Raw genomic sequence first — 57,671 nt, 5'->3', positions numbered from 1 at the left:
TGAACCATAGGATGCTCAACCATGACAGTTGAACCGTGGCAGATATGGATTCGGAGTCGGGGCCAAACTTCGCTGATGCAGACATGGCCAACCTGTTCGCAACGATTGTCAGAGTCCCTGCCACGAGGAAAGAAACGGGGACGAAGCAGTGTCCGAGGAAGTTGCGTTCGAATCGTGGATCGCGGGTTCGCGCCCACCAAATTCCAGCAAGCCCCACGATGAGGACGATGAGGAGCACCATAGGAACCTGCACGTTCCAAGGGGCATCGGTGAAGAGTATCCCGCTGTCCGTTTCGCTCATTCCTTGGCCTTCCGAAATGATCGCCGAACCGGATCCACCCAGCGCCCCAATAACGCCCACAATTCCTACGTTGACGAAGTACGGGAATACCGCGAACAAGATGGAGGCTGGCACATCCTCGAGCTTGAACAGTGCATAGGCGGTTAGGTAAATGCCGGAAACCAGAGTAATAGCCAGAAGGGTTCCCAGCGTCACTCTGATGGCTTGAACGGCCGTTGGTCCAAGCGTTGGGATGGACGAGAGATGGTAGGTGTCTCGCTTCGCGGGCGCACTGGCGAGGCGTCCGATCGTCGCTGCAGCAAATCCAATGACGAAGCCTCCAGCGAGGGCCATGGCGGCATTCGAGGAGACCACTAGCGAGAGATCGAGCGTGATATCAAAGTTCTCTGTGTCCCCCGGGATTTCGGATCCCAACGATTCAGTAAGAGAAAAGTCATTCAGGGACACATCGATAATGTTAGGGAGCGCCAGAAGTAGGCCCGCCACTGCCGTCACGGCTCCCGTAACAAGCGCTGGCAGCCACACCATCGGCTGTGAGTTCCGGATCTTTCGCCCTTCGCGCCGATGTGCCCACGCAATCACTAACGCGATGATCACTGTGAGCATCAGAGGCATCGCCCACAAGGTGGCTTCAACCGAAACCTGCTCCTCGGGAATCCCGCCGAACGGATAATTCATGCCCATTGTCATCGTCATCGCGATGGGAGTGGCAAGCGCAGTCACCAACATGAGGAAGGCCGATTCCCAGACCGTTGGCACGTTGGCCTGCAGGTTGTCCAACAACATCGCTCCAATTTCGTCAACCTCATCTGGCAGGCCCTCTTGGCCAGCTAGATCCGTGAGGCTTGGGAGGAGCGCGAGGCTGACAACCGTGAGCAAATAGGTCACCACTAATGCGATGATCGGGGCGAGGATCGTGGTGAGCCACGTCCTGCCAGAAAATCGGGTATTTCGTGGAATTATCATTGGAACGCTCATGGGAAACTTCCTCTCATTTCTGAGTATCAGCCTAGGCCATGGGGCACAGAGTTAGGTAAGCGTGGTTGAATACAGCCATGAGTAGCCGAGCAACACTGAAGAAGATGCCCACGGAAGTGGCCGGAATGTTTGATGAGGTCGCGGCAAGATACGACATCATGAACGATCTGATGACGATGGGTCAGGTGCGCGTATGGCGTGAGGCCGTTACCGTGGCGATCGATGCTCGTCCAGGTATCAAGGTCTTGGATCTGGCAGCGGGCACTGGAACATCATCGGCCGCATACGCCGCCCGGGGCGCGGATGTGGTTGCGTGCGATTTCTCCAAGGGGATGATTAGCGAGGGTAGGAAGCGGTATCCAGAGCTCACGTTTGTTGAAGGCGATGCCATGGATTTGCCTTTTGAAGATGAGACTTTCGACGTGACAACTATTTCCTATGGGCTGCGAAATGTGAACGATCCAGATCTAGCCCTGAGGGAAATGCTCAGGGTCACCAAGCCCGGTGGCAAGTTGCTGGTGGCAGAGTTCTCCACGCCCACATGGGCGCCCTTCAGGTCTCTGTACAATTTTTATCTAGGTACCGCACTGCCGGCACTCAGCCAGCTCTTTTCCTCGGACCACGCGGCATACGATTACTTGATCGAATCGATCCAAGCCTGGCCGGATCAGGAACGCCTAGCGGAGAAGATCCAAGGGGCAGGCTGGAGGAACGTCGGTTATCGTAACCTCGCAGGGGGCATTGTAGCGCTGCATCGCGCCACCCGCGTGGGCTAGGCCACGCGCCTACCTATTACGAAAGGAAACACTGACGTAAATAGCCCCATTTTCGTTTCTCTTCCCTTCAGCCCGCTGCGTAAGATGGGAGCGGTGTGCCACGAGCACAGCAAGAGATAGATGGAGGCAAGATGACGGACGCGGCAGAAGTCGTCGTCGTCGGCGGAGGACCAGCCGGCGCGTCTGCAGCCTACTATCTTGCAATGGCCGGACACGACGTACTTGTGGTTGAAAAAGCCACGTTCCCCCGCGACAAAATCTGCGGAGACGGACTCACGCCGCGCGCCGTAGCCGAATTAATCCGGATGGGAGTGGACACCACCGGGTGGGCGCGCAATACGGGTCTGCGAACATACGGTGGCGGACACTGCGTAGAAGTGCCCTGGCCAGAGCTTGCCAGCATGCCAAATTACGGGCTAGCTGCACCACGCGAAACTTTTGACGATGTACTGATCGAGAAGGCCAAAGAGGCCGGTGCGCGCCTAGAAGAGGGCGTAACGGTGACGGGGCCCATTCGCCATGAACGTACTGGCCGCGTTATTGGAGTGACTGCCAAGGCGGGCCCCGGGCGCGAACCGCGCGAGTACCGCGCGCCCTTCATCATCGATGCCGGGGGAGTGTCTGCGCGTTTGGCCACAACTGTCGGCCGCCAGAAAGCTATGAACCGCCCCATGGGCGTTGCCTATCGGACCTATTTCCAGTCCCCACAAGCCGAGGATTCGATGATGGAATCCCACCTCGAACTATGGGAAGGCAAACCCGGCGCATCTGATCTCATGCCCGGATACGGTTGGATCTTCGCGGTGGGAGACGGCCTCGTCAACGTTGGCCTAGGATCACTTTCCTCCAACGCGCAGCCCTCGGGTCTGGATTACCGGGCCATGTTCGCCAATTGGATGGCGAATGTGCCGGCAGAATGGGGCTTCACCGAGGAGAATCAGGTGGGCAAGCTGCGCGGAGCCGCGCTTCCCATGGCGTTCAACCGCAAGCCGCACTACGCGGATGGTCTGCTTCTCGTGGGAGACGCGGGCGGAATGGTCTCGCCATTCAATGGAGAGGGCATCGCCTACGCACTCCAGTCAGGCAGGATGGCTGCTGACTCAATCGGTCAGGCATTAGCGCGGCCCACGGTAAGTTCGATGGATGCGGCGGTATCCGAATATCCGCGGATGATCCGCGATGAGCTGGGCGGCTACTACTCCCTCGGACGGATTTTTGCCACGCTAATTGAACGCCCGGAGATCATGCACCTGTGCGTGAAATATGGGTTACCGAGGCCCACGCTCATGCGGTTCGTTATGAAACTCCTCTCCGATTGCTACGACAGGACCGGTGGGGATTGGATGGATCGAACAATCGCAGCTTTGGCGAAGGCGGTCCCTAAAGCATGATCTGTGACATTATTCAGTTAGTTTGTTGTAAGGGTAGAGAGCAGGTGGAGAACCGGTGAACGCATACGTTCCGTTGCTGGTGATGATCGTTGCCGCATTCTTCTTGGCCATTGCTGGCCTAGTGTTGAGCGCGATTCTGAGCCCAAATCGCTATAACCGGGTCAAGCTGGAGAACTACGAATGTGGTGTGGAGGCAACGCCTAGCGCCGGCCCCAGCAGCCGATTCCCCGTGAAGTACTATCTGACGGCCATGACCTTCATCATCTTCGATATCGAAGTTGTCTTCCTGTATCCGTGGGCAGTTTCGTTCGAGGAACTCGGGATGTTCGGCATGGTTGCCATGCTCACGTTTATTGTTTTGATCACCGTGCCCTTCGTATACGAGTGGCGCCGCGGTGGGCTTGAGTGGGACTGAGGAGGTAACACATGGCACATCAAGAAGATGGTTCTGGCATCATCATGACAACGATCGAGCAGGTTGCCAACTGGGGCGTCACGCGTTCCGAGTGGCCTGTGACGATGGGGCTTGCATGCTGTGCAATTGAGATGATGGCCTTCGGCACGCCACGATTCGACGCGTCCCGATTCGGCATGGAGGTATTCCGTGCCTCGCCGCGCCAGTCCGATCTGCTCATCGTGTCCGGACGCGTGAGCCAGAAGATGGCTCCCGTTGTGCGAGAGATGTATGACCAGATGGCCGATCCCAAGTGGGTCATTTCCATGGGTGTGTGCGCATCATCCGGTGGCATGTTCAATAATTACGCGATCATTCAGGGATGCGATCACATCGTTCCCGTGGATATCTATCTTCCCGGGTGTCCGCCGCGTCCGGAGATGCTTATTAACTCCGTTCTGGAGCTGCGCAAGCAGGTCATGAACGAGCACAAGATTACAAAGAAGCGCCGCTTGGCAGCAGCGCGGGCAGCGGAAGCCGCCGCGATGAATGCCGCGCCAACACACGAGATGAAGGGGCTGCTCGCGTGAGCGAAAACAATGAGGGCGCGCTGACGCCCGGTAGCCCCCAGCCATCAGTCCTCCGCGAGGTCAAGGGCATGTGGGGAGTCAGGGGATCCGGGGATACCTCCGGATTCGCTGGGCTCGAGCACACCGAAGTGATGGCTCGTCCCGCGAGCCGGCCCTACGGCGGCTGGTTTGACGAAGTTGTTGACGTCCTGATTGAGCTTTTCCAAGCTGACGGAATCGATCCCCACGAGGCGATCGAGAAAGTAGTGGTAGAAAACGGTCAGCTCGTCATCTTCATCGCTCGTCAGCACCTGCTGGCTGCAGCTAAGTATCTGCGTGACGATCAGGACCTTCGTTTTGAGATGTGCCTTGGCGTTTCCGCCGTGCACTACCCGAACGATAAGGGCCGCGAGCTTCACTCCTACTTCCCGTTCTTCTCCATTACCCACAATCGCATGGTTGCCCTCGAAGTGACATGTCCGGACGAAGATCCTCACACGCCGTCGATCGTTTCCGTTTACCCCGGAGACGATTGGCCCGAACGCGAGGCGTGGGATCTCATGGGAATCATTTATGACGATCATCCTGGGCTTACGCGTTCCGCGATGCCAGATGATTGGGTGGGCCACCCCCAGCGGAAGGATTACCCGCTAGGCGGCATCCCAGTGGAATACAAGGGAGCGGTTATTCCGCCACCGGATACTCGGAGGGAATACAACTAATGACCTCACAACAATTCCACGCCACGAGCGGCGCCACCGAAGCCGATCTTGACGGACTTCCCGGATTCGACGCCATTGGTGGCGATTGGTCGGATATCGCCTCGGAGGCCGCGCAGCTGGCTGAAGAGCGCATCGTCGTTAACATCGGCCCGGTCCACCCCTCAACGCACGGCGTCTTCCGCCTCCTGATGGAGCTGGACGGCGAATACGTTCGCGAGATTCGCGGCGCTACTGGGTTCCTCCACACGGGAATCGAAAAGAACATGGAGTACCGCACCTGGACTCAGGGCGTCAGCTTTGTGACTCGTATGGACTACACGGCCTGCTTCTTCCAAGAGGTGGGCTACTGCATGGGTATTGAAAAGCTCTTGGGCATCGAGGATCAGATTCCCGAGCGCGCGCAGCAGATTCGTGTGCTCATGATGGAGCTCTCCCGGGTTGCATCCCACTTGATCGCCTTCGGTTCCGCCCTCAACGAGCTGGGTGCCACCTCGATGATGACGGCCGGATTCCGTGGCCGTGAAGATCTCATGCGGATCATCGAGCGCATCTCTGGCCTGCGAATGAACAACGAATACATCCGCCCGGGCGGGGTTGCTGAGGATCTGACTCCCGGCACCACGGATTATGCACGTGAAGTGTTGCCGAACGTGCGCCAAGCGATGCTGGACATGTGGGACATCGTTGGTGAAAACCCCATCTTCAAGAAGCGCTTCCAAAACGTTGGCGTCCTGTCACTGCCGGCCCTCATGGCGCTTGGCCAGACGGGCCCGGGCCTCAAGGCCGCGGGCCTTCCGTGGGACCTGCGCAAGACGCAGCCATACTGCGGGTACGAGAACTACGAGTTCGACGTTCCTACAACGGATAAGTCCGATGCTTACAACCGCACGTGGATCCGTGTGCAGGAATGCCACCAATCCCTCCGCATTATCTACCAGGTGCTCGATCGTTTAGACGCGAGTGAAGGCCAACCGGTGATGGTGGAGGACAAGCGCATTGCGTGGCCTGCTCAGCTGTCCATCGCCACGGACGGGCAAGGCACCTCTCACGAACACGTCCAAGAGATCATGACCCAGTCCATGGAGTCCCTGATCCACCACTTTAAGCTGGTGACCGAGGGATTCCGCGTGCCAGCGGGCCAGAGCTACACCTTGATCGAGCACGCCAAGGGCACGTGGGGATGTCACCTTGTGTCCGATGGTGGTACGCGCCCGTACCGCGCGCACGTCTCCGATCCGGGTTTCCGCAATCTTCAGGGGCTCTCGATGATGGCAGAGGGCGGGCTACTCGCTGATGCCATTGTTTGCCTTGCTTCAATCGATCCGGTTATGGGAGGTGTTGACCGCTAATGGAACAGAACTTTGACTCTGCCGTTGAAGAAAGGCTCCGCGCCGAATCTGCGCAGATCATTGCGCGTTATCCGCAGAGCCGATCGGCAATCATGCCGATCTTGCACCTCATTCAGGCTGAGGATGGCTTTGTTTCCCCGCGTGGAATCGTGTTGACCGCGGATATTCTGGGACTCACACGAGCCGAGGTTTCCGCCGTTGCAACGTTCTACAGCCAGTATCGCCGCCACCCAAACGGCGAATACAACGTGGGCGTATGTACCAATGCACTTTGTGCGGTGATGGGCGGAGACGCGATCTGGGAGGACCTGAGCGATTACCTCGGGATCGGCTCTGATGAGACTACTGAGGATGGAAAGATCACCCTAGAGGCTCTCGAATGCAACGCCGGATGCGATTACGCGCCGGTGGTCATGGTGAACTGGGAATTCTTCGATAATCAAACTCCGGCAAGCGCACGCGAAATTGTGGACGATATCCGCGAGGGCAAGGATGTTCACCCAACACGCGGCGCAGCGAAGGTCCACACCTTCAAGGAAACCGAGCGCGTGCTCGCGGGCTTTGAAGACGGCCATGTAGATGAGGGGCCGGGTGCCGGCTCCGCATCTCTTGTTGGCTTGGCTATCGCTCACGGAAAGGGAGGGGAGCAGAAGTGACTACTCTCAAGCCTGTGATCTCAGAGATCTGGGATCAAGAGCGCTCGTGGAAACTAGAGACGTACAAGAAGAACCACGGTTATGAGGCTCTGGAGAAGGCCTGGAGCTACAACGAAGGCGAGCTAACTCAGCTGATGAAGGATGCTGGGCTTGCCGGACGCGGTGGCGCGGGGTTCCCCACGGGGCTCAAATGGTCTTTCCTCCCTGCACCTGACGGTGGCCCGCGCTACCTCGTGGTGAATGCGGACGAATCTGAGCCGGGCACATGCAAGGACATCCCGGCGCTCATGGCAAACCCCCACGATCTCATCGAGGGCATGGCGATTTGTCTTCTCGCAGTTGGCGGGCATCACGGCTTCGTCTATCTGCGCGGTGAGGTTGTTCATGTATATCGCCGCCTCATGGCCGCGGTGCGTGAGGCCAAGGAAGCCGGATTGATCGGTAAAGGCGTTGGCCCTAAAGGCAACTACGATCTGGATATCACGGTCCACGCCGGTGCGGGTGCCTACATCTGCGGCGAGGAGACGGCTCTTCTCGATTCCCTCGAAGGACTGCGCGGCCAGCCTCGTTTGAAGCCGCCGTTCCCGGCGGCCGAGGGCCTTTACGCCCGCCCCACCGTTATCAACAACGTGGAGACCATCTCCTCCGTTCCCGGCATTGTCCGCAACGGCAAGGAATGGTTCCAAGATATGGGAACCGAATCGGCCAACGGCCACGGCTTCTTCTCGCTGTCCGGACACGTCACCAAACCCGGCCAGTACGAGGCTCCGCTCGGTATCACGGGCCGTGAACTCCTCGAATACGCGGGTGGTATCCGCAGCGGGCATGAGCTCAAGTTCTGGGCGGTTGGTGGTTCCTCCGCTCCGCTGTTCACGCCGGAGCATCTGGATGTGCCACTAGATTACAACTCGGTGAAGCAGGCAGGTTCCATGCTGGCAACCCGCGCCCTCATGATGTTTGATGAGACGGTGTCCGTTGTTCGTGTGATCTCGCGCTGGACTGATTTCTACCAGCACGAATCGTGCGGTAAGTGCACACCGTGCCGGGAAGGCACGTTCTGGATGCGCCAGATCATGCACCGCCTCGAAGAAGGCAAGGGCCAGCCCGGCGATGTGGACCTGCTCTACGAAATTGCCGGAAACATTCAGGGGCGCTCATTCTGCGCACTCGGTGATGCCGCGGCAACCCCGATCAAATCGGGCATCGAGCTGTTCCGCGGTGAGTTCGAGGCAGGCTACACCACGCCAGCGCGCGAGCTATTCCCCCATGAGAAATCTACTTTGTTCAGTGAGGTGGGCGTTCGATGAGTGAACTCGTAACCCTCAAGATTGACGGCAAGGAGATCTCGGTTCCCAAGGGAACGATGATCATCAGGGCCGCGGAGCAAGCCGGGGTGCGGATTCCACGTTTCTGTGATCATCCGCTTCTCAAGCCTGCTGGCGCCTGCCGTCAGTGCCTAGTCGAGGTAGCGCGCCCAGGGCGCGATGGTAACCTCGCCAAGATGCCGAAGCCCGCGGCTTCGTGCGCGGAGGCTGTCAGCCCCGGCATGGAGGTTTACACCCAGCACACCTCCGAGGTGGCCCGCAAGGCTCAGCACGGGATCATGGAGTTCCTCCTGATCAACCATCCGATGGACTGCCCGGTGTGCGATAAGGGCGGCGAATGCCCCCTGCAGAATCAGGCGATGACCGATGGGCGGGCGACCTCCCGCTTCATCGACGTCAAGCGGACGTACCCGAAGCCTATTCAGGTTTCGTCCCAGATTCTGCTGGATCGCGACCGCTGCATCCTCTGCCAGCGTTGCACCCGTTTCCAGAGCCAGATCGCGGGCGACCGCTTCATCCAGCTTCAGGGCCGCGGTGGCGGTACGCCGGGATATTCCGTTCATTCACTAAACGGATCCCAGATCGGCAACTTTGATTCCAGCGTGCTCGGCTTCTCCGAGAGCGATGGAAACGTCCCGGGCTTCGTTAACGCGGAATACTCGGGTCCATACGGCACGCTCGGATTGGAAGGCGGATTCTCCGCCGGTCCCATCGCGGATTCCGAAGAGGATTCATCCGGGCGTCCATTCAGCTCCTACTTCTCCGGCAATATCATTCAGATTTGCCCCGTAGGTGCCCTGACAAGCGCCTCCTACCGGTTCCGTTCGCGTCCGTTCGATCTCGTGTCTGTGCCTTCAGTTGCCGAACACGATGCCTCGGGTTCAGCAATACGCATCGATTACCGGCGCGGGACGATCCTTCGCCGCCTTTCGGGTGAAGACGCCGAAGTCAACGAAGAGTGGATCACCGATAAGGACCGCTTCGCATTCCGTTGGCAGGACGGCTCGGACCGCCTGAAGAACCCGTTTGTTCGCGATACCCAGGGCAACTTGGTTCCTACCTCGTGGCCGGATGCTATTGATGTAGCTGCTCGCGGCTTGGCTAAGTCCAAGGCGGTTGGTGTCTTAACTGGCGGCCGGTTGGCGATGGAGGATGCCTACGCGTACTCCAAGTTTGCACGCGTTGTGCTTGGCACCAATGACATCGATTTCCGCACCCGTCCCGTTAGCGCCGAAGAGGAAGCCTTCATCGGCTCGACGGTAGCAGGATCCGGAATCGGCGTTACCTACAAGGACCTGGAAACCGCCGGTCATGTTCTGACGGTTGGCTTTGAGGCCGAAGAAGAATGCGGCACCGTATTCCTCCGGCTCCGTAAGGGATTCCTCGCTGGAACGGTTAACGTCTCGGTGATCTCCGCCTATGAAACCGGTGGCACCTCCAAGATGGGCGCTCGGTTTATCCCGGCGGCCCCAGGTACTGAGGCGACGATTCTTGACGGACTTTCCTCGGGTGACGCGACCTTTGACTCACTCGCAGAATCCGGCGTAATCCTTGTGGGGGAGCGTACGGCGGACACGCCGGGTGCCCTCTCCGCAGCGCTCCGGTTGGCGGAACGTACCGGTGCCCGTATCGCGTGGATTCCTCGCCGTGCGGGAGACCGTGGAGCCATTGAAGCCGGTGCTCTCGGATCTCTGCTTCCAGGCGGACGCCCGGTTGCCGAATCAGCAGCCCGTGTTGATGCTGCTGCAGTGTGGGGTGTCGATTCCCTGCCCGCCGAGTCTGGGCGCACAACTCAGGAAATCCTCGCAGCGGCTGCTGATGGCACGCTCGATGGCCTGCTCCTAGCCGGCGTTGACCTCGCGGATCTTCCGGAGGGCGCCGCCGATGCTGTGAAGGCTGCCGGATTTGTTGTACAGCTTGAGGTTCGTGGAACCACGATCTCTGAGCTGGCCGACGTGGTTCTGCCTGTTGCCCCGCCTTCGGAAAAGGGCGGATCCTTCGTGAACTGGGAAGGCAGGATCCGTCCGTTCGGTCAGGTCCTTACCTCGGTCCAGCGCCCCGATCGCACGGTTCTGAACGAACTGGCGCTCGAGATGGGCACGGATCTAGGGCTTGCCACGCTTGCCGATGTGGTGGGCGAAATAAGCGAGTTCCACAGTTGGGATGGCGCACGTGTGGCCGCCCCGAACGATGCCGCAGCGGCAGTTGCCGCGCCGGCTGCCGGGCAAGCGACGCTTGCTAGTTGGAACCTCATGTTGGGTGCCGGATCGCTGCAAGCGTTCGAACCCCATCTTGCCGGGACCGCACGTAAGCCTGTTGCAGTGCTCGATGCCGCAACGGCAAAGGCTGCGGGTATCGGCTCACAGTTGACACTCTCCGGACCATCCGGAGCGCTCACTCTCGATGCGGTGATTCGTCCGATGCCTGAGGGCGTTGTGTGGATCCCGCAGAATTCAGTGGGATGTCAGATCGCAACTCTGGGCGTTCGCGCCGGAGAGCAGGTCGCTTTGGAGGTAACAAAGTGAATCCTTCAATTCTGGCAGCCGAGCAGGTTGCTGATTTCTCGGAAGATACATGGTGGATCTGGGTCATCAAGGCCGTCTTCATCATCGTCTACTTGATCCTTTCGGTGCTGCTTGCCCTCTGGGTGGAGCGCCGCGGTTTGGGCCTCATGCAGAATCGCTTGGGTCCGAACCGGGTTGGGCCGCTCGGCCTCTTCCAAGCGATCTCGGATGCACTAAAGCTCATTATCAAAGAGGACTTCTGGCTGAAGGGCGCGGATAAGGTCATTTACTTTATCTCGCCTGTGATCGCCGCGGCGTGTGCCTTCATCCTGATGGCCGTGCTCCCCATGGGGCCGCAAGTGTCCATCTTTGGAATCAACACCCCGCTACAGCTCGCAGATTCGCCGGTGGCGCTCATCTTCTTGCTTGCAGTCGCGGCACTCGGAGAATATGGACTGGTATTCGGTGGTTGGTCTACCCGATCCACCCTGCCCCTGTTCGGCTCCGTCCGCTCGGCAACGCAGATGATTTCTTACGAGCTCGCGCTCGGCCTCTCTCTCGTGACCGTGGTTCTTGCTTCAGGGACCATGTCAACGTCCGGGATTGTTGAAGCGCAGTCCGGCCTGTGGAACTGCATCACGCTGTTCCCAGCGTTCTGTGTGTACATCGTTTCAATGTTCGGTGAAACCAACCGCTTGCCCTTCGATTTGCCGGAGGCAGAGGGCGAACTGGTGGCAGGGCACACCACGGAGTACTCCTCCATGAAGTTCGCGTGGTACTACCTCTCCGAATACATCAACATGCTCAACGTGTCGATGATCGCCACAACAATGTTCCTCGGCGGCTGGCGCGCAGGCCCGATTGTCACGTGGATTTACTCGCTGTGGGGCGGGGATCCGAACACCGGCTGGATACCCATGCTGTGGTTCTTCGGCAAGACCTGGGTCTTCATGTTCATCATGATCTGGACCCGAGCAACGCTGCTGCGTATGCGCTATGACCACTTCATGAAGCTTGGCTGGAAGGTCCTTATTCCTGTTTCGCTCGGCTGGCTGGTATGTGTCACGCTGATTCGCGGAGTTACCTCGTTCACGGACATTTCGCAGCGCTCGCTATACATCGGAATTGGCGTCATTTTCCTCGTGCTTATCGGGATCATATGGATCTTCGGTGATAAGGATGATAAGGACGAACAGAGTTCGGAAGAACCCGGATTCGTCCGTCCCGAAGAAGAATTTGACGCGATGGCCGGAGGATTCCCGGTCCCGCCGCTTCCCGGCCAAACGCTTCCACCTTCGCCGCGGGCTTCGCGGCAACAGACCACGCAGGAGGGCGAACTTGTCTGAGAACGAATTCAAAGATCCGGACCCCGCGCTCTGGGCGCCGGCGGAGAAGGGCCCGGTTGGCCAGTTCTTCGCTCCCGTTGCTGGATTCGGTGTAACCCTCTCCACGATGTTTCGGCCAACGTCCACAGAGCAGTACCCGGAGGAGAAGGTCCCAACGCAGGCGCGTTATCACGGACGCCATCACCTCAATCGCTACCCTGATGGCCTTGAACGGTGCATCGGCTGTGAGCTATGTGCGTGGGCTTGCCCGGCGGACGCGATCTACGTGGAAGCCGGAGCCAACACACCTGAGGAGCAGTACTCCCCAGGCGAGCGCTTCGGCAAGGTTTACCAAATCAACTACCTTCGCTGTATCTTCTGTGGATACTGCATTCAGGCTTGCCCAACGCGCGCTCTGACCATGACCAACGAGTTCGAGTTGGCTGGTCCCACGCGCGAGGGCCTGATCTACGAGAAGCAGGACCTGCTAGCCCCAATGGGAGAAAACATGCTAGCCGCTCCGCATCCCATGGTGCCCGGCACCTCGGATGCTGATTACTACCGCGGTTCCGTGACCGGGCCGGTTCCCGAACAAATCGAATGGGTTCGCGAGCATCGCCCCGATGATCCCACTCTCCAGAACAAGGGGGCATGATGGGTACGCTCGAGATCTCGACCGGAGAGACACTGCTCTTCTTCGCAATCGCGATCGTGATGATCGTTCTTGCCATCTTCGGCCTACTCATCACACGCCGCGCCGTCTACTCGGCAGGCAGCATGATCGCGATCATGGTGTGCCTTGCGTTCCTCTACACAATGCTTGAGGCGCCCTTCATGGGTGTTGTCCAAGTGGCCGTATACACGGGCGCGATCCTCATGATGTTCCTGTTCGTGCTCATGATGATCGGTGTGGATTCCTCCGACACCACGCACGAGACACTCAACTGGCAGCGTCCCGTTGCTGTTTTGGGGGGCCTCGGTTTCGTGGTGATCGCGATCGGTGCGATCCTTGGGGCCCACACGCCAGAGGCTGTGGGTATGAAGGAAGCGAATTCCCCGACTAATCCGGAATCGATCGCTCAATCGATCTTCGGGAATCACGTTCTGACACTCGAACTGGTGGGAACACTTCTCGTGGTCGCGGCCCTAGGCGCTATGGTCCTCACCCATCGGGAGAAGACTCATCCTGAGCTTACGCAGCCAGAGCTCGTGGACGCCAAGATGGAGGCCTACGCCGCCACCGGACGCCACATTGGCCAGAAGCCACCTACGGGCGTATACGCCGAATCTAACTCGGCCGCCAACCCGGCCCTCACCGCTGGTGGTGTGGAAGTTGAAGAGTCCGTCCCGCGCGTACTCCGCGTTCGTGGCCAGGCACGCCGTGTCAGCCAAATCTCGCCAGCCACTGCCGATCGCATTCGCCGCGGTGAACTCGATGGCCCACATCCTCAGGTGCCCAATTCCGGATTGCCCGGAATGCCGGGTGAGGCAGCGCCCGAGTACCCGTCGTCGGCCCCCCAAATCGACTCCGCCCCGGACAAGCCGGAGCTTGAAGAAGGTGAATCCGAGTGAACCTCATGTATTACGTGATTCTGGCACTAATCCTCTTCACTATCGGGGCAACGGCCGTGCTGACCCGCCGCAATGCGATCATCGCACTGCTCGGCGTGGAGCTGATGCTTAACTCGTGCAATCTTGTTTTCGTCACGTTCTCCCGGATGTGGGGCAACGTGGAAGGGCAAGTATTCGCCTTCTTCGTCATGGTGGTGGCCGCAGCGGAAGTTGTGGTTGGCCTAGCCATCGTCGTTTCCATTTTCCGAACTCACCGGTCCGCTTCGCTCGACGGCGCGAACCAGCTCAAACACTGACGGAAGCAGGTGTGAATTGACTCTGGGTCTTATTCCAGCCAGCGTTACTGCGGCGTCCGGTGCTATTGAGGCAACCGGCCCCGCCAACCTGATCTGGCTATGTGTTGCTATTCCGCTGCTCGGCGCCGGGATTCTTCTTATCGCGGGGAAGGCGGCGAATGCGTGGGGCCACTGGCTCGGCATTGCTACCTCCACGGGCGCCTTCGTGGTGGCCGTAGCCGCGCTGTTCCAAGTTCTCGGCCAGCCGGCAAGCGAACGGGTGCTCGACACTGTTGTGTACCGTTGGGTTCCCGCCGGCGATTTCTCGATCGATATCGCCATGCGCGTGGATCCGCTCTCGCTCACGTTCCTCATGCTCGTGACTTTCGTGGGTACGCTCATCCATATCTACTCAGTTGGGTATATGAAGCACGATCCCGATCGGCGCCGCTTCTTCGCCTACCTCAACTTTTTCGTTGCCTCGATGTTGCTTCTGGTACTGGGCAACTCCTACCTTGTTCTATTCATCGGCTGGGAAGGCGTGGGACTGGCTTCCTACCTCCTCATCTCCTTCTGGAACCAGGTCCCCGAGAATGCCGCCGCCGGTAAGAAGGCATTCATTATGAACCGCGTGGGCGATATGGGCATGCTCATCGCGATGATGATCATGTTCTCCGCCTTCGGCACCGTGACTTTCGACGGAGTTAACGCGGGGCTTGATGGCGCCAACCAAGCAACTGTTACCGCGATCGGGATCTTCCTACTCGTGGCCGCTTGTGGTAAATCTGCGCAGTTCCCGCTGCAGGCTTGGCTGGGCGACGCGATGGCGGGCCCAACGCCCGTCTCCGCCCTGATCCACGCCGCCACCATGGTGACCGCCGGTGTGTACCTCATGGTCCGCTCGGGTGCCATCTACGCCGTGTCCGAATCCGCCCAACTGGCGGTTGCGATCATTGGCGTGATCACCCTCGTGTTCGGAGCCATCGTTGGTGCCGCTAAGGATGACATGAAGAAGGTCCTCGCGGCCTCCACAATGTCCCAGATCGGTTACATGATGCTGGCGGCCGGGCTTGGCCCGGTGGGCGCCGGATTCGCGATCTTCCACCTCGTAACGCACGGCTTCTTCAAGGCAAACATGTTCCTTGGTGCCGGCTCTGTGATGCACGCGATGGGCGACGAAGTGAATATGCGCGGCTTTGGAGGCCTGCGCAAGTACATGCCGATCACGTGGGCCACTTTCTTGTGTGGCTACCTCGCGATCATCGGCTTCCCGTTCCTTTCGGGCTTCTACTCGAAGGACAAGATCATTGAGACGGCATTCGTCGGGGATGGCTGGCAGCCGTGGGTGTTTGGAACCCTCACACTGCTTGTGGCCGGCCTGACCGCCTTCTACATGTCTCGTATGTTCTTCATGATTTTCCACGGCAAAGAACGGTTCAGCACCGAGGGATCGAACGCGAAGCATCCACACGAGGCTCCGGCCGCGATGTATGTTCCGCAGATCTTGCTGGCTATCGGCTCATTGATTCTGGGCTTCCTGCTCAACCACTTCAGCTTTGTGGATTGGCTGGCTCCGGCCATCGGCCACGGGGAGCACGGCGAACCTGTTCTGCCCGTTGCAGTCATCACTGGCTTGACGCTGGCGCTTGTTGCCGTGGGCGTTGGAGTGGCATGGAAGATGTACCTTGCTAGCACGGTGCCGGTTGTGGCCCCCAATGGGAACTTCCTGACCGAAGCCGCCCGCGAAGATCTGTACCAAGATACTGTGAACGAGCGCATCTTCATGGATGGTGGGCGCGCGATCACCACCGGCGTTGCCGTGGTGGACGAATACGTTGTTGACGGGGCCGTTGAAGGCACCGCCAAGGCAACCACTGGGTTGGGCAAGATTGTTGCCCATCTGCAGAACGGTTACGTCCGGACCTATGCAAGCTACACGATGGTGGGCGCTGTTGTTGCGCTCCTCATCGCACTGGCTACGCGGATCTGACGGGGAAGGATAAAACTAGATGCTTTCCGTGAACGAGGCAGCCTTTCCCTGGCTGACCCTTCTCATTGTGTTGGCGGCCGTTGCCGCACTGGTGTTGTGGCTTGTGAAGCCGCTTCATAAGAGCGCGATGCCTTTCGGTCTTGCCGTGTCCGTGGTGATCTTCGCTCTATTCGCTGTGGCGCTTACCGGCTTCGATTTTGGCGCCGCCGGGCAAACCCAACTCGCTGAAACCTACTCGTGGATTCCCGCCATTGGCGTTTCGATCGCTTGGGGCGCGAACGGCATGGGCGTTGTCATGATTGGATTGGCTACGTTCTTGGTTCCGTTGGTTCTTCTGGCCTCTTGGAACGATTTTGAGGGCGACGACGACGGCAGTGGCTCCCGGGCCGCCGGTTTCGTTGCCTGGATCCTGTTGCTCGAAGCAATAATGATCGGTATCTTCGCCGCACGCGACGTGTTCCTGTTCTACCTGCTCTTCGAAATCATGCTGATTCCGATGTTCTTCCTGATTGGCCGCTACGGTGGAGCCAACAGGCAGCGGGCGGCTATCAAGTTCCTGCTGTACTCGCTCGTTGGCGGGCTCATCATGCTGGTGGGCGTTGTGGCCGTGTACATTCAGGGCCCAGGCGGCCCGCAGGGCTTCCTATTGGAGAACCTCGCAGGGGCCGTGTCCGGTTCCGCGGGCATCCAAATGCTACTGTTCCTGTCCTTCTTCATCGCCTTCGCCATTAAGGCGCCGATGTTCCCCGTGCACACGTGGCTGCCGGACACTACCGAAGAGGCCCCTGCCGGGGTTTCCACCCTTCTGGTTGGTGTATTGGACAAGATCGGCACCTACGGCATGATCGCCTTCTGCCTGCCACTCTTCCCGAGTGCGGCGCAGGACGCGGCTCCTGTCATCATGGTGCTTGCCGTGATCTCCATCCTGTGGGGTGGATTCATGGCGATTGCCTCGCAGGATCTCATGCGCTTGATCGCCTACACCTCTGTGAGCCACTTCGGTTTTATGGTGCTGGGTATTTTCTCGGGCAACTCTGTGGCGATGACCGGTGCGATTCTCTACATGGTGGCGCACGGTGTTGCCACCGGTGCGCTATTCCTGACGGTCGGTTTCTTGGCCAAGCGCGGAGAGTCCCACAAGATCGCGGATTACGGCGGATGGCAGCGCGTGACGCCGCTCATCGCCGGCACTTTCTTGGTGGCGGGCCTTGCATCAATCGCTTTGCCCGGCCTGTCCGGATTCATCCCCGAGTACCTCATCCTAGTGGGCACCTACAAGGTGAATGCGGCTCTGGCGATTGTGGCAGTGTTCGGCGTGATTCTGGCGGCCCTCTACATCTTGTGGCCCTACCAGCGTATCTTTACCGGGCCCAAGCCAGAGATCTCGAAGCCTGATCTAAACGGGCGCGAGAAGACAGTGTCCGGCCTGCTCATTGCGGCGATGCTGTTCCTCGGATTCGCTCCGGCCCCCGTGCTTGACGCAGTACGGCCTGTGGCTGAGGATCATGCGGCGGTTCTTTCCGTAGAGGATGAACCAATTGCGTCCGGTTCATACGCGGACGATGCGGCCAACTTGGTCGCGGAAGGGAGCGCGAAGTGAATTCGCCAATGATCGATTGGGCAGCTCTTACGCCCACTCTCATCATTCTGGGTTCTGCGGTACTCGGTGTTGTTTTCGAAGCTTTCATTCCGCGTGCCGCGCGCCGGGGCGTGCAGGTTGTCCTCTCCATGGTTGCGGTGGCGGCGGCTCTGGTGAGCGTTGTGTGGCGCTGGACAGTGGTGAAGGCCGATGGGCCCACCTCCGTTGCTATGGCGCCGGACGGATCCACTCAGGTGGGCACGTTTGTGGAGGATGGGGCCGCGGTAGCCTTCCAAGCGATCATCCTCATTTGCGCACTTGTTGCTCTCCTTGTGATTGCTGATCGCACACAGACAGGCGAAGGTTCCTTCGCTGCATCCGCCGCAACCCAGCCCGGATCTACCGATGAGCGTCAGGCCACCACTGCGAATCTTCAGCAGACCGAGGTATTCCCTCTGGTCCTATTCTCGCTTGGCGGCATGCTGGCCTTTACGTCGGCTTCCGATCTACTCACGTTGTTCGTGGCACTCGAAGTGCTATCACTACCCCTGTACGTTCTGACGGCAACTGCCCGCCGGCGCCGCGCGCTGTCCCAAGAGGCAGCTATGAAATACTTCGTGCTGGGCGCGTTCTCTTCGGGCTTCTTCCTCATGGGCGCAGCCTTCCTATACGGCTACTCGGGCTCCATCACCTTCACCGGCATCACCGCCAAGGTTATGACGGGTACCGGGATGGACATGCTGCTCATCACCGGCGTCACGCTGGTTCTGGTTGGCCTCCTCTTCAAGGTAGGTGCAGCTCCGTTCCACGCGTGGACCCCAGATACCTATCAGGGTGCTCCAACCCCGATCACTGGTTACATGGCCGCTGGAACGAAGATCGCGGCGTTCGCTGCAATGCTCCGTTTCCTCTACGTGATCGGCACGGGCGTCCAGTGGGAGCTCACCCCGGTTCTGTGGACAATCATCATTCTGACCATGTGCATCGGTACCGTCATGGGCCTTCTCCAGACGGACATCAAGCGCATGCTTGCCTTCTCCTCGATCGCACACGCAGGATTCATCCTGATCGGCGTTTCGAGCTTTAGCCAGATAGGTATCTCGGCCACGGCCTTCTACCTTCTGGCCTACGGAATCGCTAGCGTTGGTGCCTTCGGTATCGTCACGTTAGTCCGTGAAACCGATGCTGAAGGCAGCATCTTGGGTGAGGCCACGAATATTGAGAAGTGGCAGGGACTGGGCAAAACCAATCCTTTGCTCGCCACCTGCATGACGATTTTCTTGCTCTCGTTCGCCGGCATTCCGCTGACCTCGGGCTTCATCGGGAAGTTTGCGGCCTTCTCCGCTGGTGTAGCGGCCGGTGGTGGCGTCCTCGTAGTGTTGGCCGTACTTGCTTCGGCGGCCACGGCCTTCTTCTACTTCCGGTTGATCACCTACATGTTCTTCCGTGATCCGGTTGAGGGATCCGAGACTGTCGCCTCTGAGGGCTTCTCCATCGTGGCTATCGTCACCTGCGCGATCATCACGATCCTGCTCGGTATCTACCCCCAGCCGATCCTTGATTTCCTTGGTGAAGCTGCGGTGTTCATGCTGTGAGTATCTCCGATAACCTGGGTGCCCTCGGTGACCGGCTCAGCACCCGGATGGAACGCGTTGAGTCCATGCTTCATGACAAGGTCACGATGGGAGATCTGCAGATCGATCCCACCACGTCCCATCTTGCGAAAGCTGGCGGGAAGAGACTGCGTCCGGCTCTCGTTTTCCTGACGTCTGAGCTCGGGCCCGATCCCGAGGCACAGGCTGTGTACGATTCCGCGGTCGCGGTTGAGTTGACGCACCTTGCGTCCCTTTATCACGACGACGTCATGGACGAAGCACCCATGCGGCGCGGAGTCGAATCCGCACAGTTGGCCTTCGGCAATACGGTTGCGATTCTTGCGGGGGACATCCTGTTCTCGCGGGCCTCGACAATCGTTGCCGGCTTGGGGCCGCGCTCTGTGGAGCTACACGCGACCATGTTTGAGCGGCTATGCACCGGCCAGCTTCACGAAACCATTGGTTTGGCAGCTGGCGAGAACCCACGCGAGCACTATATCTCGGTGCTTGCAGATAAGACGGGTTCCCTTATCGCGGCATCGGCGCGATATGGCGTTCTCTCCTCAGGCGGCAGCGAAGAGCTGGCTGAGACGGTTGCCCAGTACGGCGAGTGCGTTGGCGTTGCATTCCAACTCGCGGACGATGTCATTGACATCATGTCCGAGGGCGATGCGACCGGTAAGACTCCCGGAACGGACCTCCGCGAAGGTGTGGACACCATGCCCACCCTGCTTCTCAAGGAGCAGGCGGAGGCGGGTACATTGGACGATCTGGGCCGCGAGATCCTCGATCTTCTGGCCAACTCCGATCTGGCTGTAGATGAGAACCTCGCAGAGGTTGTCAACATGCTCCGCCGCCATTCCGTCTTGGATCAGACCCAAGAACTGGCAAAGCAGTGGATGGATAAGGGGCTTCAATCCTTGAAGGACGTACCTGAAGGTCCAGTCCGGGATTCGCTCGTTCAGTATGCCGAGTACTCAATCAACCGTTCGGCATAGGGCTGCAAGCCCTTTCTGGTCAAGTTTCTAGAGAAGCGCGCTTCCTGCGGGAGGCGCGCTTTGCTATCCGGAGCCACCTGATCGCAGGACCGGGAGTCAAGGGATACGGCACCAACAGATCCGACAGGCTAGATGCGCCCACGATTCGCTCTGGGGGCATTGGCGTGCGTGGATTTCGTCGTCGTCATAAAGAAGTATGGAACCACTACCGGAGGCCGCCACGGTTACGGCTGTGTCAGCCTGTGGTGGATTCGTTGGAACGGAAAATGACCGCGCGCATACAATGGCGGTAGTCTGGAACCGCTTGTCTTACAAAGGAGACTGTTTCCGTGCCAAAGTTCCTCAACAAGATTCTTCGCGCTGGCGAAGGCCGAACACTTAAGAAGCTCGAGGGCCTAACCAAACAGGTTAATCTGCTCGAAGATACATTCGCCGAAATGAGCGACGAGGAGCTGAAGGAGCAGACTCAGATCTTCAAGGATCGCCTGGCGGACGGTGAAGATCTGGATGCTTTGTTACCGGAGGCTTTCGCCACTGTCCGCGAGGCCGCACAGCGCACCATCGGCCAGCGGCCCTATGACGTACAGATCATGGGCGGTGCGGCGCTCCACCTCGGCAACATCTCCGAGATGAAGACCGGTGAAGGCAAGACCTTGGTGGCAACGCTACCCTCCTATCTGAACGCGCTCACGGGCGAGGGTGTTCATGTGGTGACGGTCAACGATTACCTCGCGTCCTACCAGTCTGAACTGATGGGGCGTATTCATCGCTTCCTCGGGCTCACCACCGGCTGTATCCTTTCCGGGCAAACTCCCGAGCAGCGTCGCAAAGAGTATGCCGCGGATATTACATACGGCACGAACAACGAGTTCGGCTTCGATTACCTGCGCGATAACATGGCGTGGAAGACGGCCGATCTGGTTCAGCGCGGTCACAACTTCGTGATTGTGGACGAGGTGGACTCGATCCTCATCGACGAAGCCCGTACCCCGCTTATCATCTCCGGCCCAGCCGAAGGTGACGCCAATAAGTGGTACACGGAGTTCTCTCGCGTGGCGCGTCAAATGCGCCGGGACACCGATTATGAGGTGGATGAGAAGAAGCGCAACGTCGGCATCTTAGAGCCCGGCATCGACCGCGTGGAAGACCTGCTGGGCATCGATAACCTGTATGAATCGCTCAATACCCCACTGATCGGCTACCTCAACAACGCGATCAAGGCGAAGGAGCTCTTTGAGCGCGATAAGGACTATATCGTCAAGAATGGCGAGGTCCTGATCGTTGATGAGCATACTGGGCGCGTCCTAGCCGGCCGCCGCTACAACGAGGGCATGCATCAGGCGATCGAAGCGAAGGAGGGCGTGACGATCAAGGCGGAGAATCAGACTCTGGCCACGATCACGCTGCAGAACTACTTCCGCCTCTACAACAAGCTTTCGGGCATGACGGGTACGGCCGAAACCGAGGCCGAGGAATTCTCGAGCACATACGAGCTGGGCGTTGTCCCGATCCCCACGAACAAGCCGATGATCCGCGAGGATAACACCGATCTGGTGTACCCGACGCGCCGCGCCAAACTCACGGCTATCGTTGACGATATCAAGGAGCGCAACGAGGCGGGCCAGCCTGTTTTGATCGGCTCCACCAGCGTGGAAAAGTCCGAGGAACTCTCGACTCTTCTTCGCCGGGCGGGGATCGCACACGAGGTACTGAACGCCAAGCAGCACGAGCGCGAGGCCACCGTTATTGCCGAGGCGGGCCGCAAGGGAGCCGTCACGGTGGCCACCAATATGGCTGGCCGTGGTACGGACATCATGCTCGGTGGAAATCCCGAGCACCGTGCGGTTGCAGCCCTCAAGGCGAAGGGACTCGACCCCGAGGAGACGCCGGACGAATACGAGGCAGCGTGGGACGAGGCGCTCGAAAGTGCCAAGGCGGCGGTTGCCACTGAACACGACGAGGTCGTGGATCTGGGCGGCCTTTACGTGCTTGGCTCTGAGCGCCACGAATCCCGCCGTATCGATAACCAGCTGCGCGGCCGCTCCGGCCGTCAGGGCGATCCCGGCGAATCGCGCTTCTACCTCTCGCTCGAAGACGACCTGATGCGCTTGTTTGCCTCTGGTATGGCGGCGCGCGCCCTCGATCCCTCCCGCTACCCGGAGGATGTCCCGCTTGAGTTCAAGGTTGTCGGTAAATCGATCGAGCGCGCTCAGTCCGCGATCGAGTCCCGAAATGCTGAGATGCGTAAGAACGTGCTGAAGTACGACGATGTGATGAACGAACAGCGTACCGTTGTGTACGCAGAGCGCCGTCGCATCCTTGAGGGCGAGGACATCGATCCGATGGTACAAGGCTTCCTCGACTTCGTTGTTGAGGATCTGGTGGACGCCCACACCGTTGATGGCGATTCCTGGGATCTTGACGCAATGTGGACGGATCTGCGCGGCTTCTACCACCCCGGATTCGAGTCCAATGAGCTTGTGGACGAAGTGGGAGGAGTGAACAAGATAGAGCGCGAGACGCTGCTATCTGAGCTCACCACGGACATTCATACCAACTTCGAGGACCGCGAGGCTGAAGTGGGTGAGAAGACCATGCGCGAGCTAGAGCGGCAGGTTCTCCTCTCCGTTCTGGATCGCAAGTGGCGTGAGCACCTCTATGAGATGGATTATCTCAAGGAGGGCATCGGCCTGCGCGCCATGGCACAGTCCAACCCCTTGGTCGAGTACAAGTCCGAGGGCTATCGGATGTTCCAGGCCATGAACGATGGCATCAAGGAGGAGACAGTCCGCTACCTCTTTAACTTCGAGCTCCCAAGCGAGCGGAAGGCCCGTGAGGCCGCCGTTGCCACTGAAGAGGCCACCGTTGCCGAGCAGGCCGCCAACGCCGCCCGCATGGCAAGCGCGGGTTCCAAGGCCACCGCTGCTCCGGCTGCAGCCGGTCCCACTGCCCCTGCCAGCGAGGGCGACCGGGTGGATGCAGAGACCGTTCTTGGCATTACTCAGCCGAAGCGAACAGCTCCGGTCTCTTACTCCGCCGCCTCGAAGGACGGCAGTGGCTCCGTACAGGTTACGGGCGCTGGAGGCAACAAGAAGGGCACCTCAGGATCGGCCGCCTCTAAGGGCGGGGCGGCACCGCAGAACGCTGAACAGGGCGGTATGAACCGTGCCCAGCGCCGCGCGGCTGCCCGCAAGAAGAAGTAGCCGGCCAAGTCAGGGAGTAGAAGTTAGAGAATTGGGCCGATAGGTCAAGGGGGCTGGTACGTTGAGGCGCACTGGCCCCTAACCAATCTCGAGGGCCACGACGCGCCAGCGATCACGGATGAATTCTAGGCGAAGCGCGGCGCCACGGATTTGCTGACCGTCGTGGAGCACCACAGAGGCCTCGCAGACGCGCTGGCGTGGCTCGCACAGGTGCACGTGGCGTACCCGCGGGGCCGAGGCCCGTGGGGCGCGTCCGTGGATCCGCATCGCTAACCCGGCACGCCGCGAAAGTGCAGAGAATACCTGTGGACTCAGCCAGTTCCGTAGCTGGGAGCAGGGCCGGTGGCCCAGTAGCACTTCTATGGCATGCACGAGCACCTTTCCTACCACGCGCTTTTCAAGCTCGAATTCGGCAGGCAACGGCATCTCCGGATGGAAATCGGTACGTAGCCAGATTGGCACGGGTTCGTCCGCAGTGCTGATCGCTACCCGGTCCCAGGGCCGCTGGGGCGAAGTGACGGGCATCGGATCGTCCGGACGCGGGGCGGCCGGCGGTTCCTCAGGGAGAGGCATCAGGCGGGCTGGTGGCAGCCTTCTGACGTGGATCGGGCTGGCAGTAGGGGCAAGAACGCTCATGCTAGGTCCTGAGGAATCTGGAGAATCTGACCGGGGAAGATTAGATCGGGATTGGTGATAGAATCCCGGTTTTCGCCGAACCACCGCGCAGATTCTGCGGCGATTTCGCCCGGACTTGCGCCCGGTGGCAGGGAGTTCGTGGCGATAGTCCAGAGGGAGTCTCCGCCGCGAACGGTGTAGGTATGAGGATTAACGACGACGGGTTGCGCACTTCTGCCTTCCCTAGGTGGCGGTGCGCCCCAACCAAGATCGGATGACCCCGTATCGGCGCTCGCGGGTAGAGCCGTGGTGGTCATGACGGCGAGCGCCACGAGTGATCGCCGGACGGCGGGTGTGCCGAATGCTGTGGCAAATCGGACCAAGAGCGAAGAATGCCGCGGATGGACGAGAGCCGCGTAGGAGGCGGCAATCCAGAGGCTGCTGAAGGCTCCAAGAACGCCACAAGCCAACATGGTGAGGAGGGTGAGCTGCATGGTTGGAGAACTCGTTGTCTGGAGTTGGGCCACACTGTGAAGAGCCGCAGACCCACACGCGACGGCCAGAGCCAGGCTGGCTGTGCTGATGGCAAGTGCTTTCATTGACCTCAACTCCAAAACATAACGTTTAATAGCGTGTGATGTTGTTATAGATATTTTGAGCAAGGTTTCTCTGGGTATTCCGCCGGGTATACACGGCTTCCAACTTTCGTAGGAGAGTGGTGTCCTACTTTCGTCGGAGTGTCGTGGGGTTGGTCCAGTTACAGCGCTGGGGATAACTCATATCGTGGACGCCCGAGCGGCAATTTGTGGATAACCCAGATCGGGAGGCGCTTCTTGCTAGTCTCCGGACATGGAGTCACATCGTCGCCCACGCCCGGAGGGTATCTGGCAGGCTATGGCCGATCTGGAAAGCCGGATGGACGCCGAGGTGCGTCAGCAGGAGCTAATCGAGGCCCACGAGCTCCGGCAGGCCGAAGAGCAGTCTATTGCGATGGCCACGAGGCTACAGGCGAGCGAGAAGATACAGATACGCCTCAGTGGAGGTGCAGAGTATTTCGATATGTCAGTCAGCGAGGTCGCTTCAACATGGCTGGTAGGGCAGACCGCGCGCGGGAAGAGTCTCCTCCCATTGGAGAAAATTGAAGCTGTGCGCGGATTATCGGTCCGCTCCCAGCCCCTTCGAACCTCGATCTCTTCGTCTTTGAGTTTTCGGTCGAGGCTGAGGGGGATGGGTACCGAGTTCCAGCAGATCTCGGTAGAAACTGATGCTGCGACCTATCGCGGGAGGTTCGTTGCAGTAGGGGCGGATTGGGTGGATATTGAAACACGGGGAGAGCGCGTGAGCATCATGCTCCATCACGTTCGCCGCGTTGATGTTGCCCGTTAGATCTCGTGATCGGCGATCCTCTTCCGGGTGACGGCATAGCCCGCCTCAATATACTTCTCCAGCTCGTCCTCATCAATGCGCCACTGGCCGCGCCCGCCCACTTGAATTGCGGGAATCTCCCCATTGCGGATAAGCGTGCGGACCTGACCAGCCGAGACGGCCAAGTGCTCTGCCACGTCAGCGATTGTTAGAAACTTTCCCATACCTCCATGATCGCACGTTGACCGGGCTGATTCGAATTATCCACAAGCGTGTGGAGAGTTTCTGCACGAGTTTGCCGGTCATGTCAGAATCCCTGTGAGTGAGGGGAAGCGGCCATGGTGAAGACAGAACGGATCACGTTTACGCGCTGGAAGGATCCACGATTAGCGCTGGGTGTGCTGCTCATTGCTGTCTCGGCAATCGCTGGCTCCTTTCTGATGCAAGGTCCCGAAACGAAGGCAGTCTATCGGGCCAACTCGGCGATGGTGCCAGGGACTACGGTGGAAGGTGCAAACTTCGCAATTGTTGACGTACCGGTTGACCTCGCTGAAGGTTTCATTGGCCCGTCGGATGGAATGGATGATCGGCGGATTGGTCAGGTGATCGAGCAGGGCCAGCTGCTCTCCACTCAAATTCTGGAGGCAGATCCCGTCGAGGCCGGCTACACCCACCTTGTTGTGCCGCTCGTGGCCCCGGCCCCCGCGAGTCTGAGCCAAGGAAGCAGTGCGGAACTTTGGAGAATCAAGAGCGAGCAGACGGGCGGTGATGAGGCTAGCGCTGAACGGATCGCAAGTGATCTCGTGATCGTCTCAATCTCCAGCACAGATTCCATGCGCATCGATCAGTACGGAGCTGAGATTCAGGTGACGAACAGCGATGTGCCGGACGTTCTTGCCGTCTTGGGCTCCTCGGATGGCTTGGTTCTTGCCAAAGGTAGCGAGCAATGAGCGTCCTGCTGTGTGTACACGGACGCCTCGAGATCGAGATCATCGAGTACTTCTCTGCGATTGATCCTCCCATCGAGATCACGCGGCGCTGCGCAGATAACGTTGAGCTCCTCGCTAGTGCCGAAGCGGGCCTAGGTTCCGTTGCGGTTGTCTCTCAGATGGATCTCATGACGGCCTCCCAGCTGCATGCTGCGGGAATGCGGATCGTTGGAATTGCTGGAGAGGACGGGGTTGATGGGGAGCGTGGCTGTGACGGTATGGCCTCTCCATTCGCCTCAGATGTAGCTGCGTGCATCCGTAATCTCTCTTCTGCACCACCACGGGTGATGCCACCTGAATCTACCGTGCAAGCAGCTGGGGCTGGCCGCATCGTAGCCGTGTGGGGGAGTGGGGGAAGCCCCGGGAGATCAACGATTGCTCGAGATCTTTCTCAGACCTTGGCGCGATCTAGTTCCACTTTATTGATCGACGCCGATGTGTATCATCCCTCGCTCTCCCAGATGCTGGCGCTCAGCCAAGAGACTTCTGCCATTGTTGCGGCCTTCCGTGCCCTCAACACCGGTGAACGCGGCCACCACCTCATCGAACGCTCCTGCGCTCAGATAGCGGACTTTTCCTTTCTCGCGGGCCTCAACTCGGGCGCTAGGTGGCGTGAGTTGTCCGAGTCCGTTGCCGAGGAACTATGGCCCATTGTGCGCACGCGGTGGGACTGGACCGTAGTAGATTGTGCTGCCCCTGCCGAGCGAGACGAATACTCCTATCAGGGCCAGCGCGATGGCCTCACTCTCTCCCTGTTGGAGAATGCCGATGACGTATTACTGGTTGGCAAGCCAGGCGCCGTAGGGATTCGCCGCCTCCTTGATCAGGTAGATGTTGCTCGGGAACTGGGCGTAGAAGCACGCATAGTGGTTAATGAGGCTGGGAGAGATCGCGCAGCTGTCACGGACCTTCTGAGATCAAACGGCGTAACTGACGTTCTCTGGGTGCGCGCGGACCCTGGGCATATGCGCATGGCTGTTGAATCCGGAAAGCTTCTGGCCGAGGCCGCACCCGGCTCAGCGGCACTCCGCGACATCGAGCATGTTGCCGCCAGCCTCGGAGCAGTCATGGAAGGAGCAGCGGGAAGAACCCGTCGTCGTTTCTCTAGGGTTCGGAGCGGACACGTCAGGTCGAGCAAAGGTAGACGTTCCACCAGTGAATCCCTCGCTCTGGTTCCCGATGGCGGTCCTATTGCGGTTCCCGAGGAAGCATCAGACAGCCAGACCGTGCGCGGCCGACACCGGCGAATCAGCTAGCATGAGGGCGTGAGGATCTTCATTCCAGCAACTAGTTCTGACCTTTCTGCCGAGGCAATCGCGCCGCGGATCGTCCATATGCTGACGCCCGAGCTTGAGCGTGTGATCGGGACCGAAGAGCCCGAGTACCTCGAGGCGATCGCGATGAACGCGGCGGCAGACGATTCGCTCCGCCTGCTCAGCCTCGATGAGTCCGCTGCTTCGTGCCGCGTGGTGATCGCTGCCGATGCCCCGGCCGCCGAGCTCTCGATGCCGTTGCAAGCTGCGGCGCCTTCGCAACACACACCATCCGAACATGGAGACGAGGACGAGGAGCTTCTTCCCACCGCACGCTCGTTGCGCGTGCCGCTAGATTGGGGCGCCGTGGAGTCCATCCATGCGGACGGCGAGGAGGCGCTCGCGGATATCACGCTGGCGCGTGGCGGAGATGACGACGCCTTCGAGCGCGTCGCCGAAGAAGACCTCATGTGGTACGACGTTGCCGAACGCGGCCTCTTGGCTCGCGAACTGGATCGCCGGTAGCTCGCGCACAGCGGGAAGGTTACGGATGCTTAGCAGGCCACGTGCACGCCTAGTGAGGCATGCGCACCGATAAGTCAGGCGTGAACCTCCAGCCGCGAGGAGCCGTCTGGCTGGGGTAGCACGGTGATCTGCTCGGGTACCATCTTTTTCATCTCGCTCACGTGACTGACCAGCGCGACCGCACGGCCACCAGAGGCCAATCCAGTCAACAGCTGCATCACCTGATCAAGCGTGGACTCGTCAAGGGAGCCAAAGCCCTCATCGATCATCAGGGTGTCCAGTTGGATGCCGCCGTTCTCTGCGCACACCACATCTGCTAGGGCCAGAGCCAATGTGAGTGCCACATAGAAGGTCTCGCCGCCGGACAGGGTACGGGTGGCGCGGATTGAATCGCCGCCCGATTCTCCCGAGTGATCGAGCACCTGAAGGCCCAGACCAACCTTTTGCTGGCGGGTCCCAGATTCCTTTTCTTCTGTGGTTTGTAGTTCGTAGCGTCCCAGCGAGATCTCAGCGAGATGCTCATTGGCACGCTGCACCACATGCTCGAAACGCTGCTGGAGCACATAGGTGGCAAGAGGAATCCCGGTACGGGAGTACTTCCGACTCCCGTTTGCAAGGCCTGAGAGCCTGACGATCGGCCCGGCGCTATCCTTGATCTTCTGCCACGAGGCGCGGGACGAGATCACCTCGGACATACGCCGCTTGGACTGGCTTGCGAGGCTTTGCGCATCTGACGCGGCACGCCTAGCCTTGTCAGCGGCGAGGTTTGCGGCGTCATGTGCCTCCTGCGCGGCGCCAACCTCCGGCTCCTCGTCACCAGCCAGCGATGCGAGGGGATCGCTCTCCAGCTCCTTAGCGATGTCGCGGAGGCCGTCGCGGTGACGCGAGATCTGATCCTTCCACGTTGCCGCATCTTCGGGGTTGACGAGCGATTGGCGCACTTGAGCCGCGGTCTCAAACTCGGAGGACGATAGTGCCTGATCAAGGTCCTCACGTTGCTTTCGCTCGTCCGCGCGAGCGTTCAGAACCGCTTGAACCGCCGAGGCCTCGGTATCGGCATCGGTGATCTTCTGAGTGAGGGCGTCAAGCCGCTCGGCCACCGAGGAATACCCGTCACGTTCCTTCTCCACTCGTTCGGTATGCGTGGCGATCGTTTCCTTGCGTTGGGCAATGGCCGATTCCAGCGCGGAGATCTGGGAGGCGCCCTCGGAGATTTTTGCGCGCAGGGTCTCCTGTTTCTGGACGAGCTCGTCAACCAATGCGGCATGCTTGGCCTCATCGCGACCGGCGTTGGTGGCCGCTTGCAATGCCTCACGTGCTTCTTCGATGGCCTTGTCCAGCGCTTCGGCCGTGGCGTCCCCGTTTTCCTCCTCCATGACGGAGGCGCGCCCGCGCAGCGATTCGAGCTGGTTGGCCGCCTTGTCGAAGAGGGACTTCTGCTTATTGAAAGCGGCCGTTGTCAGATCAACGTCGTCTCGGGTGGCGGAGGTTTCTGAGCTCTGGGCCGGACCTGGGTGGTCCACTGACCCGCACACAGGGCAAGGACTGCCCGGAGACAGTTCTAGGGCGAGGTTGGCGGCAGTGGAAGCCACCCAGGCGTCGGTGACTTGCCGAAGCTCGTCCTGCGAGCGCTCCACCGCCTGTGCATGCTCCTTTGCCTTCGCTTCCGCCTGAGAGACCTTCTCTCGGAGCGCCTGTAGCTCGCCGAATTGGGTGGAACGCTTGGTGGCCAGATCAAGCGCCGCCTGAACGCTCGGAGCCGAAGCGGCTAGTGTATGGGCCTCTTCTTTGGCCGAGCGGGCCGCCTCAAGCTTCTCGGGAATCTCCCCGGCCGCGGCCGTGTCCGCCTCAAGCAGTTCCTGCTGCTCTTTGAGCTTGGTTGCATCCGCTTTTTGTCGTGCCTCTTCGGTGGCAATGGATCGTTCAACAGCGCGCAGCTCCGCCAGCGTGCCTGACTGCGACCGAAGATCGTTCAGCCGTGACCTCAGGGCGTTGAGCACATCCTCGTTGATATCCCCGGCAGCAACTGTGGAACTCTGGGCGAGCTGTTTTGTGGCATCTTCAGTGGCTTGGAGAGCATCCTCGTGCGCCTTGACGTAGGGGAGAACCTGGCGCGCCTTCTGATCGCGTGTGAGCTGCCCATCGAGAGCATCCATGCGCGGTGCTTCCTCGCGCCGCTCAGCCTGATTATCAAGGAGTTCCTTGCGCCGAGCGAGGTTCTTCTCGAGGTCTTGTTGGGCGGACAGATTCTCCTGCGCCGCCTTGAGCAAGGCCTCGGCAGCTGTGCACTCGCTTACCGCCTTCTCCGCGGCCGCCTCGGTATCCTCGACCGCCTCATCGAGGAGCGAGAACAAGCCGTCGGCGTCTTCGGGCTCGCTGACCTGGTTCCGCGCTGCACGCAGGCCTTCGAGCGGGCCCTCCTCAGGACTCAGCACGCTGATCAGTGTGCCGACGGCCTGCGAGAAATCTTGATGGCCCGCCTCAACCTTCTTTCCCGCCTGGCCGGCGAGCGAAGCGAGATCCTCAGCGAACTGACGGTAGATCGAGGTATCGAAGATCTGCTCCAGCAGGTCTGTTCTTGCGGCCGATCCAAGCCGTAGGAAATCGGCGAACTTGCCCTGCGGGAGGATGATCGTCTGGACGAACTGGTTCTTGTTGAGCCCCAAGATGTCCCCGATGGCGATACCGGTATCGCGCGCCTTTGTTTCGAGCACATGCCCCGCCTCAATGTCCCCAGAGTCCAGTGCGCCCTCATCCAGCTTCCACAGCTTGGCTGTAGCCTGGATCGGAGTCTTGCGCCCTGGCTTCACCCACTGGGGAGTACGGCGTACTCGGTAGGTTCCAGATCCCACCGTGAAGACGAGATCTACGTAGCTATCCACACTCGGATCGGCGTGGGTGGAGCGGATGCGATCGTTGCTGGAATCCTCCCCACCGGCAACGCTGCCATACAAACCCCACGTGATGGCATCGATGATGGTGGACTTGCCGGAACCCGTTGGCCCGTCCAACAAATACAGGCCGCTGGCCGTGACCTGATCGAAATCGATGGTGTATTCCCCTGCAAAAGGCCCGATGGCCCGCATACTAAGGCGCCGTAGCCTCATGCTGACTCCTTCTCGAAATTGCGGCGGGTCTGCTCCCACGTGGTCTCCAACAGCGCACCTTCGGAATCATCCAGATCGCGATTCCCGGCTACCCTCATGAAGTCACGCAGCACCTCGATCGGTTGCTGCGCCGCGATGGGTGCGAGGTTGCTTCGTTTCTCAATAGCCTCGGCCCGATGCTGAACGTCCAAGGCATAGGGAAATACGCGCCGCACCTTGGCCGTCAGATCGGCGGGACGCGCTGAATCCGTGGCGAATATTCGTGCAAACTTCTCACGATCAGCGGTGTGCTGAGCGCTGAGAATCTCCTCTAGTGTCCCCTCGATGGTTACGACCGGCCGCCACACGGGTGCCGGGATGAGGCTGGTCTCCACCTGCCCGCCCTCGATCTCCAGTAGAACCGAGGACTTTGCCCGGGTCTCCGAGAAGGAGAAAGCGATGGGCGATCCCGAATAGCGCATCGGCGGATCGCATTCCCGGCCAACCTTCTGCGGTGAGTGAAGGTGCCCCAAGGCAACGTAGCTGAGCGGCCCGGGATCCTCCCCAGCGGCCCCTAGCCGGAAAAGGCCCGAGGGGGCGCTGTCTACGCCGCCAATGTGCAGGTCACGTTCGGAGGGCGAAGCCTCCCCACCCGTAATAAAGGCGTGTGCCATGCAGATTCGCGCCACATTCTCCCCGGCGTGCTCGCCCCTTTCGATATCATCGGCGATCAACCCCAGCGCAGCCCCTAACACCGCCTCATGGCTGCGAGGAAGATAGCCGGGTTCGTTGGGGGATGGTTCGTCGTCGCCAGAAAAAACCGCCAACCGGCGCCGTTCAACGTCCGGGTCCAGGTACGGAATCGGGTAGACGAGGGCACCCAGCCTGCCGTCCTTACCACGTACTTCAACGGGCGTGCCGGAATCGCGCGAATCGGTGCGGATGTGGACGTTTTCGCGCATGAGGCCCGCTCCGAAGCCGAGCCGGTGCGCCGAGTCGTGGTTGCCGGAGGTGAGGATCACCGTTGTAAGGTCCGCGAGTTCCCGCAAGGTTCGGTCGAAGAGCTCAACGGATTCGGTGGGTGGGACGCCGCGATCGTAGACATCACCGGAAATGAGCACGGCGTCAATGCCGCGCTCGCGAACCAGATCGATGACGTGGCGGCACCAGAGTGCGGAGGCCTCGTGCAGGTCCGCCCCGTGCAGCTTGCGGCCCAAGTGCCAGTCTGAAGTATGAAGGATCAGCATGTTCCAACCCTAGCCGCAGGCTCCGACTCTAATTGCTTCGGGCGAGGAACGCGACCTCTGGGAACAAGGTACGAACCCCACCCCGTCTCGCCCATACAAGGCCCGCTACTATCACAAAGAAGAGTGCCCAAAGAGGCCGGGGAGTTGGATCCAAGGCGGGACCGTAACCAGAGTACGGAGCGTATTCTCCCCAGGGCTGTACAGTTGCCCACAGCAAGATGGGGTACAGGATCGAAAGGCCGACGACGGACGTCAACAACCCACCAAGCGACAACAGAATCAATGCGCAGGCGCCCAGCACAATGGCGTTAGTCATTGCCGGAGTCATTGCGCGTGGAAGCACGTCATATAGTCCGAATTCAGGCGAATCCACTGCGTCTTCCCATTGTGGGAGTAGATGCGTGCGGAGGCCCACGCCAGTGCAGAACACGGCAACAACCGGTAGCAGACACGTGAGCGTGGCAGCGACGAAATAGGACCTGCGCACTCGGCCGGTCAGGGGGACTTCGAAGGAGGGCAGTTCGGCCCGTAAGCAAAGTCCCACGAGCAGGATTGAAAGGATGCCAAGAAGTTCTTGATGGAGAATGGTGCGAATGAGGGGTGAGCCAGGGAATGTGCCATCGATGGCGCCGCGAAGTACGACTGGCATGAGTACACAATAGGCTGTCGCGAGCAAGAGCACCCACCACGGGTGCCTGCCTGTTGCGTACGTTGGTGGGATCACTTGTGGGCCACCGGGATTGAGCTAAGGAGAGCAGGATCGCAACGTTGGAGTTCGTCTTGGTGATCGGCGATGAATGCGCCGGCTTCCCCAGGGCTTCCATCTTTTACCGACTGGCCAAAAGTTGAGACTCGCCCGGTGAAGTTCTGATCTTCGCTCGTCATGACGGCGTCAAATTCAGGTACGCCATGGAGAGCGAATGCTTTGTTGAAGAGGAAGAACTGTATGTTCTCCATGGCTTCTTGTTCTGAGGTGAGCGTTGCTACCCCACTTCCTGATTGCATCGCGATGTAGGTGCAAGACCAGACCCCCGTGCTCCACTGGCCAACTTGGTTGAGGACCTCAGTGGAAATCTCGTGCGATGCACCTGTTTGGTACAGGCCGAGCGTCGCAATTTCGTCGTTGGGATCTGCGAAATCGGTCATTACTTCCGGCAGGGCCGATTGCGGGAGACTAGTTGTTGCCCATTGGATGCCCGTGGCAATGGCGGGAAAGGCAGCGTGCTCCTCAGGGTGTACGCAAACAGTGACTCCTTCAATGTCAGAACAGACGGGTTCGGCATTGTCACTCTGGACTAGTTCAGGCTGGGAAGATACTGCGATAACAGCAACGGTAGCGGGAATGACAAACATTAGATGATGCCCGCGTCTATCGTTCAGAGCCCACAGGAATGTCCCGAGAAGAGCTAGATAGAGACCAATGGTCAATAGGATGCTCTGAAGCGTGGGTTCCCATCCGATACCCGGATGAAACCCCTGCCAAATGGGGGCGATCGACAAGAAGGAAAAACCTTCAGGGAAGAAGTCCGAGAAGAATGCAGTGAGTCCCTCCGGGAGATAAACCCAAGCCATACCCGCTACCCCCGTAACGATGTATGAAAATGGGGCCTTGAGTGCTACCCCTACGAAATACCCACCGGATGTCCACACGGTGAGGAGCAGAATTGTGGTAGCAAAAACTAGAAGGTTGGGACCGCCGGCTGTTGCTTGGATGGCTGTGATAACAATAATCGGGAGAATGCCTATGATCCAGCCGAGAACTCCTGCAATAAGAATGGGAAATGTGTGGGCGTGCGTTATCTCCGCACGGCCGCGGACTGGGATCGGCCCGATTGCAGCGGTGCGCCGAACACTGGCGGTAGACGCGGCAAAGATTGCTAGCACCGGGCCGCTGAGGGCGGTGGCATCGCGAATCAGGAAACTGGTTCTCTGCCACGAGAATATGAGTGAGGAGAATTCTGAAGCAGTGAGTGCCCCGGTGAAAATGGCAATTGAGGCTGTGGTGACGAGGAAGTATCGTGTTGTCACAGGCCGAAAATTACGCATCAAGCACCTCTAAATATCCCGCCTCCAGCTCAGAGGTGCGCGAATCAAGGCCTTGTGGAGCAAAATCTTCGAGTTCGGCCACCGTGCCATCAAATGCGATCACCCCGGAATTGAGAACGATAATACGGTCCGCCATTCGAGCTGCATCGTCAACGAGATGTGTAGAAACAATAGTTGTGGTGTTTTCTGATGCTGCAAGGAGCTGCTTGCGAATCTCAACTCGTTGAGCCGGATCCACGCCAACTGTGGGTTCATCAAGGACTACAACACTAGGGTCGCTCACTAAGGTGCAAGCAAGCCCAAGCCGTTGGCGCTGCCCTCCCGATAGGTGCTTGACCTTCGACCTCGACTTGTCGCCTAAACTAACAGATGCCAAGGCCGCATCGGCCCTGGCATAACACTCCGTACGGGGAAGCCCCGCTGCCCATGCTGCATACGCCACGTGCCGATCAGTACGGAGCCCATCCATCGTCTCAAAGCGTTGCTCCAGATATCCAATGCGTCCCGATGTCTGAATTGTCCCTCTTTTCGGTTTAAGGAGGCCAACAATTGCCTTCATGAGGGTAGTTTTCCCGGCGCCGTTTGGGCCAAGCAAAACTGTGATGCCTTCCGAGATTTCAAGATTCAGCCCGCTGAAGATAGTGGTGCGACCGTAGGAAAAATGGAAGTCGGTGATTGTGACGGTAGACATATGAACTCTCTAGAGTTCGCTGGTAGCGCCCATGAGGTGAACGCTACCAGCGATTCTGTGGTTTGCTTCTTAATTGAAGATCACGCGAGCCGATTGACGCTGCGCTCCGGTCGAAGAGCGCGTTTCGGTGTAGAAGGTCCCTCCCTTATTGGACTTGGTGATTTTCCCGTACACGGTGAACTTAATTGCGGTTCCGCGCTGGTAACCCTCTGCGAGTGTGCGATCGGGCATGCTTCTCTTATCCTCACGAAGCAGTACTGTGACACCTGTGGCGTTACTGCAGCCTGATCGTCCCCCTTGCCCCCATGCATTTCCTGTCGAAAAATTGTGGCCCGGAGTCCATGCATTGAGTTGGCACGCATATGGTTCGATTTCCCCGGTATCGGCAATTGCGGCGCTGGATAATGAAATACCAGTACCGGCAATGAGAAAAAGTGCTGCACTGCTTGCTAAGAACCTACGTTTGATAGACATTGTGCCCTGCCTCTATTCATTTTGGTGAATGACTTATCGCTTCAATTTGATATGTTCGTCAGCTGCAGTGCCGGCAAGCATATCGGTATTTGGATCCGTCGTCTGACGTGATCCTTGTGAGAGGAAGTCCATCAAGTTGAGTGATGAACACCGCCAAACTTCCCTAGTCGAAGAGGTAAAGTCTGTCAGTGCTGTCAGTGCTGTCAGTGTATCAATGAATTGTGGGGATTTGTCGCAAATTCCTACAATGGATTGATTCAAACTTAGGGAATACTGTATCAGCTGTATACTGAACTGGCCTTGGATAGTTCGGACTGCATATGGCTGTTTTCGGTGGGAGGGACGCCGCGATCGTAGACGTCACCGGAAATGAGCACGGCGTCAATGCCGCGCTCGCGAACTAGATCGATGACGTGGCGGCACCAGAGAGCGGAGGCCTCGTGGAGGTCCGCCCCGTGCAGCTTGCGGCCCAGATGCCAGTCTGAGGTATGAAGGATCAGCATGATCCAACCCTAGCCGCCAGCTCCGACGCATTTTGATATCGTGGACGTGGTGGCCGGGAATGGCAACGAGATCAGGTGATCAACGATGAGTTCGGATCTTCAGAAGCATGAACACGATAAGCAAGCCCGTACGCCGTTCTCACAACGGGGCACACTAGATCGCATAGTGACCGTTGGCTATTGGTTACTCATGGCACTTCTGGTGGTGGCAGTAATCATGGCGATTGCTAGCGGTAGCCTTGACTCCGCAGAGCCCACCATGGGATTCGCCTTCCTTCTGTTAGCGTTCCTGTATCCGGCGAACTTGGTGGTTCACGATGAGTCAAGAGGAAAACTAGTAGCTTCTGCCGTGGCAGCCTGCTGCTGGGTTTACCTTGGAATCTATTTTATATGGGGCAGCCTCGCCTAGTTATCCTTGCTGTTCACTCCGTTGACTGGGGGTAGGCAAGACCATGGGAAGGAAATCCACTCGTCCGTCTCTTTCCATACGTAATCGCAGTGGATGACCGAGCGTAAACCAACGAGGCCGTCTTTCGATTGCTATTGGCAGAATATGCCAATCTTGGATATCCTTGACAAGAAAAGGAGGTACCCATGCCCACGAGAAATGTTGTGCTGACATCTCATCAGCAAGAGTTCATTGAAAGGCTAGTTACGGCCGGCCAATATCAAAACGCCAGCGAGGTAATGCGCGAAGGCCTGAGACTTGTGGAGGAAAAAGAGCAAGAGAAACGTGCCAAGTTGGCCGTACTTCGCCAAGCAGCGGAAATTGGATGGCAAGATATAGAATCGGGGCGATTCACGGACGTATCTGCGAAAGAGCTTGGCAGCTTTATCGCCAGTATTGGCGAAGAAGTGTCGCGGTCCATCGAAAGCGATTGATTGATGCGGAATCTTCGGATCGCTTCGGCAGCGCGAGTGGATATTCAGCGAACACTCGAGTGGTCGGAACGGCAGTTTGGGCGGCAGGCACGGCTGCGTTATCAGGCACTCATCGAAGCTGCTTTGCATGATGTACAGAAGGACCCTGAGAGGCCAGGCAGCTTACAGCAGGAGGCGTTGGGTCAGCCAGACGTCAGGATATGGCACCTCAAATACAGCCGTCGAACTGCAAGCAAAGAATATGGAACGGTGTCGGGGCCCGCGCATTTCTTTCTTTATCGCGTGGATAACGATTACGTGATGGTGGGGCGCCTACTGCATGAAAGGATGGCCATACCTAGCTTCCCAGATGAGGCAAGATAACCTAGCCTAGTTATCCTTGCTGTCCACTCCGTTGACTGGGGGTAGGCAAGACCATGGGAAGGAAATCCACTCGTCCGTCTCTTTCCACACGTAATCGCAGTGGATAACCGAACGGGGCTTCTCGTACAGCACGGCAACCTTGATTTGATCGGTGTACTGCGAGCAGATGCCACGCACAAATTCGAGGGTGCGGCCGGAATCGGCAACATCATCCACGATGAGGATCTTCTTGCCGGACATTCCGTGGTTATCCGGAACTGGATCTACGAGGCGCGGATCCAATAGCGTGGTGCCGATCCCCGTATAGAATTCGACGTTGAGCACCAGCATGGACTTCTGCTCAAGCGCGTAGGCGATGGCTCCCGCAGGGATCAGCCCGCCGCGCGCCACGCACACAATGATGTCCGGTTCGTAACCCGATTCCCAGACTTCAGTGGCAAGCTCCCGAGAAGCTTCGCCGAATGTTTCCCATGTCAGTACTTCGCGCACGTCACTCATGAATGTATTCTTGCAGCTTCGGTGGCGCAGTAACTAATTCTGGACAGGTGACGTTGCGCGCTGGGACTGTCCTTCCCAGAGATATGACGCAAAATTCAGGAACGACGACGAAGCGCCCTTCGGGCCGCCTCATGCAACAGCCCGTTCGTGGCGATAGCAGATGTGCCGCTCGCGCCTTCTTCGCCTTCGAGCGAGGTGAACGTCCCGCCAGCTTCGCGCACAACGGGCACAAGCGCAGCCATGTCGTAGAGTTCCAGATCCGGTTCGGCCGCGATGTCCACGCTTCCCTCGGCCACCATCATGTAGCTCCAGAAATCGCCGTAATCGCGGGTACGCCAGCAGGAGGTTGCCAGCTTCACGTAGGAATCAAAGCGTCCGGCATCCCTCCACTCGGTTAACTCGGAGGAGGAGATGGAGGCGTCGGCGATCTCACGGACCCCGGACACCCGGATGGCCCGCGCCTCACCTCCGGCGAATGCAGTAAATGCCCCGAGCCCGGAAGCCGCCCACCAGCGCCTAGCCAGCGCCGGAGCAGTGACAACGCCCAACACGAGTTCTCCGTCCACCTCCAGCGCGATGAGCGTGGCCCACACGGGCACGGCCCGCACAAAGTTCTTCGTGCCATCGATGGGATCGAGGATCCAGCGCCGGCCGGTGTGCTCTAGGGTTCCACCCTGTTCCTCGCCGTACACGGTATCGCTCGGCCGGGCCTGCCCAAGTAGATCCCGGATCAGCTGCTCGGCGGCCTTATCGGCATCGGAAACTGGCGTTAGATCGGGCTTTTGCTCCACCACGAGATCGCCAGCCCCGAATCGCGCCATCGTCAGCTCATCCACGCGATCAGCAATCTCCAACGCGAGCTGGAGGTCATCGCGGAGATCCCCGCGTGAATCATTGGCCAGGCTACTCATTGTGAGCTCCAATCGGTGTTGGTTGATGTTAGAAGCCGCCGGAAAGACTGGACACGGCTGAGGGTAGGTTCTTCGCTCACCTCGGACAGTGCGCATTCGAGCGCGCCCTCCGTGTGAGGGCATCCTCGTGGACAGTCCCGCGCGATCTCCCATAGATCCGCGAAGGCGGCCAACAGATCATCGGCCCCCACGTGGGCCAGCCCGAAGCTGCGAATCCCCGGGGTGTCAATGATGCGCCCGCCGCTTGGCAGGGCGAAGGAGATCGCCGAGGTGGAGGTGTGCCTTCCCTTGCCGGTCACCTCGTTGACGTGGCCCGTGGCCCTGTTGGCGTCCGGTACGAGTTCGTTGATGAGCGTGGATTTGCCCACGCCCGAGTGGCCCACAAGCACGGTTTCGTGGCCTGCGAGTGCGTTTTGCAGAGTTGTGAGGGAGGCAGATGAGGTGGGGGATTCGTCGTCGTCAAAAAACACCTCCGTCACGTAGTACGGAAGCCCCAGCGGCTCGTACCGGGCCAGAAGCCCGGCGGGATCGGCCAAATCGCCCTTCGTGAGGATCAAAAGAGCCTCCATGCCGGCCACGTACGCGGCCACCAGACAGCGGTCAATCATCCCCGGCTTGGGCTCGGGATCGGCTAGGGCGGTAACGATGGCGAGTTGGTCAGCATTAGCAACCACCACGCGATCGCGCCCATCACCCTCCTCCGTGGAGCGGCGGAGTTCGGACGTGCGCTCCTCGATGAGCACCGCCCGCGCCAACGTGTCCTTACGGCCGGAAGTATCGCCCGTAACCCGGACGCGATCGCCCACCACCAGCGCGCGACGGCCAAGCTCGCGGGCCTTGACGGCGCTCACCTCGATTCCGCTCTGCTCCATGAGGAGGCGGTAGCGGCCACGATCAACCGTGAGTACGCGGGCAAGGGGACGGCTCGAATAGTCGGGCCGGATCTTCGTGCGCGGGCGCGATGCGCGGCCCGGGCGCACGCGGACGCGCGGATCGTCGGTTCCTATATCGCGGCTCAAGCGGTTGCCCCGTTGTCCGGGGCGGGGTCGGGACTTGAGGCGGTGCCCTCCGGCCCCTCAACGGGCAGATCCGCGGTGTTGGCGCGAACAACGGCGGCACCCGCAACCATGTCCTGCCACATCTGGGGGAACTGGGGGAGCGTCTTGGACGTGGTGGCGATGTTTTCCACCGAGACTCCTTCGACGCGCAGGCCGATGATGGCGGCGAAGGTGGCCATCCGGTGATCCTCGTAGGTCTGGAGGGTGGCGCCGTGTAGGGGACGGGGTTCGATGAAGAGATCGTCGTCCTCCACCCAAGCCTTGCCGCCCAGACGCTCGAGCTCCGTGGTGATGGCGCTCAGCCTGTCTGTCTCGTGGCCGCGGAGCTGACCGATGTTACGGATAGCAGACGTTCCGGTGGCGAAGGTGGCGACGGCCGCAACAGTGGGAACTAGTTCGCCCACATCGTGCATGTCTAGATCAATCGGTTCTATCTGTTCGGGCCCCTTCACTTGAAGGCGCCCGGCCATCATGGCAACCGACGCACCCATCTGGGCCAGTATGGTTCGAAGCTGATCGCCGGGCTGCTTGGTGATGCGCGGCCAGTTCTGAATCTCCACGAATCCGCCAGTGACCATCGCGGCGGCTAGGAAGGCGCCTGCGTTGGACAAATCAGGCTCTACCTCAACGTTGCCCACGTCAGGGATTCCGGGTAGGACGAGCCAGCGCACGGCGGGGTGCCCGGGGCGCACGGGGCCGGCATCGCGCGGGAAAGTGAATACCTCGATGCCAGAACCTCGCAGCACATCAACCGTCATGTCGAGGTGCGGGGTAGAGGGGATCTGGCCAGCCGTGTGGCGTAGTTCCAGGCCCGATTCCATGCGGGGTGCGGCCAGTAGCATGGCAGAAATGAATTGGGAGGAGGCCGAGGCGTCAATGCCGATACGCCCACCTAGGACGCTGCCGGTGCCGTGGACAGTCACGGGGAGTGTGGCCTGGCCTGCGGCGTTCGTGCCGTGATCAATCAGGACGTCCAGCTGCTCGATCGCGCGCACCACTGGATCCATGGGGCGGACGCGGGCGGCAACATCGCCATCGATCTCCACGTCTCCATTGGCCAACGTTGCTACGGCGGGCAAAAAGCGCATGACCGTGCCGGCCAGTCCCGCGTGGATTGAGGCTCCCCTGAGGGGACCTGGATAGACGAAAAGGGCATTATCGTAAAACTCGAAGCCCGTTCCCATCGCCTCGAGGGCCCGGACCATGAGGACTGTATCGCGGGCAACCAGTGGCTCGCGGATCACCGAGGGCTGATCGCCTAGGGCGGCCAGAACTATGAAGCGATTGGTTAGCGATTTCGAGCCGGGGACTCTAATCGATGTGTTCAGCGGCTGGGCGTGGAAGGGTGCCGGCCATGCGCTCACGGCAGCTTGCCCTTTGACTTTGCGGCAAGGGCGCGATTCTTCTCTTGAAGCTTAGCGATCTTGTTGGCCGATGCGGTGCGTTCCTTCTCGCGGGCGGCCTGGAGTTCGTGGTGCTGGGCGCTCCGGTTGGCCCGGCGCCACCCCAGCGAGGGCTTTCCGGCCAGATCGGCCGCGGCCAGCCCGGCTCCTCCGATCAGGCCCGCGGAAGTAGCCAGCCCCGCAAGGTCTTCCCGGCGCGCGGCACCCGTATGGAGCCAAACCGGATTGTTGGCTAGGGCCAGTGGCACCTGTACGGCTGCTAACACGGCGGCGGAGAAGCGGGGGAACTTCCCCGTGGCAAGCCCGGCGGCGCCAAGGATCTGGGTGATGCCAAGGGCGCGTGTCGCTAGGTCAAGGTTCTTATCCGTGAGCTCGACGCCTGCCTTATCGGCTATAGGCTCAAATACGCGCGCTCGTTCGCGGTGGCCCGCCGGCTTGAGGAGCGCATCGGCTCCAGAGGCGGCGAACGGCGTTGCTAGAAGGGGACGTGCAAGGGCGCGCATAATGCTCATATTCCATTCCTACCGCAAAGTGCGAAGAATGTCGCCCACCAACACGAAAATTCCCAGAATTGGCCGGAATTGATTCAAGCTTCTTCGCGTTACACATGTGAACGAGACAGGTCGGCTACCCTAGATGTTGATGAGCACCAAAACACGAGATACCGCAGAGGTTGAGGACGCTAATAAGCGCGCGGAACGTTTCCAGCGCGAGGCTATGCCGTACCTTGACCAACTGTACGGCGCGGCCATGCGCCTCACGCGAAATCCTCAGGATGCCGAAGATCTAGTTCAGGAAACCTACGCGAAGGCATTCGCCGCCTTCCACCAGTACACTCCGGGAACCAACCTGAAGGCATGGCTTTACCGGATCCTCAATAACACCTTCATTTCGAACTATCGAAAGGCGCAGCGCCAGCCCAAGCAGGCGGACGCGGCCGAGGCGGAGGACTGGCAGGAATATCAGGCGGCCAGCCACCAGTCCAGCGGGCTGGAATCGGCCGAAGCGCAGGCGATTGAGAATCTTCCCGATTCTGAAATCCGCGATGCGCTTGCCAAGCTTCCTGAAGATCGCCGACTTGCCGTTTATTTGGCCGATGTTGAGGGTTTCTCCTATCAGGAGATCGCCAACATTATGGATACGCCAATCGGAACTGTCATGTCACGCCTACACCGGGGGCGCCGCCAGTTGCGCGAGCTCCTCGCTGATTACGCGCGCGGATTGGGATACGGGAAGGAAGAGTCATGAGCGAGCGGGAACCCGATCAGTTCGCGATCGAGCTCGAAGAGAAGATGAAGGACAGCGCCGCCGAATGTACATGTTCGGAGGTGGCAGACCACCTGTTCGAGCTTCTGGATGCCCAGATGCCGAAGGAGCAGGCGGCCCGGCTGCGGTCCCACGCGGAAACCTGTCCTCACTGCAACGAGTTGGCTGAGGCCGAGGTTCACGTCCGCACGATCGTGAAGAGATCGTGTTGCGAGTCTGCCCCGAGTACGTTGCGCGAGAGGATTTCGCGTCAGATTACGGTTTTTAAGATGACGACGAATTAGCAACCAACCCTGCCGCTAACCCCTGCCTACTTGTCCCGGATGGGAGTATGCACTAGCGGTGGCGGTGTGCGATTGGCGTCAGTGATGGGCGCTATGGGGTGCCTCAAGACTCATCTTGCTACACTATTGTTTTGTCGCTTTCCATTGGGCGGCACCTATCTAAGGAGGAACAGATGAGCAGGCGAGGACGTAAGCGCCGCGCTCGTGCCGGCAAGGCCGCCAATCACGGTAAGCGCCCAAACGCATGAGAACAATCGGGCCCGGTTATCCGGGCCCGATTTTTTTGGTGGCTTAGCGCAGATCTATCCAAGTTTGGGGTTGGATTTCAGACTCTATTCTTGAATATTGACATAGCCTCGATATAGACGAAGCAATGCCCGTATTCAAGAATAAAACTGCGTTGAATTGCTAATGCGCCAGCTCTTTCGAGGGCGCTACTTACGTAACTTGAGCAAATAGGTGGCCGAAAGAACAGCCAACCACGCAATCCCCACGGTGATCGCGATGCGCGAGGATGGGAACCACGCCAGCAACACGATCACTGCCACCATGAAGGCCACGGCCAAGCAGGGGCCAACGGGCCACCACGGCACGCGATAGTGTGTCTGAGCCAGCTCTTCCTTGGTCATCTTGCGGCGCATCGCGATATGCGATGCCAAGATCATGAGCCATGTCCACACGGTCGCGAATGTAACGAGCGCCGCGGCGATCTCAAAGACATCATCAGGAACCACTGCGTTGAGGATCGCACCGATTCCGAGGGCCGTACACATGACCACAACAGCCATCCACGGGATGCCATTTCGTGACACGCTCCTGAAGGCCTTAGGTGCGTGGCCATCGCGGGCCAACCCGTACAGAATGCGTCCGGCACTGAACGTATCGGCGTTGATAGCCGAGACGGCTGCAGTAATTACCACGACGTTGAGGATGGAGGCAGCGGCGGGAATTCCGAGCGCATCGAAGATCTGGACGAACGGGCTGGCCTCTCCGGTGATCGCCGTCCACGGCACCAGCATCATGATGACGGTCAGAGTGCCCACGTAGAACAGCAGGATCCGGAAGGGAACCGTGTTGATGGCCTTCGGGATCGAGGAGTTTGGGTCCGTTGCTTCCCCGGCCGTGATACCAATGGTCTCAACGCCGCCGAAGGAGAACACCACCACCGTGAAACACGCGAGGAATCCGGAGATGCCGTTGGGCGCCACCCCTCCGCTGGACCACAGGTTGCTCACGGCGCCCTCCGTGCCGTCGGAAAGCGATACTCCGTGCAGGAGCAGCGCGATGCCGCCGATGATCATCGCAAGGATCGCGCTCACCTTGATGATGCTCAACCAGAATTCGAGTTCGCCAAACACTCGGACGTGGCGGGTATTGATGGCCGCAATGAAAAGGATCACCGAGCAGACCCAGATCCACTTCGGGGTGCCGGGGAACCAGAAACCCATATATACAGCGAAGGCGGTCACGTCTGCGATTGCGACGCTCACCATCTCAAACACGAACGTCCAGCCGGTGATAAAACCAGCGAATGGCCCGAGGTAGTCCGTTGCGTACTTGGCGAATGAGCCGGAAACGGGGTGGCGCACGGCCATCTCACCGAGTGCTCGCATCACCCAGAACACTGCAATGCCGGAGAGTATGTAGGCCAAAAGTACGATCGGGCCGGCCGTTTGAATGGCGGCGGCCGAGCCGTAGAACAGGCCGGTGCCAATGGCAGAGCCGAGCGCGATGAAGCGAATATGCCTCATCTTCAAGCCTCGTTGGAGTCCCGCATCCTCCGGTGGCAGCATGTCATTGACATCTGTGATTTCGCGGTCGCCTTGCTCGGAGTGCGCGCCGGCACCATCAATGTTCCGATCTTCGGTCAGATCGGATGCCCCACTAGAACTCATTGTGTTGATAAACCAGTTTCGTCGTCGTCGAAAAAATACCTCTGTATCCTAGGACGCCGATCCAACTCCTAGCCACTGATTCCACCCATTGTGCAAAACTAGCCACGCCATCAAGCCGTAGCCAGCCTGGCGTGGGACGTACCCATCGGATACCGTCATGTCAGTATTCCACTGTTCATGCTGGATCAAGGGCGTGAATGTGTCTACGTAAGGGATCAGGCGCCGTTCGCATACGTCCGAGAAGGCGCGCGAGAGGTCACCCTGAATCTTCGGGGCAACGTCCCGGCGCGGGGGCGGTCCAACAACAAAGGTTTTCATGCGCAGCCGCTCGGCAGAATCGAGCAGGTTGGCAAGGTGCAGGCGTGCACGTGCTAGAGTCTGCCCAGTATCGAGATCGTGGGAGCCCAGCCCAACAACTAGGCGGCAATCTAGCTCAGAGTCAATACGGCGCTGGACCTCGTCCTGCCAACGGGCCGCTAGCTCAGCAGTGTTTTCGCCCGGAACCGCGAGTTCCATCGCAACCGAGGCAGGCTCGCTTGCTGTGCGGGCCATGACTCTGCCGGTCCAGCCAAGGGAGCGGGCGTCCCCTTGGCCGGCAATCAGTTCGTCGCCTACGAATAGGATTCGGATCTCGGGTTTATTCACACCACTACTTTCGCAGAAAATTTACCGCAATGGGGGAAGCGTCCCGGAATGGTGCAAGAAAAGGTGAAAGAAAGGTGGCGGCATCCGAGGACTAGAGGATTAGAGGACTAGAACATTAGGCAGTGGCCGTGCGCAGGCTTCTCCAAGCGATGGTTGCAGCGATGAGCATGAAGACCACACCGATGATGCTGGTAATCAACACCCCGGAATCGAAGGCGCTGTGGGCCGATTCCATAAGCAAGGCGGCAGTGGATGGATCCAGACCATCGGCCAGATGTGTGGCTCCGCCAAGCGTTTCACGGGCCGTCGCAGCTTGGGCGGCAGTGAGGGAATCTGGGATCGCGATATGGCTGCGGTAGGCGGCGTTGAGAATAGACCCAAGCACAGCGGTGCCCAGCACTGAGCCTGTTTCGTAGGCCGTCTCTGAAATAGCCGAGGCCGCGCCCGCCTTATGAGCGGGGACCGCGCCGAGGATCAGATCGTTGGAGATCGTTTCAGCGGCGCCAACACCGATCCCAAGGATCCCGAAGGCGATCACAAGGCCCAAGTCCCAGCCGGCTGGGCCGGCATAGGCCACAAGCGCGAAGGCTGCGGCGTTGCACAATAGTCCGAGGGCCACGGTGTATCCGGGCCGCAAGTGGCGCACAAGCGGCACAACTGCCAGCCCGGAGGCGATGGTCAGGATCAGTCCCGGCAGCAGGTACATGCCCGCAGTCATAGGGCTGAGCCCGCTGACCAGCTGCAGGTGCTGCGACACGAAGTACAGGAATCCGGCCTGCGAAAAGATGCTGAGCAGGTTCACGGTAACCGCGCCCGAGAAGACGGGGTTCTTGAAGAGCCGGACGTCTAGCATCGGGGTGGCCTCGGTGAGCTGGCGGCGCACGAACAGGCTGCCGGCCACTAGCGCCAAGGCGAGCAGCAGCGTGAGCGGGGCGGACATTCCGTAGTGAGTAAACGTCTTGATCGAGTAGACAAGCGGAACCATCGTCAGCAGAATCAGTCCGATGCTGAGCGGATCCACCCGTCCGGGGTTTGGATCCTTGGATTCCGGAACCAGAATGGGGGCGAGCAAGAGGAATGGGGCCAGCACCGGCACCGCCATGAGGAACACGGATCCCCAGTAGAAGTGCTCTAGGAGGAAGCCGCCAGCAATGGGGCCAAGTGCGGCACCGCCAGAGAAACCGGCCGCCCACACGGCAATGGCCGTGCGCCGTTCGCCCGGCACCGTGAAAATGTTACGGATGAGCGAGAGCGTGGAGGGCATAAGCATTGCCCCGAAGAAGCCCATCGTGGCGCGGCCGGCAATGAGGTAGGCGGCGCTGGGGGCGAAGGCTGCCAGCGCAGAGACAATCGTGAACCCAGTGGCACCGATGAGCAGTAGCTTGCGCCGCCCTATGCGGTCTCCCAGGCTCCCCATCGGAACCAGCAACCCCGCAAGCACTAGTGGGTACACATCCACTATCCACAGCAGCTGCGTGCCCGTCGGGTCAAGAGCCGCCGAGATAAGCGGGACAGCGAACGATAGGGCCGTGCCGTCCACAGAAACAAGCAAAACCGGCAGCATGAGTACCACCAGTGCGGCCCATCGGCGCTTCGCACTTCCAGCGCCGGCGATCTCCGTCTGATGCCGAATTGCTGCCGCGCGGGACTGCATAGCTACCTCATTTCGATTCGTTGACTGTGGTCGTGGCCGAAATACTCTAGCTATTTTCGCCCGTTATTCCAAGGAAAGGCCAGTGCGATTTATGTCATGGAGGCGTGGAAGAGGAGACGCCGTGTGATGCCAGCCCCCGAAACGATAGACGTGACGCAATTTGGAGGGACGACGACGGAGCCTCGCCTCCGCAGCTACTTGCCGAGGCGCGTGGTGACGTGAAGAGACGGCACCACCCTAACGAGCGAAAGCCTCGGCGAGGATCTCCTGGTTCTGCGCGGAATGGTCCTTGCCGCGGCCGGTGGAGGGCGAAGCCGCCGGTGGGCGCGAGACAAGGTGTGGATTGATCCCGAGCTGGCGGAACAGGTTGAGATACAGGTGCTGCCAAGGCCCCTGATTCTCAGGTTCGTCCTGCACCCAATAGATCTCCGCATTGGGGTAATGGGAGAGGGCCTCGCGAAGTTCCTCAACGGGATGCGGATACAGCTGCTCAACACGCACGATCGCGGTAGAGGTATCACCCAAACGCGTCCGATGATCCAGCAGATCGTAGTAGATGCGCCCAGAGCACAGGAGAACTCGGTTGGCTCCGGAGATAGAGGCATCGGTTTCGTTAAGCACGGGCTGGAAGCCGCCGCCGGTAAAGTCCTCAACGGAGGACACGGCACCGCGGCGGCGCAGGAGCTGCTTCGGCGTGACCGCAATCAGCGGGCGGCGCGGGCGCGCATAGGCCTGGGTGCGGAGCATGTGGAAGTGATTGGCTGGGGTTGAGGGCTGGACCACCCACATGTTGTTCTGTGCGCACAGCTGCAGATAGCGCTCGATCCGTGCGGAGGAGTGATCGGGGCCCTGGCCTTCGAAACCGTGTGGCAGCATGAGGACGAGCGAGCTGCGCTGGCCCCACTTTTGCTCCGCGGAGGAGACGAATTCATCGATCACCGTTTGGGCACCGTTGGCGAAGTCGCCGAATTGCGCCTCCCACACAACCAGCGCGTCTGGCCGTTCAACCGAGTATCCGTATTCGAACGCCATCACCGAATACTCGGATAGCGCGGAATCGTAGATCCAGAACTTGGCTTGGTCCTCGGTGAGGGCGGTGAGCGGCGTCCACTCCTCGCCCGTGTTGTGATCATGGACCGTGGCGTGGCGCTGCACAAAGGTGCCGCGGCGTACGTCCTGACCCGACATCCGGATGGGCAGGCCCTCGATGAGGAGGGACCCGAAGGCTAGGAGCTCCCCGAACGCCCAATCGACGTTGCCTTCGCGGCTCATCTTGGCGCGCCGTTCGAAGAGCTGGGCGATCTTGGGGTGGAGAGTGAAGCCCGGGGGGACTTGGAGGTGGGCTTGGCCAATGCGCGCGACGATCTGGCCGGATGTCTGAGACGTCCAGCCCACCATTGTGCCGGCGTCTGACTGCTGGGAAGCCGGAAGCTCTAGACCGCTGATGGCGTCTTCATTCCCGCGGTCCATCTCCGCCTCTGCCTCGCGAACCTGAGCAAATGCATTCTCGAGGGAGGCATGGTAGATGCGCTCGGATTCGGCCGCCTGATCTGCGGTCAACTGGCCGCGCCCGATGAGGGATTCGCGGTAGAGATTACGGGTGGTGCGCTTGGAATCAACAAGGGTGTACATGACGGGCTGGGTCATCGAAGGATCGTCGCCTTCGTTGTGGCCACGGCGCCGGTAGCAGATCATGTCAATGATGACATCCTTGTTGAATTCTTGGCGGTACTGATACGCAAGGTTCGCCACGCGAACAACGGCCTCGGGATCGTCTCCATTCACGTGGAAGATGGGAAGCTGAAGTCCCTTGGCGATATCTGTGGCGTAGTTGGAGGAGCGGCCAGCAACAGGCGCGGTGGTGAACCCAATCTGGTTGTTCACGATGATGTGAATGGTGCCGCCAGTCTTGTATCCGCGAAGCTGGGATAGATTCAGGGTTTCGGCAACCACTCCCTGACCTGCGAACGCCGCGTCACCGTGTACCAAGATGGGTAGGACAGCGTAGCCTTCATCGCCCAAATCTTGGCGATCCTGCTTAGCGCGGACGATTCCTTCGAGTACACCGTCCGCCGCTTCAAGATGCGAAGGATTGGCGGCTAGGTAAACAGAGGTTTGCTCACCGCTCGGCGCGGTGTATGTTCCCTCGGTTCCGAGATGATACTTGACGTCGCCGGAGCCCTGAACCGTTCGTGGATCAACAATTCCATCGAATTCGGTGAAGATCTGTTTGTAGGACTTACCTGCAATGTTGGTCAGGACGTTGAGCCGGCCGCGATGAGACATGGAGATGGCAACGTCCGGTAGCCCATCTTCGGCTGCATGGCACAGGATCTCGTCTAGGGCGGGAATGAGTGATTCCCCGCCCTCAAGTGAGAAACGCTTCTGGCCCAAGAACTTGGTGTGGAGGAAGCTCTCGAAGGCCTCGGCCTCGTTGAGTTTGGAGAGGATGTGATACTGGTCCTCGGCCTTCATCGGCTCTTGATCGTCCTCCAGCCGGCGTTGGAACCACTTGCGCTGGGTGGGATCGGAGATGTGCATGTACTCGTATCCCGCGGTTGAGCAGTACGCGTGGCGCAACCTTCGCAGCATCTCGCGAAGCGTCAGCGATGCACTCTCAGAAAAATCACCGGTGGGGAACTCGCGGTCCAAGTCCCAGACGGTCAGTCCGTAGCTCGAGAGATTCAGATCAGGGTGGCGCAACGGCCGGAACGCGAGCGGATCCAGATCCGCGATCAGGTGACCGCGTGATCGATACGAATGGATAAGCCGGGCGATGCGGGCGGGGCGATCAAGTTCGCGAGTCACGTCATATTCGACGTCGCGTTCCCAGATATAGGGGGCGGCAGGCACGTGCAGGGAGTTGAATACCCGCTCGTAGAAGCCATCAACGCCGAGGAGCTTGCCCTCCATGATGCGGAGGAAATCACCCGAGGCGGCGCCTTGGATGATGCGGTGATCATAGGTGGAGCTGATTGTCACAACCTTGGAGACGCCCATGCGGGCTAGGGAGCGAGCTGAGGATCCGGCGAACTCCGCGGGGTAGGTCATCGATCCAACACCCACGATCAATCCTTGGCCGTTCATCAGCCGGGGCACGGATTGGGTTGTGCCGATTCCCCCAGGGTTCGTCAGGGACACGGTGGCACCCTGATAATCATCGATGGTCAACGTGTTCTCGCGTCCGCGCAGCACGAGGTCCTCATACGCGGCAAGGAATTGATCGAAGGTCTTGAGCTCCGCAGCTTTGATGGACGGCACAACAAGCGAGCGGGAACCATCCGCCTTCTTCACATCGATAGCCAGCCCGAAGTTGACGTGCTCAGGGTGGTAAATCGCGGGCTTTCCATCTGCAAGCGTGTAGCTGTTGTTCATGGCCGGCATCTCAACCAGAGATTCAACCAAGGCGTAGCCGATCAGGTGGGTGAAAGAAACCTTTCCGCCGCGCGTCCCTTTGAGGTAATCGTTGATGAGTGCGCGATTATCGAACATGATCTTCACCGGAATATTCCGAAACGAAGTGGCCGTTGGGACGGTCAGCGAATTGTCCATGTTCTTGGCAACAGACTTTGCCGCGCCCTTGAGACGCTCAGTTTCATCGGTGGCGATTGGCTCGGTGGACGGAGCATGCTGGTAGTGCTTGGCGTATGCCGTCAGCGCCGGTTCGGCAGCTGAACGCGGCGCGGGCGGAAGGTCTGCACGTTCGGTAGAAACGCTCGCGGATGCCAAACGGGAATCGGAGGTTGAATGAACGCTGATTTGTGCTTGGGCGGTTTGGGGATCGGGGCGCGCGGGTTCAGCCGGTGAGCTCACGGTCGCCTCGTGGCCCTCATCCTCCCAACGCCGGAAGAGCTCGCGCCACTGGGGTTGGACGTTGCTCCTATCGGCAAGATACTCGTTGTAAAGATTCTCAATGAATCCTTGATTTGCACCGAAATCTTCAGGCTGCTGCTGGGTCACTGTTGCCTCATCTACGAGTGGGATGAACAACATCTACCATACGTGACGTTCGTCCCAAATTCATAGTTGGCCCAGTGGTGTGATTGGGGCCGCACCATAGTGCAGGTTTATACCCTTGCAGGGGTGCCTATCGGACGAGTAAAAAGTGATGCCGGTTAATCTTATAGACATTCAGATCAAGGCAACTAAAATGGCTGCATTATGGCAATAACATCACGTTATCTTCGATGACAGACATATTTCTTCTCCTTCTTGGGGTAGTGCTCACATTGGGCACCGCCGTGTTCGTGGCCGCCGAGTTTTCGCTCGTAGCGTTGGACCCCGTAACAGTCTCTTCTGCCGCTGCTACGGATGCCCGGGCCGCCTCAGTGAATCGGGCATTGCACAACCTCTCACTCCAGCTTTCCTCGTGCCAAGTGGGAATCACTCTGACAACAGTGCTCCTCGGATACGTAGCGCAGAACCCGCTTGCGCGGATCATCGATGGGCCACTGCAATCGGCAGGTCTCGCTCAGGCTGCTTCCGTTGCGCTCGCTGCAACCCTTGCTTTCATTCTGGTGAATCTGTTCTCCATGCTCTTCGGGGAGTTGGTCCCCAAGAACATGGCGTTGGCCAACGCTCTGAGCGCCGCCGCACGTGTTTCGACCCCGCTTCGCATCTTCACCGCGGTGTTCCGGCCGATCATCGTGGTACTCAACAATTGCGCAAACTGGATCCTTCGAAAGGTAGGAATCGAGCCAGCTGATGAGCTTTCTGGGGCGCGATCGGCCAGTGAGCTAGGCGCCCTCGTACGCCGTTCCGCCGAAGCCGGGACGCTTGATGTTGATACCGCGCGCCTCGTAACCCGCTCCATCGGGGTGGGAGATCTGACGGCCGTGGACGTGATGACGGATCGGGTTCGCATGGATGTGCTGGCGGAGGGAGCTAGCGCCGCAGACGTTGTTGCTGCCGCCCGCCGCACGGGTTTCTCCCGCTTCCCGGTTATTGGTACGAATGTGGACAACGTCCGCGGGATCGTGAATCTGCGCCGTGCCATCGCCATTCCGTACGAGCGGCGGGGCGATGTCCAGGTCACCAGTGCCTCGCTTATGTCAGACGCCCCTGAGGTGCCCGAAACGATGAGGCTTGCCGAACTCCTCGTGGAACTACGCGATCAGGGTCAGCAGATGGCCGTAGTAGTAGACGAATATGGCGGTACCTCGGGAATCGTGACGCTGGAAGACGTAGTTGAGGAAATCGTTGGTGATGTGGCAGACGAACACGATCCACGGGCCGCGTCTGCCTTCCGTGGCGTTGACGGAAGTTGGTCCGTCTCGGGATCGCTGCGCCCAGATGAGGCATCGCGTTATTGCGGCCTCGACATCCCGGATGATGGCCCTTACGAAACACTGGGTGGCCTCATCATGTTCGAGTTGGGCCGAATGCCCGCGGTGGGAGACTCCGTGAAAGTAGGCGGGGCCGAACTGCATGTTAAAGCGATGGACGGATTGAGAATTGATCGGGTTCGGATTGAGGAGAATAACGACGACGGCGGGGCAGTGACTCGCGATGGCAATACCGCTGAGGCGGGTGGTGAGGAATGAGCACACCACTCGCACTTGGCTTGACGGTTCTGCTCTTGACGCTCAACGCCTTCTTTGTTGCATCTGAATTTGCGCTCACGGGATCACGCCGTTCGAGGGTTGAGCCACTCGTGAAGGAATCGGCCGCCGCCCGGAAGGTGCTGTGGTCTATCGAGCACTTATCCAGGATGCTCGCCGCGGCTCAGCTGGGCGTGACGCTGTGTTCGGTTGGTCTGGGCGCGCTGGCGGAACCTGCCATCGCCCATCTTCTTGCGATCCCGCTGGAAAGCCTCGGGCTGAGCCCTGCGGTGGTGCACGGAATCGCCTTCGTTGTTGCGCTGCTTCTGGTGGTCAGCCTCCACGTGGTGCTTGGTGAGATGGTTCCAAAGAACGTCTCTGTGACCCACCCTGAGAAATCTGCACTTAAGCTTCTGCCAGCGCTCCTGCTTTTCGAGAAGGTCTTCTATCCCGTTGTTGCCGTGCTCAACTGGTGCTCGTTGGGCGTGCTCAAGCTCTTCAGGGTGCAGCCGAAGGACGAGGTTGATTCGGCCTTCACGGCTAGCGAGGTTGCCTCCATCGTGGCTGCCTCTCAGGCGGCGGGTGTGCTGAGCGATGAACAGGGGCTCATTACCGGTGCTCTCGAGTTCTCGGATCACACCGCACGCGAGGTTATGGTCCCCGTGGAAGATGTTGCGGGCGTAGCACGTGGTGTGACAGCCGCCCAGATTGAACGGTCCGTCGCAGTCACCGGATTTTCGCGCTTCCTCGTGCGCGCCAACGGAAACGTTATTGGCTACATCCATATGAAGGACATTTTGAACGTAGCCGAGGCCTCTAGGGACGAGCCGTTGCGAGACTGGGTTATCCGCCCGCTTGTTTCCGTACATCCCGACGATGAAGTAGAAGACGCCCTTGCCGTAATGCAGCGATCTCGTACCCATCTTGCCAGTGTGATCTCCGAGGGAGACGTTATTGGCATCGTCTTCCTTGAGGACATTCTGGAGGAGCTGGTGGGCGAAGTACGTGACTCTATGCAGCGTGACGAGCGCCGGCAGTAGTAGCGCTGGGCCGTCACGTGTGGGAGATCACTATTGGGGTGAATGCGTGCGGGACCAAGGTCGTGGATAAACTGGCCCGGTGTCCTGTGTTGGACTCGCGCCAGCTCGGCGCGAAAACGTTGGGATAGCGGGAAATGAGAAATATACTCTCCAATGTGCCTACCGAACGTTCGAGCAACATAACGGCCCCGTTACTTTGTGTGACGTATTAGATGTACATAGAAACTGGCGGCATAACCCCACTTTGAGGGTGGAGTCAGAGATAATCTTGCTAATGCCTGTATCTGAATGGCCGATGCTCCGTTATCATTTTGTAATAGTTCTTCGAGGGCAGCGATCCTCGTCCGCGACAACACTGGAAAGGGTGTGAAGGTCATTCAGGAAACGCGCGAATCTCGTCGGCAGGATGGCACGCGAGTAGACCTAACACCTTCTCAAATCGAGTTCTCTCGTCGGATGGCTGAAGAAGCGGCCCGCCGGAAGGCTGTGCGCGAAGGTGCTGCACGCCGTAGAGCTCGCCAGGCTGAGTTCGCCGCTAAGGAACAAGCTGAGTTTGCTGCTAAGGAACGGCTAGCGCAAGAGGAGCTCGAGAAGGAACGGCTTACCAAAGAGCGCCTCGTCAAAGAGCATCTAGCTCAAGAGAAGCTGGCCCGAGAAGAGTTCGCGAAAGAACGGCTGGCCCGAGAAGAGCTTACGCAAGCCGAGCCGAGCCAAGAACCTGCCGCCGCGCAGCCAGACCCCACTGACGATCTGTCCGAAACGGACGTCATGTCCAATGCTGAGGTCTGTGAGGCAGTCACTGAGGGACAGATTCTTTCGCGGGTGGAACGGCGCCGGCGCGAACGCGAACGCGCTCTCCAAAATCACGGAGAGAACGACGGCTTCACCAAACCCAGTGCGCAGGATACGATCCCGACCGCGCCTTCGGCGGACGACGTGGAGTATTCGGCAGGGCGCGCAACCCGCGTTGCGCCGCCGCGAAAGCCGCGCCAGAAGCCAGCCGGGTCCACTCGGCCCGCCCAGCGCTCTGGTAAGAAGTACCTGCTACAGGGAATGACGCTGACAACTCTCGCGGTGGGCGGTATCTCAGTCCCGTTGGTGGGCACCGGATATCTCGGTGGCGGAGCGGCCGAGGCTGCTCAGCCGATCACCGAATCGATCGTGGGCGGTTCAGCCGCGCAGGTGAGCACCCCGGACTCGTTGGCTGGCGATACAACGGCTACGCTTCGATCGGATGCCACCTCCGTGAGCGAGCAGGCCAGTGAAGACACCACCGCTCAGTGCACTCCCGAGGGAGCACAGGGCATGCGGGCGGCTTTTGTGGAGCAGAATTCCTCCTCAGTGGTATTCCCGCTCGATTCTGGTGTTTTCCACCGGACCTCAGATTTTGGGCCGCGAACTGATCCTATCCACGGCGGGAGCTCCTACCACGCCGGTCAGGATTACGCTGCTCCGTCAGACACCCCGATCTACGCGATCGCCGATGGAACGGTCACTTTTGCGGGCGGGAGCACCGCGGGCCGTTCACCCAATACGATCGTTGTCGAACACGAGATAGATGGCAAGACCTACGAATCGTGGTATGTGCACATGTGGGATCACGGTGTGCAGGTCAACGTGGGCGATAAGGTGACCGCTGGCCAGCAGATCGGCCTTGTGGGATCGAACGGCAACTCGACCGGACCGCACCTGCATCTGGAGATTCACGATCCAAGCCTAGGTTCGGCTGAGGACGTTGAAACTCTCATTGATCCGGACGCCTTCCTGTCCGAACAAGGCGCGATCGATATCAGTCAGCTCTGTGAATAACGGCCATTCCCACCGCAGGATTTACCCTGTGGAAACAGAAGGGGCCGGGCCCCTTGTGATTGCTCACCGCGGCGGCGCCAACGAGTATCCCGAGAACTCGATCGCAAGTTTCCAAGCGATGCAGGGAGCCGGTTTTACCCATATCGAGACTGATGCGCACGCAACCTCTGACGGTGTGGCCGTATTCGCGCACGATCCAGAGCTTGACCGCACCACGGACGCCACTGGCAATATCGCTGATTACACATGGAACCAGCTGGCCAAAGTGCGCGACGCTTCCGGTAATCGGCTTATGCGCGTTGACGAAGTGTTGGATCAGTTCCCGGACATTATCTTCAACATCGATGCGAAGTCCGACGCGGTGGTAGGTCCACTCACTTCGGCCGTTCGCCGAACGCGGGCCGTGGAATCCGTGTGCCTCGCCAGCTTCAACGAACGCCGCCTCGGCCGGATTCGTTCCGCTCTGCCCGGAGTAACAACATCCATGGGAATGGCAGCGATCGCACGAGTTGTGGGTGCGGCCGTGCTGGGCGGCTCCGGGCGCGGGCTTCTGCGCGCGCTTCCAGGGCCCGAGGCTGGCGTTGATGTTGCGCAAGTTCCCTTCGATTACCGCCGGATTCCAGTGCTCACACCGCGATTCATCGCCGCCGCTCACGCCCGTGGAATAGCCGTGCACGCCTGGACTATCAATGACCTCGCCGAGGTGGACACCCTCGTGAGTTGGGGGATCGATGGCATCATCACAGACGAGCCCACCGCGGTCCGCAATCACCTAGCAGCAGGCAAGCTCTAAAAGTCTAGTGACGAGAGATCGCAGTGCCTCTTGTGTGAGCCCTTATTCCTGCAAGAGACTCATGAGAGTTTGACACCCGCCCGGCCTCAACGGTCTACTATGGGAAAACTATGCTCGTCATCCACCGCCGGGAGTTTTGCAGTGAATATTAGACCATTGCCGGAGGCCTCATTTTGCCCGTGCCAGAGCGGTAAGCCCTACGCCAAGTGTTGTGGGCCCTATCATCGTGGAGCCGCTGCCCCCACCGCTGAGGCACTGATGCGCTCGCGATACAGTGCATTTGCGCTGGGTCTGGAAGATTATGTTCTAAGCACCTGGGAGCCTCGATATCGCCCCGAGGGCGCCGAAATCGACCCCGAGATTCAATGGCGCCGCCTCGTCATCCTAGACACTGAGGACTTTGGGGACACTGCCACGGTCGAATTCCGCGCCCACTGGCGCAACAAGATGGAGCGCGGGATTATGCACGAGCGGTCTAGCTTCGTGCGCGAGGATGGGCGTTGGTTTTACACGATTGGCGTCCAGCTCTAGGTTTTTATCGACGACGACGGCTCACCTCCCCGTCCGGAGATTTGATGCAATTTCGGAGGTTTCGGGAGTTGGGTTCCGAACGTAACCCTCGTGACCGAAGGTAACTCTGGTGGCTCGTGAGTATTTATGGCTCGACGAAACCAAGCTTGGAATACAGGGAGTAGGCCGAGGATGACGTTCCTTCACCCACTCTCAGGGAAATCTGAGTATCGTCTGCAGCTTTACACGCGGAGATCAGGCTTGTCACGAGTGCCCGTCCTATACCTTGTTTACGATATCGAGGGGATACGAAGAGATCGATGATGAATGGTCCAGAAAGCTCCGGATCCCAGATCGATTTAGTGACAGTCAGTATTGCCCCTGCGGGTGTGCCCTGATGAAAGGCGATCAAGTTTGCGCTGGTGCGAAGCTGTCCGAACTCACCCGCAAAGGTAGCTTCAATTTCGGCCTTCGCCTCGAATAGATCTGGGGCGCCGATTTCTGGTGGATAGCTTGCCAAGTACAGCTGCGCAAGATCCTCGAGATCAGCCGGTCTAATCTCCCGGATTTCTGAGTCGGCATCATGGGCTGGCTCGGTCTGAGATTTGTTGAGGTCGAGAGTCCGAAGGTCAGTTGTCATGCCTACATTGAATCTGAACGTGGCGGGGTCATTCAATCTGATACTCCACCAAAGGCTGGGGGGTGCCCCTATGTTGTTTGTCAAGCTGCTTGGGCTAGTTCTGGGGTGTCGTAGAGGGTGTTGTCTCGGAGCATGGCGTACAGGACGGTGAGTCTGCGGTGTGCTAGAGCGATGATGGCTTGGT

53 protein-coding genes (1 of these 53 running past the window's edge) are annotated in these 57,671 nt (G+C 59.4%); 32 read left to right on the top strand and 21 right to left on the bottom strand.

The genetic code is table 11. The features are described 5' to 3' along the window. A protein-coding gene (locus tag DD236_RS07405) for a hypothetical protein (protein ID WP_109093757.1) crosses the window boundary here: on the bottom strand, positions 1-1,279 show its 5' portion. Its footprint begins 317 nt before the window's first position; only the first 1,279 of its 1,596 coding nucleotides appear in the window; its start codon is at positions 1,277-1,279; its stop codon lies beyond the left edge, outside the window. 77 nt (positions 1,280-1,356) lie between these two features. Between DD236_RS07405 and DD236_RS07400 the strand changes: the two genes are divergently transcribed. The 18 genes from DD236_RS07400 to secA all read left to right on the top strand — a co-directional run bounded on the left by DD236_RS07400 (position 1,357) and on the right by secA (position 23,502). Beyond that, positions 1,357-2,055 (top strand): demethylmenaquinone methyltransferase, encoded by a 699-nt coding sequence (locus DD236_RS07400; protein WP_109093756.1) that lies wholly within the window; start codon positions 1,357-1,359, stop codon positions 2,053-2,055. A 131-nt stretch (positions 2,056-2,186) separates the two neighbouring features. Next, positions 2,187-3,446 (top strand): NAD(P)/FAD-dependent oxidoreductase, encoded by a 1,260-nt coding sequence (locus DD236_RS07395; protein ID WP_109093755.1) that lies wholly within the window; start codon positions 2,187-2,189, stop codon positions 3,444-3,446. 55 nt (positions 3,447-3,501) lie between these two features. Continuing rightward, positions 3,502-3,861, top strand: coding sequence for an NADH-quinone oxidoreductase subunit A (locus tag DD236_RS07390; RefSeq protein ID WP_109093754.1), 360 nt, complete (start codon positions 3,502-3,504; stop codon positions 3,859-3,861). Between the two features lie 11 nt (positions 3,862-3,872). Further along, positions 3,873-4,430, top strand: a complete 558-nt coding sequence (locus DD236_RS07385) for an NADH-quinone oxidoreductase subunit B (protein ID WP_109093753.1) — start codon at positions 3,873-3,875, stop codon at positions 4,428-4,430. After that, positions 4,427-5,131 carry an NADH-quinone oxidoreductase subunit C gene (locus DD236_RS07380; RefSeq protein WP_109093752.1) on the top strand — a complete coding sequence of 235 codons (705 nt, stop codon included), beginning with the start codon at positions 4,427-4,429 and terminating at the stop codon, positions 5,129-5,131. Before DD236_RS07385 ends, DD236_RS07380 begins: the two co-directional genes overlap by 4 nt. Beyond that, positions 5,131-6,480 (top strand): NADH-quinone oxidoreductase subunit D, encoded by a 1,350-nt coding sequence (locus tag DD236_RS07375; protein ID WP_109093751.1) that lies wholly within the window; start codon positions 5,131-5,133, stop codon positions 6,478-6,480. The genes DD236_RS07380 and DD236_RS07375 overlap by 1 nt, the downstream gene beginning before the upstream one ends. Then, positions 6,480-7,136 (top strand): NADH-quinone oxidoreductase subunit NuoE, encoded by a 657-nt coding sequence (gene nuoE, locus DD236_RS07370; RefSeq protein ID WP_109093750.1) that lies wholly within the window; start codon positions 6,480-6,482, stop codon positions 7,134-7,136. The genes DD236_RS07375 and nuoE overlap by 1 nt, the downstream gene beginning before the upstream one ends. Continuing rightward, positions 7,133-8,443 (top strand): NADH-quinone oxidoreductase subunit NuoF, encoded by a 1,311-nt coding sequence (nuoF, locus tag DD236_RS07365; protein WP_109093749.1) that lies wholly within the window; start codon positions 7,133-7,135, stop codon positions 8,441-8,443. Before nuoE ends, nuoF begins: the two co-directional genes overlap by 4 nt. Further along, complete coding sequence (locus DD236_RS07360) at positions 8,440-10,986, top strand: NADH-quinone oxidoreductase subunit G (RefSeq protein WP_109093748.1); 2,547 nt, start codon at positions 8,440-8,442, stop codon at positions 10,984-10,986. Before nuoF ends, DD236_RS07360 begins: the two co-directional genes overlap by 4 nt. Further along, complete coding sequence (gene nuoH, locus DD236_RS07355) at positions 10,983-12,311, top strand: NADH-quinone oxidoreductase subunit NuoH (protein WP_243410073.1); 1,329 nt, start codon at positions 10,983-10,985, stop codon at positions 12,309-12,311. Before DD236_RS07360 ends, nuoH begins: the two co-directional genes overlap by 4 nt. Continuing rightward, positions 12,304-12,945, top strand: coding sequence for an NADH-quinone oxidoreductase subunit NuoI (nuoI, locus tag DD236_RS07350; RefSeq protein WP_109093746.1), 642 nt, complete (start codon positions 12,304-12,306; stop codon positions 12,943-12,945). The genes nuoH and nuoI overlap by 8 nt, the downstream gene beginning before the upstream one ends. Continuing rightward, the gene (locus DD236_RS07345; protein WP_109093745.1) at positions 12,942-13,862 is read left to right on the top strand and encodes an NADH-quinone oxidoreductase subunit J; all 921 of its coding nucleotides are present in this window, start codon (positions 12,942-12,944) and stop codon (positions 13,860-13,862) included. Before nuoI ends, DD236_RS07345 begins: the two co-directional genes overlap by 4 nt. 5 nt (positions 13,863-13,867) lie before the next feature. After that, positions 13,868-14,158: an NADH-quinone oxidoreductase subunit NuoK gene (nuoK, locus tag DD236_RS07340; protein WP_207785769.1), complete on the top strand. Its 291-nt coding sequence runs from the start codon at positions 13,868-13,870 to the stop codon at positions 14,156-14,158. 16 nt (positions 14,159-14,174) lie between these two features. Next, complete coding sequence (nuoL, locus tag DD236_RS07335; RefSeq protein WP_109093743.1) at positions 14,175-16,127, top strand: NADH-quinone oxidoreductase subunit L; 1,953 nt, start codon at positions 14,175-14,177, stop codon at positions 16,125-16,127. A gap of 19 nt (positions 16,128-16,146) precedes the next feature. Continuing rightward, entirely contained in the window at positions 16,147-17,727 is a 1,581-nt protein-coding gene (locus DD236_RS07330; protein ID WP_109093742.1) for an NADH-quinone oxidoreductase subunit M, read from the top strand. Continuing rightward, complete coding sequence (gene nuoN, locus DD236_RS07325) at positions 17,724-19,301, top strand: NADH-quinone oxidoreductase subunit NuoN (RefSeq protein WP_338078994.1); 1,578 nt, start codon at positions 17,724-17,726, stop codon at positions 19,299-19,301. Before DD236_RS07330 ends, nuoN begins: the two co-directional genes overlap by 4 nt. Then, positions 19,298-20,299, top strand: coding sequence for a polyprenyl synthetase family protein (locus DD236_RS07320; protein WP_338078995.1), 1,002 nt, complete (start codon positions 19,298-19,300; stop codon positions 20,297-20,299). Before nuoN ends, DD236_RS07320 begins: the two co-directional genes overlap by 4 nt. 329 nt (positions 20,300-20,628) lie before the next feature. Next, positions 20,629-23,502, top strand: coding sequence for a preprotein translocase subunit SecA (secA, locus tag DD236_RS07315; protein WP_109093741.1), 2,874 nt, complete (start codon positions 20,629-20,631; stop codon positions 23,500-23,502). Between the two features lie 78 nt (positions 23,503-23,580). Here secA and DD236_RS07310 read toward each other — a convergent pair whose 3' ends face one another. Both DD236_RS07310 and DD236_RS07305 read right to left on the bottom strand, forming a co-directional pair. Further along, entirely contained in the window at positions 23,581-24,138 is a 558-nt protein-coding gene (locus tag DD236_RS07310) for an Rv3235 family protein (protein WP_133246077.1), read from the bottom strand. Beyond that, entirely contained in the window at positions 24,135-24,716 is a 582-nt protein-coding gene (locus DD236_RS07305; RefSeq protein ID WP_109093739.1) for a LysM peptidoglycan-binding domain-containing protein, read from the bottom strand. Before DD236_RS07305 ends, DD236_RS07310 begins: the two co-directional genes overlap by 4 nt. Positions 24,717-24,966: 250 nt before the next feature. Between DD236_RS07305 and DD236_RS07300 the strand changes: the two genes are divergently transcribed. After that, on the top strand, positions 24,967-25,503 hold the full coding sequence (locus DD236_RS07300; RefSeq protein ID WP_133246076.1) for a hypothetical protein: 537 nt from the start codon (positions 24,967-24,969) through the stop codon (positions 25,501-25,503). On the opposite strand, the gene DD236_RS07295 is transcribed toward DD236_RS07300, so the two are convergent. Continuing rightward, the gene (locus tag DD236_RS07295; RefSeq protein WP_109093737.1) at positions 25,500-25,706 is read right to left on the bottom strand and encodes a helix-turn-helix domain-containing protein; all 207 of its coding nucleotides are present in this window, start codon (positions 25,704-25,706) and stop codon (positions 25,500-25,502) included. The two genes, DD236_RS07300 and DD236_RS07295, sit on opposite strands and share 4 nt — an antisense overlap. Positions 25,707-25,820: 114 nt before the next feature. On the opposite strand from DD236_RS07295, the gene DD236_RS07290 reads away from it, so the two are divergent. The 3 genes from DD236_RS07290 to DD236_RS07280 are packed head-to-tail and all read left to right on the top strand — an operon-like array spanning position 25,821 to position 28,249. Beyond that, positions 25,821-26,432, top strand: a complete 612-nt coding sequence (locus DD236_RS07290; RefSeq protein ID WP_109093736.1) for a CpaB family protein — start codon at positions 25,821-25,823, stop codon at positions 26,430-26,432. Continuing rightward, on the top strand, positions 26,429-27,727 hold the full coding sequence (locus DD236_RS07285) for a CpaE/TadZ family protein (RefSeq protein ID WP_109093735.1): 1,299 nt from the start codon (positions 26,429-26,431) through the stop codon (positions 27,725-27,727). Before DD236_RS07290 ends, DD236_RS07285 begins: the two co-directional genes overlap by 4 nt. A 9-nt stretch (positions 27,728-27,736) precedes the next feature. After that, a complete protein-coding gene (locus tag DD236_RS07280; protein WP_109093734.1) occupies positions 27,737-28,249 on the top strand; it encodes a DUF6912 family protein in 513 nt (170 codons plus the stop codon). A gap of 74 nt (positions 28,250-28,323) precedes the next feature. On the opposite strand, the gene DD236_RS07275 is transcribed toward DD236_RS07280, so the two are convergent. From DD236_RS07275 to DD236_RS07250, 7 genes are all read right to left on the bottom strand, one after another. Continuing rightward, positions 28,324-31,356 carry an AAA family ATPase gene (locus DD236_RS07275; RefSeq protein WP_109093733.1) on the bottom strand — a complete coding sequence of 1,011 codons (3,033 nt, stop codon included), beginning with the start codon at positions 31,354-31,356 and terminating at the stop codon, positions 28,324-28,326. Continuing rightward, positions 31,353-32,582, bottom strand: coding sequence for an exonuclease SbcCD subunit D (locus DD236_RS07270; RefSeq protein ID WP_109093732.1), 1,230 nt, complete (start codon positions 32,580-32,582; stop codon positions 31,353-31,355). The genes DD236_RS07275 and DD236_RS07270 overlap by 4 nt, the downstream gene beginning before the upstream one ends. A 28-nt stretch (positions 32,583-32,610) precedes the next feature. Continuing rightward, positions 32,611-33,231, bottom strand: a complete 621-nt coding sequence (locus DD236_RS07265; RefSeq protein WP_109093731.1) for a hypothetical protein — start codon at positions 33,229-33,231, stop codon at positions 32,611-32,613. A 71-nt stretch (positions 33,232-33,302) separates the two neighbouring features. After that, entirely contained in the window at positions 33,303-34,610 is a 1,308-nt protein-coding gene (locus tag DD236_RS07260) for a hypothetical protein (protein ID WP_133246075.1), read from the bottom strand. Between the two features lie 10 nt (positions 34,611-34,620). Continuing rightward, positions 34,621-35,319: an ABC transporter ATP-binding protein gene (locus DD236_RS07255; protein WP_109093729.1), complete on the bottom strand. Its 699-nt coding sequence runs from the start codon at positions 35,317-35,319 to the stop codon at positions 34,621-34,623. Between the two features lie 69 nt (positions 35,320-35,388). After that, positions 35,389-35,550 (bottom strand): hypothetical protein, encoded by a 162-nt coding sequence (locus DD236_RS12060; protein WP_165819859.1) that lies wholly within the window; start codon positions 35,548-35,550, stop codon positions 35,389-35,391. A gap of 521 nt (positions 35,551-36,071) precedes the next feature. Then, positions 36,072-36,296: a metallophosphoesterase family protein gene (locus DD236_RS07250; protein WP_109093728.1), complete on the bottom strand. Its 225-nt coding sequence runs from the start codon at positions 36,294-36,296 to the stop codon at positions 36,072-36,074. Between the two features lie 85 nt (positions 36,297-36,381). Between DD236_RS07250 and DD236_RS07245 the strand changes: the two genes are divergently transcribed. Together DD236_RS07245 and DD236_RS07235 are read left to right on the top strand one after the other, a co-directional pair. Continuing rightward, positions 36,382-36,705 (top strand): hypothetical protein, encoded by a 324-nt coding sequence (locus tag DD236_RS07245; protein WP_109093727.1) that lies wholly within the window; start codon positions 36,382-36,384, stop codon positions 36,703-36,705. A gap of 185 nt (positions 36,706-36,890) precedes the next feature. Next, positions 36,891-37,178: a type II toxin-antitoxin system ParD family antitoxin gene (locus tag DD236_RS07235; protein ID WP_109093726.1), complete on the top strand. Its 288-nt coding sequence runs from the start codon at positions 36,891-36,893 to the stop codon at positions 37,176-37,178. Between the two features lie 369 nt (positions 37,179-37,547). On the opposite strand, the gene DD236_RS07225 is transcribed toward DD236_RS07235, so the two are convergent. From DD236_RS07225 to DD236_RS07205, 5 genes are all read right to left on the bottom strand, one after another. Then, positions 37,548-38,039 carry a phosphoribosyltransferase gene (locus DD236_RS07225; protein ID WP_109093724.1) on the bottom strand — a complete coding sequence of 164 codons (492 nt, stop codon included), beginning with the start codon at positions 38,037-38,039 and terminating at the stop codon, positions 37,548-37,550. A 95-nt stretch (positions 38,040-38,134) separates the two neighbouring features. After that, positions 38,135-38,950: a histidinol-phosphatase gene (gene hisN / locus DD236_RS07220; RefSeq protein ID WP_109093723.1), complete on the bottom strand. Its 816-nt coding sequence runs from the start codon at positions 38,948-38,950 to the stop codon at positions 38,135-38,137. Further along, positions 38,947-39,969: a ribosome small subunit-dependent GTPase A gene (gene rsgA / locus DD236_RS07215; protein WP_109093722.1), complete on the bottom strand. Its 1,023-nt coding sequence runs from the start codon at positions 39,967-39,969 to the stop codon at positions 38,947-38,949. Before rsgA ends, hisN begins: the two co-directional genes overlap by 4 nt. Next, positions 39,966-41,372: a 3-phosphoshikimate 1-carboxyvinyltransferase gene (aroA, locus tag DD236_RS07210; protein WP_109093721.1), complete on the bottom strand. Its 1,407-nt coding sequence runs from the start codon at positions 41,370-41,372 to the stop codon at positions 39,966-39,968. Before aroA ends, rsgA begins: the two co-directional genes overlap by 4 nt. After that, on the bottom strand, positions 41,369-41,923 hold the full coding sequence (locus tag DD236_RS07205; RefSeq protein WP_109093720.1) for a DoxX family membrane protein: 555 nt from the start codon (positions 41,921-41,923) through the stop codon (positions 41,369-41,371). The genes aroA and DD236_RS07205 overlap by 4 nt, the downstream gene beginning before the upstream one ends. Positions 41,924-42,053: 130 nt before the next feature. Here DD236_RS07205 and DD236_RS07200 point away from each other — a divergent pair, with 130 nt between their 5' ends. From DD236_RS07200 to DD236_RS12445, 3 genes are all read left to right on the top strand, one after another. After that, positions 42,054-42,659 carry a sigma-70 family RNA polymerase sigma factor gene (locus DD236_RS07200; RefSeq protein ID WP_109094073.1) on the top strand — a complete coding sequence of 202 codons (606 nt, stop codon included), beginning with the start codon at positions 42,054-42,056 and terminating at the stop codon, positions 42,657-42,659. Then, positions 42,656-42,961, top strand: a complete 306-nt coding sequence (gene rsrA / locus DD236_RS07195; RefSeq protein WP_207785744.1) for a mycothiol system anti-sigma-R factor — start codon at positions 42,656-42,658, stop codon at positions 42,959-42,961. Before DD236_RS07200 ends, rsrA begins: the two co-directional genes overlap by 4 nt. 173 nt (positions 42,962-43,134) lie before the next feature. Further along, positions 43,135-43,209, top strand: a complete 75-nt coding sequence (locus tag DD236_RS12445; protein WP_423716464.1) for a 50S ribosomal protein bL37 — start codon at positions 43,135-43,137, stop codon at positions 43,207-43,209. Positions 43,210-43,395: 186 nt separating this feature from the next. On the opposite strand, the gene DD236_RS07190 is transcribed toward DD236_RS12445, so the two are convergent. The 4 genes from DD236_RS07190 to DD236_RS07175 all read right to left on the bottom strand — a co-directional run bounded on the left by DD236_RS07190 (position 43,396) and on the right by DD236_RS07175 (position 51,148). After that, positions 43,396-44,856: an amino acid permease gene (locus DD236_RS07190; protein ID WP_207785743.1), complete on the bottom strand. Its 1,461-nt coding sequence runs from the start codon at positions 44,854-44,856 to the stop codon at positions 43,396-43,398. 48 nt (positions 44,857-44,904) lie between these two features. Beyond that, positions 44,905-45,501, bottom strand: coding sequence for a GDSL-type esterase/lipase family protein (locus DD236_RS07185; protein WP_243410071.1), 597 nt, complete (start codon positions 45,499-45,501; stop codon positions 44,905-44,907). 115 nt (positions 45,502-45,616) lie between these two features. Continuing rightward, the gene (locus DD236_RS07180; protein WP_109093719.1) at positions 45,617-47,155 is read right to left on the bottom strand and encodes an MFS transporter; all 1,539 of its coding nucleotides are present in this window, start codon (positions 47,153-47,155) and stop codon (positions 45,617-45,619) included. Positions 47,156-47,392: 237 nt separating this feature from the next. Beyond that, a complete protein-coding gene (locus tag DD236_RS07175; protein WP_109093718.1) occupies positions 47,393-51,148 on the bottom strand; it encodes a multifunctional oxoglutarate decarboxylase/oxoglutarate dehydrogenase thiamine pyrophosphate-binding subunit/dihydrolipoyllysine-residue succinyltransferase subunit in 3,756 nt (1,251 codons plus the stop codon). Between the two features lie 194 nt (positions 51,149-51,342). Here DD236_RS07175 and DD236_RS07170 point away from each other — a divergent pair, with 194 nt between their 5' ends. From DD236_RS07170 to DD236_RS12370, 5 genes are all read left to right on the top strand, one after another. Further along, on the top strand, positions 51,343-52,698 hold the full coding sequence (locus DD236_RS07170; RefSeq protein WP_109093717.1) for a hemolysin family protein: 1,356 nt from the start codon (positions 51,343-51,345) through the stop codon (positions 52,696-52,698). Further along, positions 52,695-53,735, top strand: a complete 1,041-nt coding sequence (locus tag DD236_RS07165; RefSeq protein ID WP_109093716.1) for a hemolysin family protein — start codon at positions 52,695-52,697, stop codon at positions 53,733-53,735. The genes DD236_RS07170 and DD236_RS07165 overlap by 4 nt, the downstream gene beginning before the upstream one ends. 366 nt (positions 53,736-54,101) lie before the next feature. Then, positions 54,102-55,544, top strand: coding sequence for a M23 family metallopeptidase (locus DD236_RS07160; RefSeq protein ID WP_165819857.1), 1,443 nt, complete (start codon positions 54,102-54,104; stop codon positions 55,542-55,544). Positions 55,545-55,572: 28 nt separating this feature from the next. Continuing rightward, positions 55,573-56,337, top strand: a complete 765-nt coding sequence (locus DD236_RS07155) for a glycerophosphodiester phosphodiesterase family protein (protein WP_243410070.1) — start codon at positions 55,573-55,575, stop codon at positions 56,335-56,337. A gap of 99 nt (positions 56,338-56,436) precedes the next feature. Next, positions 56,437-56,868, top strand: coding sequence for a YchJ family protein (locus DD236_RS12370; RefSeq protein ID WP_109093713.1), 432 nt, complete (start codon positions 56,437-56,439; stop codon positions 56,866-56,868). 124 nt (positions 56,869-56,992) lie between these two features. Here the strand turns inward: DD236_RS12370 and DD236_RS07145 are convergent, their stop codons facing one another. Next, positions 56,993-57,487, bottom strand: coding sequence for a GNAT family N-acetyltransferase (locus tag DD236_RS07145; RefSeq protein WP_109094069.1), 495 nt, complete (start codon positions 57,485-57,487; stop codon positions 56,993-56,995). Positions 57,488-57,671 lie beyond the last annotated feature (184 nt).

The organism is Ancrocorticia populi, from assembly GCF_003123745.1.
GTDB lineage: Bacteria > Actinomycetota > Actinomycetes > Actinomycetales > Actinomycetaceae > Ancrocorticia > Ancrocorticia populi.
Note: the sequence above shows the minus strand (reverse complement) of the source record. Positions and strands in the feature narration are given on the sequence as shown.

Coding starts and splice junctions, on each gene's coding strand:
- DD236_RS07400 (WP_109093756.1), top strand. CDS start 1,357: ATGAGTAGCCGAGCAACACTGAAGAAGATGCCCACGGAAGTGGCCGGA.
- DD236_RS07395 (WP_109093755.1), top strand. CDS start 2,187: ATGACGGACGCGGCAGAAGTCGTCGTCGTCGGCGGAGGACCAGCCGGC.
- DD236_RS07385 (WP_109093753.1), top strand. CDS start 3,873: ATGGCACATCAAGAAGATGGTTCTGGCATCATCATGACAACGATCGAG.
- DD236_RS07375 (WP_109093751.1), top strand. CDS start 5,131: ATGACCTCACAACAATTCCACGCCACGAGCGGCGCCACCGAAGCCGAT.
- nuoE (WP_109093750.1), top strand. CDS start 6,480: ATGGAACAGAACTTTGACTCTGCCGTTGAAGAAAGGCTCCGCGCCGAA.
- DD236_RS07360 (WP_109093748.1), top strand. CDS start 8,440: ATGAGTGAACTCGTAACCCTCAAGATTGACGGCAAGGAGATCTCGGTT.
- DD236_RS07345 (WP_109093745.1), top strand. CDS start 12,942: ATGATGGGTACGCTCGAGATCTCGACCGGAGAGACACTGCTCTTCTTC.
- nuoK (WP_207785769.1), top strand. CDS start 13,868: ATGTATTACGTGATTCTGGCACTAATCCTCTTCACTATCGGGGCAACG.
- DD236_RS07330 (WP_109093742.1), top strand. CDS start 16,147: ATGCTTTCCGTGAACGAGGCAGCCTTTCCCTGGCTGACCCTTCTCATT.
- DD236_RS07310 (WP_133246077.1), bottom strand. CDS start 24,138: ATGAGCGTTCTTGCCCCTACTGCCAGCCCGATCCACGTCAGAAGGCTG.
- DD236_RS07305 (WP_109093739.1), bottom strand. CDS start 24,716: ATGAAAGCACTTGCCATCAGCACAGCCAGCCTGGCTCTGGCCGTCGCG.
- DD236_RS07300 (WP_133246076.1), top strand. CDS start 24,967: ATGGAGTCACATCGTCGCCCACGCCCGGAGGGTATCTGGCAGGCTATG.
- DD236_RS07295 (WP_109093737.1), bottom strand. CDS start 25,706: ATGGGAAAGTTTCTAACAATCGCTGACGTGGCAGAGCACTTGGCCGTC.
- DD236_RS07290 (WP_109093736.1), top strand. CDS start 25,821: ATGGTGAAGACAGAACGGATCACGTTTACGCGCTGGAAGGATCCACGA.
- DD236_RS07285 (WP_109093735.1), top strand. CDS start 26,429: ATGAGCGTCCTGCTGTGTGTACACGGACGCCTCGAGATCGAGATCATC.
- DD236_RS07275 (WP_109093733.1), bottom strand. CDS start 31,356: ATGAGGCTACGGCGCCTTAGTATGCGGGCCATCGGGCCTTTTGCAGGG.
- DD236_RS07270 (WP_109093732.1), bottom strand. CDS start 32,582: ATGCTGATCCTTCATACTTCAGACTGGCACTTGGGCCGCAAGCTGCAC.
- DD236_RS07265 (WP_109093731.1), bottom strand. CDS start 33,231: ATGCCAGTCGTACTTCGCGGCGCCATCGATGGCACATTCCCTGGCTCA.
- DD236_RS07255 (WP_109093729.1), bottom strand. CDS start 35,319: ATGTCTACCGTCACAATCACCGACTTCCATTTTTCCTACGGTCGCACC.
- DD236_RS12060 (WP_165819859.1), bottom strand. CDS start 35,550: ATGCCCGATCGCACACTCGCAGAGGGTTACCAGCGCGGAACCGCAATT.
- DD236_RS07250 (WP_109093728.1), bottom strand. CDS start 36,296: ATGCTGATCCTTCATACCTCAGACTGGCATCTGGGCCGCAAGCTGCAC.
- DD236_RS07245 (WP_109093727.1), top strand. CDS start 36,382: ATGAGTTCGGATCTTCAGAAGCATGAACACGATAAGCAAGCCCGTACG.
- DD236_RS07235 (WP_109093726.1), top strand. CDS start 36,891: ATGCCCACGAGAAATGTTGTGCTGACATCTCATCAGCAAGAGTTCATT.
- DD236_RS07225 (WP_109093724.1), bottom strand. CDS start 38,039: ATGAGTGACGTGCGCGAAGTACTGACATGGGAAACATTCGGCGAAGCT.
- hisN (WP_109093723.1), bottom strand. CDS start 38,950: ATGAGTAGCCTGGCCAATGATTCACGCGGGGATCTCCGCGATGACCTC.
- DD236_RS07205 (WP_109093720.1), bottom strand. CDS start 41,923: ATGAGCATTATGCGCGCCCTTGCACGTCCCCTTCTAGCAACGCCGTTC.
- DD236_RS07200 (WP_109094073.1), top strand. CDS start 42,054: ATGAGCACCAAAACACGAGATACCGCAGAGGTTGAGGACGCTAATAAG.
- rsrA (WP_207785744.1), top strand. CDS start 42,656: ATGAGCGAGCGGGAACCCGATCAGTTCGCGATCGAGCTCGAAGAGAAG.
- DD236_RS07190 (WP_207785743.1), bottom strand. CDS start 44,856: ATGAGTTCTAGTGGGGCATCCGATCTGACCGAAGATCGGAACATTGAT.
- DD236_RS07180 (WP_109093719.1), bottom strand. CDS start 47,155: ATGCAGTCCCGCGCGGCAGCAATTCGGCATCAGACGGAGATCGCCGGC.
- DD236_RS07175 (WP_109093718.1), bottom strand. CDS start 51,148: ATGTTGTTCATCCCACTCGTAGATGAGGCAACAGTGACCCAGCAGCAG.
- DD236_RS07170 (WP_109093717.1), top strand. CDS start 51,343: ATGACAGACATATTTCTTCTCCTTCTTGGGGTAGTGCTCACATTGGGC.
- DD236_RS07165 (WP_109093716.1), top strand. CDS start 52,695: ATGAGCACACCACTCGCACTTGGCTTGACGGTTCTGCTCTTGACGCTC.
- DD236_RS12370 (WP_109093713.1), top strand. CDS start 56,437: ATGGGAAAACTATGCTCGTCATCCACCGCCGGGAGTTTTGCAGTGAAT.
- DD236_RS07145 (WP_109094069.1), bottom strand. CDS start 57,487: ATGACAACTGACCTTCGGACTCTCGACCTCAACAAATCTCAGACCGAG.